Source organism: Pseudomonas vlassakiae (genome assembly GCF_014269035.2).
Classification (GTDB): Bacteria; Pseudomonadota; Gammaproteobacteria; order Pseudomonadales; family Pseudomonadaceae; genus Aquipseudomonas; species Aquipseudomonas vlassakiae.
Genome location: NZ_JABWRP020000026.1, coordinates 1 through 55,037 on the forward strand (window position 1 = coordinate 1; position 55,037 = coordinate 55,037).

The window sequence follows — 55,037 nt, forward strand, 5'->3', positions numbered from 1 at the left end:
GTGGATCATTCCCGGGCCGTGCCAGGCATTAGTCGTCTCCCACATTTCGAGCTGGGAACACTAGAATAGAGCCGACGTACCTATTCAGAATCTCGAGATGTCCGATCCCGTCGAAACCCAAGCCTTAGAGCAGCTGCCGCTGGACGAACTGGTCGCCTGTCACGAGTGCGACCTGCTGATGCGCAAGCCGGTGCTGCAGCATGGCGAAAAAGCCCAATGCCCGCGTTGTGGCTACGAGCTGTACGCTCACCGGCACAATGTGGTCAACCGAAGCCTGGCCTTGGTGTTGACGGCCTTGCTGCTGTTCATACCGGCCAACTTCCTGCCAATCATGCAGTTACACCTGCTCGGCCAGACTTCGGACGATACCGTCTGGAGTGGTGTACTCGGCCTTTACAACTCAGAGATGCGCGGCGTTGCCGTGGTGGTGTTCCTTTGTAGCATGGCCATTCCGCTGCTCAAGCTGCTGTGCCAGCTGGCCGTGTTGTTGAGCATTCGCCTCAATGTGGGGCGTGATTACGGGCTGGTGTTCTACCGCTTTTATCACCACCTGCGTGACTGGGGCATGCTTGAGGTCTATTTCATGGGCGTGCTGGTGGCGATCGTCAAGCTCGTGGACCTGGCCGAACTGACCATTGGCCTTGGCCTGTTCTGTTTCATCAGCCTGTTGCTGGTCCAGGTCTGGCTCGAAGTGGTGATGTCGCCACATCAGATCTGGAGTGCTTTGTCGGGGGAGGATCTCCATGCGGGCGATTGATGCAGGCATCCTGGTCTGCAATGAATGTCATGAGCTGAACCGGCAGGATAACCAGAGCGATTCGCAGACCTGCACGCGCTGCGGTGCCGTGGTGCACGCGCGGCGCCCCAACAGCATCATCCGTACCTGGGCCCTGCTGATCACGGCCTCGATCCTGTACATCCCGGCCAACCTGCTGCCGATCATGACGGTCAAGTCCTTGGGGCAGGGTAGTGGCGATACGATCATGTCCGGTGTGATCACCCTGCTCAAGCACGGCATGGTGCCCATCGCTGCCGTGGTGTTCATCGCCAGCATTCTGGTGCCTACCTTCAAGCTGGTGGGCATCGCGCTGTTGCTGTATTCGGTCCAGCGCCGCCAGCCGCTGTCGGCACGGCAACGGATCCTGATGTACCGCTTCATCGAATTCATAGGGCGCTGGTCCATGCTGGACATCTTCGTCATTGCCATTCTGGTGGCAGTGGTGAATTTCGGTCGTATTGCCAGTGTCGAAGCCAACCTGGGCGCTGTCGCCTTCGCAACTGTGGTGATCCTCACGATGCTTGCTGCTTTAACTTTCGATCCCCGACTGATCTGGGATAACACGGAGTCGGATGACGACCATGAGTGACATGCCAACGGCTAAAACCCGCCCTGCCTCGAACTGGTCGGCGATCTGGATCCTGCCGCTGATCGCGCTGATGATTGGTGGCTGGCTGGCCTGGCAGGCCTACCGCGATGCTGGGGTGGAGATCGAGGTGCGTTTCGAGACTGGCGAAGGCATCGTCGCCAACAAGACCGAGGTCATTTACAAGGGCATGTCCGTCGGCAAGGTCACGAAACTTGTGCTGGATGCGAAGGGCGAGAACCAGGGGGTGATCGCCACCATCGAGATGAACAAGGCGGCCGAGCCGCACCTGACCAAGGGCACGCGGTTCTGGCTGGTCAAGCCAAGTGTCAGCCTGGCCGGTATCTCGGGCCTGGAAACACTGGTATCCGGCAACTATATCGCTGTGAGCCCGGGGGAAGGCGAACGGACCAAGCGCTTTACCGCACTGAAGGTCGCGCCACCGCTGTCCGACAGCGAGCCAGGCCTGCACCTGACCCTCAAGGCCGAGCGCCTGGGTTCGCTCAATCGGGACAGCCCGGTGTTCTACAAGCAGATCCAGGTTGGCCGGGTGAAAAGCTATCGCCTGTCTGACGACCAGAGCACGGTCGAGGTCAAGGTCTTCATCGAGCCGGCCTACGCCAGCCTGGTGCGCAAGCACACGCGCTTCTGGAATGCCAGCGGCATCAGCATCGATGCCGATCTGTCAGGGGTTAAAGTGCGCAGTGAGTCGCTGTCGAGCATCGTCGCCGGCGGCATCGCCTTCGCCACGCCGGAATACCGCAAGGACAGCCCGCCGACTGACCCGAGCCTGCCATTCCGCTTGTATGAAGACTTCGACGCGGCCCAGGCGGGTATCCGCGTCAAGGTGAAGCTGAGCGACTATGAAGGCCTCCAGGCCGGACGTACGCCGGTCATGTACAAGGGTATCCAGGTCGGCTCGCTGAAAACCCTGAAGATGGAAGACAACCTGTCCAGCGCCACTGCCGAGCTGACGCTGGACCCGCTGACTGAGGACTATCTGGTCGAAGGTACGCAGTTCTGGGTGGTCAAGCCGTCCATTTCCCTGGCTGGCATCACCGGCCTGGAAGCATTGGTCAAAGGTAACTACATCGCCATCCGCCCCGGCGAGAAGGGCGCCAAGCCGCAGCGCGAATTCGAGGCCAGGGCCAAGGCGCCGCCGCTGGACCTGAAGGCCCCAGGCCTGCACCTGGTGCTGTTCGCCGACACCCTGGGTTCACTCGAGATCGGCAGCCCGGTGATGTATCGCCAAGTCAAGGTGGGCAGCGTGCAGAGCTACCAGTTTGCCCGCAACAGCAACCGTATCCTGATTGGTGTGCACATCGAGAAGGAGTACGAAAACCTGGTGAACGGCTCCTCGCGCTTCTGGAACGTCAGCGGTATCACCCTGACGGGCGGGCTGTCTGGCATCAAGATCAAGAGTGAGTCGTTGCAGACGCTCATGGCGGGTGGTATCGCCTTCGATACTCCAACCCCCAATGTTGCGCTTAAGCGCCGTATTCCGCGCTTCCGTCTGCTGGAGAGCCAGGAGGCGGTAAACCGCACCGGCACCCTGGTGACTATTCGCGTAGATCGGGCCGATGGCCTCAAGCCAGGTACGCCAATCCGCTTCCGTGGCCTGGATGTCGGCAGTGTCGAAAGCGTGGACCTGACCAAGGACTTGCAAGCTGTTGTACTGCGGGCGCGCATCACTGAAGCGGCGGATCGCATTGCCCGGGCAGGCACGCAGTTCTGGGTGGTCAAGCCGGAGCTTGGGCTGGTGCGTACCGAGAACCTCGATACCTTGATTGGCGGCCAGTACATCGAAGTGCAGCCAGCGGTGAAGGACAAGGGGCCGCAGCGTGATTTCATAGCGCTGGGCGAGGCGCCTGAAGTTGCAGGGGAGGAAGTCGGCCTGCCGTTGACCTTGAGCGCGCCGCGCCGTGGTTCGATCAAGCCGGGCGTGCCGGTCACCTATCGCGAGGTGGCGGTGGGCAAGGTCACTGGATTCGAGCTGGGCCAGACTGCGGACCGTGTGTTGATCCACATTCTGATCGAGCCGCGCTACGCGGCCCTGGTGCGCAGTGGTAGCCGGTTCTGGAACAGCAGCGGCTTCGGCTTTGACTGGGGCTTGTTCAAGGGCGCCACGGTGCGTACCGAGTCGCTGCAGACACTCATCGATGGCGGCATTGCCTTTGCTACACCTGAGGGCGAGCAGATGGGTAACCCGGCCCGGCCGCAGCAGACCTTCGCCTTGTTCGACCAGCCAGAGGACGCCTGGCTGCAGTGGGCGCCGAAGATCCAGATCGCGAAGTAAGCTAGCGCCAGGGGAGCGGGCAAGCCCGCTCCCGCAATGGCTGGACATGGCCTGAATTGCACGCATAAAAAAACCGGCCCTGGGGCCGGTTTTTTCGACTAGAACGTCGCTTAGGCAGCTGCAGCTTCTTTCAGTGCCTTGATGTGGCCATTCAGACGGCCTTTGTGGCGAGCAGCCTTGTTCTTGTGGATGATGCCTTTATCGGCCATACGGTCGATTACAGGCACAGCCAGAACGTAAGCGGCTTGCGCTTTTTCGGCGTCTTTTGCGTCGATGGCTTTGACTACATTCTTGATGTAGGTGCGGACCATGGAACGCAGGCTGGCGTTGTGGCTGCGACGCTTCTCAGCCTGTTTTGCACGTTTCTTGGCGGAAGGTGTGTTGGCCACCGTCGAGCTCCTCGAAAGACTTTAGGTAAATAGCAAACAAAATAGGCCGCGAATCATGCCGATGAGTCGACCGGATGTCAAGGCCACCTGCAGGGTTCCGCCGAGTGGTGCAGCAACAGGCGGGAAATATTCCTTTCTGCCGTGCTACCTGTAAACTCGGGAATTTTTGGCTCCCCTGCGAAGGCGCGGGAGTATCGCACATTCGGACGCTGTCTGGCAGCGCCCTCTGTCCCTGGCGTGAATCTTTTCGATGAATCTGCTCAAATCCCTCGCTGCAGTCAGCTCCATCACCATGATTTCGCGGGTGCTGGGCTTCGTGCGCGACACCATCCTGGCCCGTGTCTTTGGTGCCGGTATCGCCACCGACGCCTTCTTCATCGCCTTCAAGCTGCCTAACCTGCTAAGGCGGATTTTTGCCGAAGGGGCATTCTCCCAGGCGTTCGTGCCGATTCTGGCCGAATACAAGACCCAACAGGGCGAGGAGGCGACGCGGACCTTCATCGCCTACGTCAGCGGCCTGCTGACCCTGGTGCTGGCACTGGTCACGGCGGTCGGCATCCTCGCTGCACCCTGGGTGGTCTGGGCTACGGCCCCGGGTTTCGTCGACAGTCCCGAGAAGTACGCGCTGACCACGGACCTGTTGCGGGTGACGTTCCCTTATATATTGCTGATCTCGCTGTCGTCGCTGGCCGGTGCGATCCTCAACACCTGGAACCGCTTTTCCGTTCCGGCGTTCACCCCGACCTTGCTGAACGTGGCGATGATCATCTTTGCCGTGTTGCTCACGCCTTACTTCAACCCGCCGATCATGGCCCTGGCCTGGGGCGTGCTGGCCGGAGGCCTGGCACAGTTGCTGTACCAGCTGCCGGCGCTGAAGAAGATCGGCATGCTCGTGCTGCCGCGCCTCAACCTGCGCGACGCTGGCGTGTGGCGGGTGCTCAAGCAGATGCTGCCGGCGATCCTCGGGGTCTCGGTGAGCCAGATCTCGCTGATCATCAACACGATCTTCGCTTCCTTCCTGGTGGCCGGCTCGGTGTCATGGATGTATTACGCCGACCGCCTCATGGAACTGCCTTCGGGCGTGCTGGGCGTGGCCTTGGGCACCATCCTGCTGCCGACCCTGGCCAAGACCTACGCCAACAAGGACCGCGAGGAGTATTCGCGGATCATGGACTGGGGCCTGCGCCTGTGCTTTCTTCTGGTGCTGCCGTGCACCCTGGCCCTGGCGATCCTGGCCGAACCGCTGACCGTGGCGCTGTTCCAGTATGGCAAGTTCACCGCCACCGACGCGGCCATGACCCAGCGGGCACTGATCGCCTATTCGGTCGGCCTGCTGGCAATCATTCTGGTCAAGGTACTGGCACCGGGCTTCTATGCGCAGCAGAATATTCGCACGCCGGTGAAGATCGCCATCTTCACCCTGGTCTGCACCCAGCTGTTCAACCTGGCACTCATCGGCCCGCTGCAGCACGCCGGCCTGGCCCTGGCGATCAGCCTGGGCGCCTGCCTGAATGCGGGCCTGCTGTTCTGGAAGCTGCGCAGCCAGCAGTTGTTCCAGCCGCAACCGGGCTGGGCGCTGTTCCTGTTCAAGCTGGTGCTGGCAGTCACCCTCATGGCAGCGGTGTTGCTGTTGGGCATGCATTACCTGCCGGCCTGGGAACAGGGCAGCATGCTCGAGCGGTTCCTGCGCCTGGGCGCGCTGATCGCGGCGGGTGTGCTGACCTATTTCGGTTGCCTGTACCTGTGTGGTTTCCGGCCTCGGCATTTCGCCCGCAAGGCCCTGCATTGAGGTAGATGGCGGGTCACGCGTCGGTTTTTCACATTCCACGCCACCCCTTGGCGCTGCTGCCTGTCACCAGCGCCCGGGTGTGGTTATAATCGGCCACTTTATGAGCAAGAAGCGCGTTATGCAGCTGGTTCGAGGTCTTCACAACCTGCGCCCCGAGCACCGGGGCTGTGTCGCCACCATTGGCAACTTCGACGGGGTTCACCGCGGCCACCAGGCGATCCTGGCGCGCCTGCGCGAGCGCGGCCAGGCGCTGGGCCTGCCGACTTGCGTGGTGATCTTCGAGCCGCAGCCGCGCGAGTACTTCGCCCCGGACACCGCACCCGCCCGCCTGGCACGCCTGCGCGACAAGGTCGAGCTGCTGGCCGACGAAGGCATCGACCGGGTGCTGTGCCTGGCGTTCAACCAGCGTCTGAGCAAGCTCAGCGCCGATGCGTTCGTCAAGGCTATCCTGGTCGACGGCCTGGGTGTGCGCCACCTCGAAGTAGGCGACGACTTCCGCTTCGGCTGTGATCGTGCCGGTGATTTCGCCTTCCTGGTCGCTGCCGGCGAGCAGTACGGGTTTACCGTCGAAGCCGCCAACACGGTGATTCAGGACGGCCTGCGGGTCAGCAGCACCGAAGTACGCAAGGCGCTGTCCGCGGGCAACTTCGAGCTCGCCGAGCACCTGCTGGGCCGCCCATACCGTATTAGCGGCCGTGTGCTGCATGGCCAGAAGCTGGCTCGCCAGCTGGGCACGCCAACCGCCAACATCCAGCTCAAACGCCGCCGCGTGCCGCTGTCCGGGGTTTACCTGGCCAGTATCGAAATCGACGGCAAGGCCTGGCCGGGTGTAGGCAACATCGGCGTGCGCCCAACGGTGGCCGGTGACGGCCGCCCGCACCTCGAGATTCATCTACTGGATTATGCCGGCGATCTGTATGGCCGGCGCCTGACGGTGGAATTCCACCACAAGCTGCGTGAAGAGCAGCGATTCGCCTCCCTGGAGGCGCTGAAGTCGGCGATCGATGCGGATATCGCCGCCGCACGTGCACATTGGCACGCTCAACCGCTAACGAAGAGCCTGAAATGACCGACTACAAAGCCACGCTAAACCTTCCGGACACCGCCTTCCCCATGAAGGCCGGCCTGCCTCAGCGCGAACCGCAGATCCTGCAGCGCTGGGACAGCATTGGCCTGTACCAGAAGCTGCGCGAAATTGGCAAGGATCGTCCAAAGTTCGTCCTGCACGACGGCCCGCCCTATGCCAACGGCAAGATTCACATCGGTCATGCGCTGAACAAGATCCTCAAGGACATGATCGTCCGCTCCAAGACCCTGTCCGGTTTCGATGCGCCATATGTACCGGGTTGGGACTGCCATGGCCTGCCGATCGAACACAAGGTCGAGGTCACCCACGGCAAGCACCTGACTGCCGACCGTACCCGCGAGCTGTGCCGCGAGTACGCCGCCGAGCAGATCGAAGGGCAAAAGGCCGAGTTCATCCGCCTGGGCGTGCTGGGTGACTGGGACAACCCGTACAAGACCATGAACTTCGTCAACGAGGCCGGTGAAATCCGCGCCCTGGCTGAAATGGTCAAGCAAGGCTTCGTGTTCAAGGGCCTCAAGCCTGTGAACTGGTGCTTCGACTGCGGTTCGGCCCTGGCTGAAGCCGAAGTCGAATACGCCGACAAGAAGTCCCAGACCATCGACGTGGCCTTCCCGGTGGCCGACGAGGCCAAGCTGGCTGCCGCCTTCGGCCTGGCGTCGCTGGCCAAGCCAGCCGCCATCGTGATCTGGACCACCACCCCCTGGACCATCCCGGCCAACCAGGCGCTGAACATCCACCCTGAGTTCAAGTACGCCCTGGTCGATACCGGCGAGCGCCTGCTGGTGCTGGCCGAAGAGCTGGTCGAGTCGTGCCTCAAGCGCTACAACCTGGAAGGCTCGGTGATCGCCACCGCGCAGGGCTCGGCACTGGAACTGATCAACTTCCGCCACCCGTTCTATGACCGCCTGTCGCCAATCTACCTGGCTGACTACGTCGAGCTGGGTGCCGGCACCGGCGTGGTTCACTCCTCGCCAGCCTACGGTGAAGACGACTTCGTCACCTGCAAGCGCTACGGCATGGTCAACGACGACATCCTCACTCCGGTGCAGAGCAATGGCGTGTACGTCGAATCGCTGCCGTTCTTCGGCGGCCAGTTCATCTGGAAGGCCAATCCGGCGATCGTCGACAAGCTGAGCGAAGTCGGCGCGCTGATGCACACCGAAACCATCAGCCACAGCTACATGCACTGCTGGCGCCACAAGACTCCGCTGATCTACCGCGCCACTGCGCAGTGGTTCGTCGGCATGGACAAGCAGCCAACCACTGGCGAGCCACTGCGCGAGCGTGCGCTGAAAGCCATCGAAGACACCAACTTCGTCCCGGCCTGGGGCCAGGCGCGCCTGCACTCGATGATCGCCAACCGCCCGGACTGGTGCATTTCGCGTCAGCGCAACTGGGGCGTACCGATCCCGTTCTTCCTGCACAAGCAGACCGGCGAGCTGCACCCACGCACCGTCGAGCTGATGGAAGCGGTAGCCAAGCGCGTCGAGCAAGAGGGCATCGAAGCCTGGTTCAAGCTCGATGCCGCCGAACTGCTGGGTGACGAAGCCGGCCAGTACGACAAGATCTCCGACACTCTGGACGTCTGGTTCGACTCCGGTACCACCCACTGGCACGTGCTGCGTGGTTCCCACGACATTGGCCACGCCACCGGCCCGCGCGCCGATCTGTACCTGGAAGGTTCCGACCAGCATCGCGGCTGGTTCCACTCGTCATTGCTGACCGGTTGCGCCATCGACGGCCACGCGCCGTATCGCGAACTGCTGACCCACGGTTTCACCGTGGACGAAAGCGGCCGCAAGATGTCCAAGTCGCTGGGCAACACCATCGAACCGGAGAAGGTCAACAACACCCTGGGTGCTGACATCCTGCGCCTGTGGGTTTCGGCGACCGACTACTCGGGCGAGATGGCGGTTTCCGAGCAGATCCTGCAGCGCAGCGCCGATGCCTACCGCCGTATCCGCAACACCGCGCGCTTCCTGCTCTCCAACCTGTCTGGCTTCGACCCGGCCCGTGACCTGCTGAAGCCGGAAGAAATGATCGCCCTGGACCGCTGGGCGGTGGACCGCACCCTGCTGCTGCAGCGCGAGCTGGAAGAGCACTACGGCGAATACCGCTTCTGGAACGTCTATTCGAAGATCCACAACTTCTGCGTACAGGAGCTGGGCGGCTTCTACCTCGACATCATCAAGGACCGCCAATACACCACCGGCGCCAACAGTGTCGCCCGCCGTTCCTGCCAGACCGCGCTGTTCCACATCAGCGAGGCACTGGTGCGCTGGATCGCGCCGATCCTGGCGTTCACTGCCGATGAAATCTGGCAGTACCTGCCGGGCGAGCGCAACGAGTCGGTGATGCTCAATGGCTGGTACCAGGGCCTGAGCGAGCTGCCGGAAGGCACCGAGCTGGACCGCGCTTACTGGGACCGTGTGATGGCTGTCAAGGCCGCGGTCAACAAGGAGCTGGAAAACCAGCGTACCGCCAAGGTCATCGGCGGCAACCTGCAGGCCGAAGTCACCCTGTTCGCCGAGGAAGGCCTGAGCGCCGACCTGAGCAAGCTGGGCGACGAACTGCGCTTCGTGCTGATCACTTCCGCCGCCAGCGTAGTGCCGTTCGCCCAGGCGCCGGCCGAAGCCGTGGCCACCGAAGTCGAAGGCCTCAAGCTGCAGGTGGTCAAGTCGGGTCACGCCAAGTGCGGCCGTTGCTGGCACTTCCGCGCCGACGTCGGCAGCCACCCGGAGCACCCGGAAATCTGTGGCCGTTGCGTCGACAACCTGACCGGCTCGGGTGAGGTGCGCCACTATGCCTAACCCTGCAGCAGGGCGCTTCGGGCGCCTTGCATGGCTGTGGCTGAGCTTGCTGGTCCTGGTCCTCGACCAGGCCACCAAGCTGTACTTCAACAACGCCCTGACCATGTACCAGCAGATCGTCGTCATCCCGGACTACTTCAGCTGGACCCTGGCCTACAACACCGGTGCCGCCTTCAGCTTCCTCGCCGATGGCGCTGGCTGGCAGCGCTGGCTGTTCGCCCTGATCGCCGTGGTGGTCAGTGCGGTGCTGGTGGTATGGCTCAAGCGCCTGGGGCGCGGCGAGACCTGGCTGGCGGTGGCGCTGGCATTGGTACTGGGCGGTGCGATCGGCAACCTGTACGACCGCATCGTGCTCGGCCATGTGGTCGACTTCATCCTGGTGCACTGGCAGAACCGCCATTACTTCCCGGCCTTCAACCTGGCCGACAGCGCCATCACCGTTGGTGCGGTGATGCTGGCGCTGGATATGTTCAAGAGCAAGAAGTCCGAGGATCCGGTCCATGACTGACACCCGTATCGGCCAGAACACCGAAGTCACCCTGCACTTCGCGCTGCACCTGGAAAACGGCGACACCGTCGACAGCACCTTCGACAAGGCCCCGGCCACCTTCAAGGTCGGTGACGGCAACCTGCTGCCAGGCTTCGAGAATGCCCTGTTCGGCTTCAAGGCGGGTGACAAGCGGACCGTGGTGGTAGCCCCGGAGAACGCCTTCGGCCAGCCCAACCCACAGAACGTGCAAGTCATGCCGCGGTCCCAGTTCGAGGGCATGGAGTTGTCCGAAGGGCTGCTGATCATCTTCAACGATGCCGCCAACACCGAGCTGCCGGGTGTGGTCAAAGCGTTCGATGACAATCAGGTGACCATCGATTTCAATCACCCACTGGCCGGCAAGACCTTGACCTTCGAGGTGGAGATCCTCGAGGTCAAGGCCCTGTAAGCCTGGAGCCGAGCATGCAAATCAAACTCGCCAACCCGCGCGGTTTCTGCGCGGGGGTCGACCGGGCGATCGAAATCGTCAACCGTGCGCTGGAAGTCTTCGGCCCGCCGATCTATGTGCGTCACGAAGTGGTGCATAACAAGTTCGTGGTAGAAGACCTGCGCAATCGTGGGGCCATCTTTGTTGAAGAGCTGGACCAGGTGCCGGACGACGTCATCGTCATCTTCAGCGCCCACGGCGTGTCCCAGGCCGTGCGCCAGGAAGCCGCCGGCCGTGGCCTGAAGGTGTTCGACGCGACCTGCCCGCTGGTCACCAAGGTGCACATCGAAGTGGCCAAGTACAGCCGCGATGGTCGTGAGTGCATTCTCATCGGCCACGAGGGGCACCCGGAAGTCGAAGGCACCATGGGGCAATACGATGCCAGCAACGGCGGCGCCATCTACCTCGTCGAAGACGAAGACGATGTTGCCCAGCTGCAGGTGAGAGACCCGGACCACCTGGCCTTCGTCACCCAGACCACGCTGTCGATGGACGACACCAGCCGCGTCATCGATGCCCTGCGCGCACGCTTCCCGAACATCGGCGGCCCGCGCAAGGACGACATCTGCTACGCCACGCAAAACCGCCAGGATGCCGTCAAGCAGCTGGCCAGCGAAAGTGATGTGCTGCTGGTGGTTGGCAGCCCCAACAGCTCCAACTCCAACCGCCTGCGCGAGCTGGCCGAGCGTATGGGCACCCCGGCCTACCTGATCGATGGCGCTGAGGACATGCAGCGTGCCTGGTTCGAGAAGGCAGAGCGGGTGGGCATTACTGCCGGTGCTTCGGCTCCGGAAGTGTTGGTGCAGGGCGTGATCGAACAGCTCAAGGCCTGGGGCGCTACCGGCGCCGAAGAGCTGGATGGGCGGCCGGAGAACATCACGTTCTCCATGCCCAAGGAGCTGCGGGTTCGCTCGCTGATCTGAGTCAGCGGCCTGCGCACAAGGGGTTTGCTACCTTGACTGTGCGCAGGTCGACCCTGCCTTCGCTGGATATCACTACCTGGTACTTGTTGCTCGCCGGGGAACTCTCACAGACTTCCAGCGTGGCGCCCAATTGCCCCACTGGCATTCCCAGCGCACTGAATTTCACCTGTCCCTTGGTGTTTTCGATGATCCGCATCGAACGCGTCAACCGGTGTTCGCGTAGCGTTTGTTGATTGTGCTCCAACTGCACAAGCCAGCCCTTGCCCCAATCATTTTCCAACGGTCGCACAATCACCGGCTGGCTTTGCAGCAAGGCGTGGCTGCGCGCGCTGCGCAGCGCCTGGGCCAGGTCTCGCGCTGCCGCAGCTCTGTGTAGGTCATTGCTCAGCCTGGCGTAGGCCGGCATGCCGAGTTGTGTCAGCAAGGCGGCGATGACCAGTGCGAACATCATTTGAATCAGTGTTACACCACGTTGCTTCACCGTGCATTCCTCCCTGGAAGTGCTTGGCTATAGCTTCACGGTCGTTGGACATGAGGTCCAGTCGACCTAGTTCAAGGCAATTGCGGGAAAAGTCGCAGGAGGTGCAGGGATGCCCAACAAACAGTGGGGGATGACGCTGATCGAGGTGTTGCTCGCGGTGCTTGTGGTGGCCGTTGGCATGTTCGCCGCGGCAGGTTTGCAACTTAAGGCCTTGCAGGCTACGGACAGTGCTCGCCGTGATGCGCAGGCGGTGCTGGCGCAGTACAGCGAACAAGAGCGAAGCCCCCGATGAACTCCCGGCAGGGCGGTTTCGGTTTGCTCGAAATGACGCTGGCCCTGGCAATCGGGCTGATGGTGGTCGTGGCGGCCGGTCAGCTGTTGGTCTCCGCCCACCAGAGCTGGCGCCTGCAGGGAGCAGCGCTGCGCTTACAGGATGATGCCCGCCTGGCGTTGCTGCGCATGGCTCAGGATATCCGCATGGCCGGAATGTTCGGCTGCTTGCGGCTGGAACCAGCCGATTTTCTGGACCCGGCTGCACGGCAAGCCTTCAACCAACCCGTGGAAGTCGGCACGGCCAGCCTTGGCTTGGTCGTCGCGGAACTCTCAGGGCATGTCGGCTTGCCGGACTGGACGATACTTACCGACTGTATCGAGAAGGTGCGCGTACACAGCAAGCGCCCCGAGAACCCATTGAAGCTCATGGCAATCCCGGTCAGTCACCATCGCTACCTGCTGGATGGCAGCACCTTGAAGCTAGAGCGTCACAACAAGAATCCACAGCCCATGGTCGATCATGTGCGTGAGTGGCGGATAGAGCGAGTCGAGTCTTCGGAAGGGCAACGCATAGACATGCAACTGACGTTGTATGAGCCGACCTTGATGCTCGAGCAGCGCCATGAGCTGAGCGTGGCACTGCGCAACCCGGTGCCCATGCCATGAACCGCCAACGTGGCATCGTGCTGCTGCTGGCGCTGGTACTCAGCCTTCTGCTGGGCTTGCTCGCGGCTTCAGCCCTGCGCGATGCGCTGGTCGAAGCGCGCCTGACCGGTGCCATGCGCGACGGCCTGCTGGCATTCACGCAGGCGCAAGCCATGTTGCAGGCCGGCGTTGATGAACTGCAGCAGGCACAACCGGTGTCATGCAAGGGCTGCCCGCCACCACCCCGTCCCCATGACCTGCACGGTCAGTGGCAGCGTGGCAAACACGGCTATTTCCAGTTGCAGAACCTGGGTGAAACCGCCCGAGCTGCGCACATGCCCGAGGGCGAACGGTTCACCTTGTACCGGATAACAGCCGTCAGCGAGCAATTGGCAGCCCGTCAGGTCCTGGAGGCCGTCTACGCCCTGCCAACCGCTCAACCACAAGCCCCGCAGCGCATCCTCTGGCGGCAGAGACTGAGGGAGGACTGAAATGCAGCAAGGTATCACCCTGATCGAATTGTTGATTGTCCTGGCCGTGACCGGCATTCTGGCAGCCATTGCCTACCCCAGTTACAGCGACCAGCTCAGGCGAGCCGCACGCAGCGAAGTGGTTGGCCTGTTGCATGACGCCGCCTTGCGCCTGGAGCGCCACCGCGTGCGCACCGGCCAGTACGCCGAGGGCGACCCGCAATTGCCCGCCGCCAACCGTCATTACCGCCTGCAGGCCCAACGCGACAGCGACACCTTCACGCTGACCGCCCGCCGGCTGACCGATGGTCTGATGGCCGATGATCGCTGTGGCGACTTCCAGCTTGACCAGGCCGGTGTGCAGAGCAATCCGGGTGCCGCTGAAGTCAGCGAGCGTTGTTGGGGAAGCTGAAGGTTGAATGGTGCCCAGGCATCGCGGAATTACTTCAGGTGTTGGATCGACAGATGAGCAAGCAAGTAGTGGTGGTCGGCGGCGGGGTGATCGGCCTGCTGACCGCGTTCAACCTGGCGGCAAAGGTCGGCCAGGTGGTGGTGTGTGACCAGGGCGAGGTGGGCCGCGAGTCTTCCTGGGCTGGCGGCGGTATCGTTTCGCCGCTGTACCCATGGCGCTACAGCCCGGCGGTAACGGCCCTGGCCCATTGGTCGCAGGATTTTTATCCACAGCTGGGCGAACGCCTGTTCGCCAGCACCGGGCTCGACCCAGAGGTGCACACCACTGGGCTGTACTGGCTCGATCTGGACGACGAAGCCGAGGCGCTGGCCTGGGCCGAGCGCGAACGGCGGCCACTCAGCGCTGTGGATATCTCTGCCGCCTACGATGCGGTACCGGTGCTTGGTTCAGGCTTCAAGCACGCGATCTTCATGGCCGGTGTAGCCAACGTGCGCAACCCGCGGCTGGTAAAGTCGCTCAAGGCGGCGTTGCTGGCACTGCCAAACGTGACCTTGCGCGAACACTGCCAGGTCAGCGGCTTCGTGCATGAAAGCGGGCGCGTGGCTGGCGTACAGACGGCTGACGGTGTGCTCAAGGCGGATGAAGTGGTGCTCAGCGCTGGCGCCTGGAGTGGCGACCTGTTGCGCACCCTGGGGCTCGAGCTGCCGGTCGAGCCGGTAAAAGGCCAGATGATCCTGTTCAAGTGCGCCGAAGACTTTTTGCCGAGCATGGTGCTGGCCAAGGGGCGCTACGCGATCCCGCGTCGTGACGGGCACATCCTGGTGGGCAGCACGCTGGAGCATGCCGGCTACGACAAGACCCCGACCGAGGACGCGCTGGCCAGCCTCAGGGCTTCAGCCATCGAACTGCTGCCAGAACTCAAGGATGCGACGGTAGTGGGGCACTGGGCCGGGCTGCGGCCGGGTTCGCCTGAAGGCATCCCCTACATCGGGCCGGTGCCTGGGCATGATGGGTTGTGGTTGAACTGCGGACATTACCGCAACGGGCTGGTGCTGGCGCCGGCTTCGTGTCAGCTGTTTACTGACCTGCTGACCGGGGGCGAGCCGATCATTGATCCGGCGCCGTATTCGCCGGCGGGGCGTTTTAGCTGAGAACCCTGCAGCGACATCACCCGCGAACACCGGCTGGTCTACCTCTTCGAAGGGGGCCAGATGACAATCCTGCAGTGCCGGTATCACTACGACGATTGATCTGCACCGCCTTCGCATCGATGGGGTGAGGACTCAGCCCTGTCGGCCAGGCCCTTGCTGCAGGTGCGCCTGGCTGCAATACCAGTCATTACCTTGCTGCAGCGCCCGGTCGTCGGGCAGGTGCACGCCGCAGTGGGCGCAGCGCACCATCTTCAATGGTGCATCGAGCTTGGGCTCGGAGTGCGATTGCTGACTGACTTTGAACTTGCGCCACAGCCAGAACGCGGCGGCGATCAGGGCGATCCAGAAAAGTAGGCGAACCATGGTGTCCAGCTTGTTGGTTGTAGAAGCCAACAGTCTAGGGTGCGGCCATAAAAAAAGGGAGGCCTCGGGCCTCCCTTTCTCATAGCGCCTGGATCAGTCGAACAGACCAAAGGTCATGTAGCTGAACCACGAGCGGTCTTTTTCAGCTTCCTTCGGACCTGCTGGCACGATCGGGTCGCCGTTCTCGTCCTTTGGCAGCAGTTCTTGCGGCATCTCGTCGCGTGCGTCCTGGAACTGCTTGACCACGTCCTGGTTGGCGCGGGTTTCACCCGGCGGCAGCGGGGTGTCGGTCTCGATCAGGCCCAGGGTGGCCTTGGACAGCCAGCCGCGACCGTCAGACTCGGTCTGCTTGGGCTGGAACTGGCCATCGACCAGGCTCGGGTGGTCGGGGTAGTTGAGCTTGAGGGTTTCCAGGCTGGTGGCCGCCAGGTCGTCCAGGTGCATCTTCTGGTACGACTCGACCATGATCGCCAGGCCGTCGCCGACCGATGGCGTTTCCTGGAAGTTCTCGACCACGTAGCGGCCACGGTTGGCAGCGGCCACGTAAGCCTGGCGGCTCAGGTAGTAGTCGGCCACGTGGATTTCGTAGGAAGCCAGCAGGTTGCGCAGGTAGATCATGCGCTGCTTGGCGTCCGGCGAGTAGCGGCTGTTGGGGAAGCGGCTGGTCAGCTGGGCGAACTCGTTGTACGAGTCGCGGGCGGCACCCGGGTCACGCTTGGTCATGTCCAGAGGCAGGAAGCGCGCCAGCAGGCCGCGGTCCTGGTCGAACGAGGTCAGGCCCTTGAGGTAGTAGGCGTAGTCGACGTTCGGGTGCTGCGGGTGCAGGCGGATGAAGCGCTCGGCGGCCGATTTGGCAGCCTCAGGCTCGGAGTTCTTGTAGTTGGCGTAGATCAGCTCGAGCTGCGCCTGGTCGGCGTAGCGGCCGAACGGATAGCGCGACTCCAAGGCCTTGAGCTTGTTCACGGCGCTGGTATAGCTGGAGTTGTCCAGGTCAGCCTGAGCCTGTTGATAGAGCTCGGCCTCACTGAGGTTCTCGTCAATGACTTCCTTATTGGAGGAACAGGCCGCGGTGAGCCCGAGGATGGCGATCAGCAGCAGGTGTTTCACTTGCATGGCGGCTTGCGTCCCTTTGACGGCCGCTGTCTTGGGCGGTGCCGTCCTGTTATGATGAGCGCCCCGGCCAACCCCGGGACAAAAGAAGCCGTATTTAACCACAAGCTCGCAGCCGAAACCAAAGGCTGTGCGCCCGCCGAATCGAGCATGTCCGAGATCATTCAACTTAGCGCAGAGGTCCCGTCCGAACTGGGCGGCCAACGCCTCGACCAGGTCGCCGCCCAATTGTTCGCCGAGTATTCGCGTTCGCGGCTTACTTCGTGGATCAAAGAAGGCCGCCTGACGGTCGATGGCGCCGTCGTGCGCCCTCGGGACCCGGTCCACGGTGGTTCGCAACTTATCCTGGAGGCCGAGCAAGAGGCCCAGGGTGAGTGGATCGCAGAAGATATCGAACTCGATATCGTCTACGAAGACGACCATATCATGGTGATCAACAAGCCTGCCGGGCTGGTCGTGCACCCGGCTGCCGGGCATGCCAGTGGTACCTTGCTCAACGCGCTGCTGCACCATGTGCCGGACATCGTCAACGTGCCGCGCGCCGGTATCGTTCACCGCCTGGACAAAGACACCACGGGTCTGATGGTGGTAGCCAAGACCTTGCAGGCGCAGACCAAGCTGGTCGAACAGATGCAAGCGCGTAAAGTCAGCCGCATCTACGAGTGCATCGTGATTGGTGTAGTGACCGCTGGCGGCAAGATCGATGCACCGATCGGTCGCCACGGCGGCATGCGCCAGCGTATGGCGGTAACCGACGGCGGCAAGCCGGCGGTCAGCCACTATCGTGTGCTCAAGCGCTTCCGCTCGCACACCCATGTGCGCGTGAAGCTGGAAACCGGCCGTACCCACCAGATTCGCGTGCATATGGCCCATGTCGGCTTCCCGCTGGTCGGTGACCAGACCTACGGCGGGCGCTTCCGCATTCCGCCAGCTGCCAGCCCAACCATGGTCGAGGCGGTGAAGACCTTCCCGCGTCAGGCCCTGCATGCGCGTTTCCTCGCGTTGGCCCACCCGATTACCGGTGAAATCATGAAGTGGGAGTCGCCGCTGCCGGACGACTTCGTCTGGTTGCTGTCGCTGCTCAACCAGGACCGCGAGAGCTTCATCGGATGAGCGGCCTGACGCAGTCGCTGTTGTTTCCCGACTGGCCAGCCCCGGCCTCGGTTCGTGCCTGCGTCACTACCCGCGAGGGCGGTATCAGCCTGCCGCCCTACGAATCCTTCAATCTCGGCGATCACGTGGGCGATGACCCGGTCGCGGTTGCCGAGAACCGTCGTCGCCTGAGTGACACCTTCACTATCCGGCCAGCTTGGCTCAAGCAGGTGCATGGCCAAGTGGTGGCGGATGCCGACCCGGCCGTGGTGGCCGAAGCCGATGCCAGCTGGACTGACCAGCCAGGTATCGCCTGCACCGTGATGACGGCCGATTGCCTGCCGGCGCTGTTCTGTGATCGCGCCGGTACTCGCGTGGCGGCAGCCCATGCTGGCTGGCGCGGGCTGGCGGGCGGCGTGCTTGAGGCGACCCTCGATCGCCTGGCCGTGGCGCCTGAAGAGGTGCTGGTGTGGCTTGGGCCGGCCATCGGTCCCAAGGCTTTCGAAGTGGGGCTGGAGGTGCGCGATGCCTTTACCGCCGTGCATCCTGAAGCGGCCAGGGCCTTCGTCGACGGCGAGCGGCCGGGCAAGTTGCTGGCCGACATTTACGAGCTGGCGCGCATTCGCCTGGCGGCGCGTGGGGTGACGGCTGTTTATGGCGGTGGTTACTGCACGGTCAGTGATGGCCGCTTCTTCTCCTATCGCCGAACCCCGCAAGGGGGGCGTTTCGCTTCGCTGGTCTGGCTGGACCCGCGCTAGCCTGTACTGGCCTCTCGCGATAAATCCGCTCCTACAGGGAACGCGAAACCTGTAGGAGCGGATTCATCCGCGATCGCCCCAGCGTTAATCCAACAGGTTGATCAAGGTCAACCCCGCTACGCTTGAATCTTCCAGAATCACCCTTATCTATAAGGTCATCTCAGGCAGGTTTCTTCATAAACAGGCGCTGTCCATCGCTCCGACCTGCCCTTTAAAGGAAGGTACACCATGCGAATAGACCGTTTGACCAGCAAGCTCCAGCTTGCGATATCCGATGCCCAATCCCTGGCCGTTGGCATGGACCACCCTGCCATCGAGCCCGTGCACCTGTTGCAGGCCTTGCTCGAACAACAGGGCGGTTCGATCAAGCCGCTGCTGATGCAGGTCGGCTTCGACATCAACAGCCTGCGCCAGGCGTTGGTGAAAGAACTCGACCAACTGCCGAAAATCCAGAACCCCACGGGCGACGTCAACATGTCGCAGGACTTGGCGCGCCTGCTCAACCAGGCCGACCGCCTGGCCCAGCAAAAGGGCGATCAGTTCATCTCCAGTGAACTGGTGCTGCTTGCCGCCATGGACGAAAACAGCAAGCTCGGCAAGTTGCTGCTCGGCCAGGGCGTGAGCAAGAAGGCCCTGGAAAACGCCATCAACAACCTGCGCGGCGGAGCGGCGGTGAATGACGCCAACGCCGAAGAGTCGCGCCAGGCCCTGGACAAGTACACCGTCGACCTGACCAAGCGCGCCGAGGAGGGCAAGCTGGACCCGGTGATCGGCCGTGACGATGAAATCCGCCGGACGGTGCAGGTGCTGCAGCGCCGGACCAAGAACAACCCGGTGCTGATCGGTGAGCCTGGCGTGGGTAAAACCGCCATCGCCGAAGGCCTGGCCCAGCGCATCATCAACGGCGAAGTGCCCGATGGCCTGAAAGGCAAGCGCCTGCTGGCGCTGGACATGGGCGCGCTGATCGCCGGTGCCAAGTACCGTGGCGAGTTCGAAGAGCGCCTCAAAGGCCTGCTCAACGAACTGTCCAAGCAGGAAGGCCAGATCATCCTGTTCATCGACGAACTGCACACCATGGTCGGCGCCGGCAAGGGCGAGGGCGCCATGGACGCTGGCAACATGCTCAAGCCGGCCCTGGCCCGTGGCGAACTGCACTGCGTTGGCGCCACCACGCTCAACGAGTACCGCCAGTTCATCGAGAAGGACGCGGCGCTGGAGCGGCGCTTCCAGAAGGTGCTGGTGGAAGAGCCGAGCGAGGAAGACACCATCGCCATCCTGCGTGGCCTGAAAGAGCGTTATGAAGTGCACCACAAGGTGGCCATCACCGACGGCGCGATCATTGCCGCGGCCAAGCTCAGCCACCGCTACATCACCGACCGTCAGTTGCCGGACAAGGCAATCGACCTGATCGACGAAGCGGCCAGCCGCATCCGTATGGAAATCGACTCCAAGCCGGAAGTGCTCGACCGCCTCGACCGTCGCCTGATCCAGCTGAAGGTAGAGTCCCAGGCGCTGAAGAAGGAAGAAGACGAGGCGGCCAAGAAGCGCCTTGAGAAGCTGACCGAGGAAATCGAGCGGCTGGAGCGGGAGTATTCCGACCTGGAAGAGATCTGGGCGTCGGAGAAAGCCGAGGTTCAGGGCTCGGCGCAGATCCAGCAAAAGATCGAGCAGGCCCGTCAGGAACTGGAAACCGCCCGTCGTAAAGGCGACCTGAGCCGCATGGCCGAGCTGCAATACGGGGTGATCCCCGACCTGGAGCGCAGCCTGCAGATGGTCGACCAGCACGGCAAGACCGAGAACCAGTTGCTGCGCAACAAGGTCACCGAGGAAGAAATTGCCGAAGTGGTATCCAAGTGGACCGGCATCCCGGTGGCGAAGATGCTCGAAGGCGAGCGCGAGAAGCTGCTGAAGATGGAAGAGCTGCTGCACCAGCGGGTGATCGGCCAGGGCGAGGCGGTGACCGCGGTTGCCAACGCCGTGCGCCGTTCGCGTGCCGGGCTGTCCGACCCGAACCGACCCAGTGGTTCGTTCATGTTCCTCGGCCCGACCGGTGTGGGCAAGACCGAACTGTGCAAGGCGCTGGCCGAGTTCCTGTTCGACACCGAAGAGGCCATGGTGCGCATCGACATGTCCGAGTTCATGGAGAAACACTCCGTGGCTCGCCTGATCGGCGCTCCGCCAGGTTATGTCGGTTATGAAGAGGGCGGTTACCTGACTGAGGCCGTGCGCCGCAAGCCGTATTCGGTGGTGCTGCTGGATGAGGTGGAAAAGGCGCACCCGGATGTGTTCAACGTGCTGCTGCAAGTGCTGGAAGACGGCCGCCTGACTGACAGCCATGGCCGCACCGTGGACTTCCGCAACACGGTGATCGTGATGACCTCCAACCTGGGCTCGGCACAGATTCAGGAGCTGGTGGGGGACCGCGAGGCGCAGCGTGCGGCGGTGATGGACGCGGTGGGTTCGCACTTCCGACCGGAGTTCATCAACCGGATCGACGAGGTGGTGGTGTTCGAGCCATTGGGCCGCGAGCAGATCGCCGGTATCACCGAGATCCAGCTTGGCCGCCTGCGCAGCCGCCTGCTCGAACGCGAGCTGTCGCTGAGCCTGAGCCCGGAGGCCCTGGACAAGCTGATCGCCGTGGGTTACGACCCGGTGTATGGCGCACGGCCGCTGAAGCGGGCGATCCAGCGCTGGATCGAGAACCCGCTGGCGCAGCTGATCCTGGCAGGCAAGTTCATGCCGGGCACGGCGATTACCGCCAAGGTGGAAGGCGACGAAATCGTCTTTGCCTGATCACTGCTGCAAATGAGCCCCGCATCTGCGGGGCTTTTTTTATCAATTTATCTGGGTCTGCCGCTTCCCGGGCCTGCCCGCGCCCACAAGGACTGCACGGGTCTCAGGGCTTGTGGCGACCCTGTGGGAAGCGGGTTCACCCGCGAAGAGGCCGTGCAGGCCCAGCAAATTCGGGGCTTTCCGGGCTTTCAGGCTAACCTGCTGAAATTTTTGAAATTTCTGCTTGCATCAACAAACGAGTGCCCCTAATATACGCCGCGTTGTCAGGCACTAAGCGAATCACCAGCAACATCGGTGACCGCAAAACAACTTACAAATCAGTAAGTTGAATGAAAAAAAGTGGTTGACAAGCAAAACGAAGAATGTAGAATAGCCGGCCTCAGCAGCTGCAACGCGAAAGCGAAGAAGCGCAAGAGTCCGAAGCTAACACAGGCTTCGAGGTTGTAAAGATGTGCCGAAGTTCAGTTCCGCGATAGCTCAGTCGGTAGAGCAAATGACTGTTAATCATTGGGTCCCTGGTTCGAGTCCAGGTCGCGGAGCCAATCTCGGGGTGTAGCGCAGTCCGGTAGCGCGCCTGCTTTGGGAGCAGGATGTCAGGAGTTCGAATCCCCTCACCCCGACCATTTTCCGGGTCGTTAGCTCAGTTGGTAGAGCAGTTGGCTTTTAACCAATTGGTCGTAGGTTCGAATCCTACACGACCCACCATGTAAAAAGGGGCATCTCGATGAGGTGCCCTTTTTTTTAAGCAAGACCTCGGGGTGTAGCGCAGTCCGGTAGCGCGCCTGCTTTGGGAGCAGGATGTCAGGAGTTCGAATCCCCTCACCCCGACCATTTTCAGGGTCGTTAGCTCAGTTGGTAGAGCAGTTGGCTTTTAACCAATTGGTCGTAGGTTCGAATCCTACACGACCCACCATGCAAAAAGGGCATCTCGAATGAGATGCCCTTTTTCTTTGCTTCGAAAAAATGGGCAAAAAGAAGGGCCGCCCAAGCGACCCTTCATGTTCGGTCAGTGCAGCTTCAGGCGTGGCTCGGTGCCTCGGCCAATCTTGCTGCCCAGCATCATCAGTGCCGTGCGGAAGAACCCGTACAACGCCATCTGGTGCATGCGGTACAACGACACGTAGAACATCCGCGCCAGCCAGCCCTCCAGCTTCACGCTGCCCATCAGGTTACCCATCAGGTTGCCCACCGCCGAGAAGCGCGACAGCGACACCAGCGAACCGTAGTCCTTGTACGCGTAGGTTGGCAGCGCCTTGTTCTCCAGCCGAGCCTTCAGACTTTGCGCCAGCATCGAAGCCTGCTGATGCGCGGCCTGGGCCCGTGGTGGCACGTTGCGGTCGCTGCCCGGTTGCGGGCACGCGGCACAGTCACCGAAGGCGAAGATGTTGTCATCGCGGGTGGTCTGCAGGGTCGGGCGCACTACCAGCTGGTTGATGCGGTTGGTTTCCAGGCCGTCGATGTCCTTGAGGAAGCCCGGCGCACGGATACCTGCCGCCCACACCTTGAGGCTGGCCTGGATCACTTCACCGTCTTTGGTCTTCAGGCCATCCTCGGTCACTTCACTGACCGCCGCGTTAGTCATCACTTTCACCCCGAGTTTCTCCAGGGTCTTGTGCACCGGCACGCTGATACGCTCCGGCAGTGCGGGCAGCACGCGCGGGCCGGCCTCGATCAGGGTGATGTGCATGTCCTTGGGCTGAATGCGGTCCAGACCATAGGCCGCCAGTTCGTGGGCCGCGTGGTGCAGCTCTGCGGCCAGTTCCACACCGGTGGCACCAGCGCCGACGATGGCCACGCTGATCTGCTCGCTGGCCACGTCACCGGCATGGGCACGCAGGTAGTGGTTCAGCAGCTGCTGATGGAAGCGCTCGGCCTGCTTGCGGGTGTCGAGGAACAGGCAGTGCTGCGCCGCGCCCAGGGTGCCGAAGTCGTTGGTATTCGAGCCCACGGCGATGACCAAGGTGTCGTAGCCCAGGATGCGCGCAGGCAGCAACTCACGGCCCTCGTCATCGAGGGTGGCGGCGAGTTGAATCTGCTTGCCTTCACGGTCCAGACCACTCATGCGGCCCAGCTGGAAGTTGAAGTGGTTCCACTTGGCCTGGGCCACGTAGTTCAGTTCATCTTCCGAGGAGTTCAGCGAGCCGGCGGCCACTTCGTGCAGCAGGGGTTTCCAGATGTGCGTAAGGTTGGCGTCGACCAGGGTGATCTCGGCCTGCTTGCGCTTGCCCAGGCTTTTACCCAGGCGGGTCGCCAGTTCCAGGCCGCCGGCGCCGCCGCCGACAATCACGATGCGATGAGTCATGGAAATATCTCATAAGGTTTACGGAATTCGTGGCCACAGGGGCCGGCCGCAAACTGCGAGAGGGAAGGGCGAGCGCCAAGCAGCTCATAGCACCAGTTCACTCAGCAGGCGGCTGATGAGACCCAACCCGATGGTCACGGCCAATACCAGCACAAGGAGCAGCCAGGGCCGGAAAGGCCGGCGCTCGACTTGATGCTGGGGGGCTCGCAGATACTCATCGACACGACGCTGATCTTCCGGGTTCAGGCGGCTGGTCATGGTGGGCCTCGTCAGATAGACGTTTGTGACTGCACGAACGCCACAGCGTTCATGCAAGCGCGTCAAACAAATGATAATGCTTTCTATCCCTGGCGCCGAGTTTACGCCATCGCAAAGACTCTCGGCAGTGGATCAAAGACTGATGCCCACGTCGAAGACAATGCTGCGCCCCAGGTTGCCACGCAGAAAGTCCGGCGCGTCGGGGTGGGCGAACAGCACGCGGGCGAACGTCGGCCCGACCAGCGACAGCGAGCGCCAGCCCTGGCGCAGGTATTCGGTGGGCGGTGGAAAATGGGTATTGAGGTCGAGCACTTCGCGCTTGAGGCTGGCAAAGGCGATGATGTCCAGCTCGCCCAGGTCCAGCCCGCGCTCACGGTAGTTGTGCGCCTTCTTGCGCAGGGTTGGCGCCAGGCGCCCGAGCAGCTCGGCGGCGGCGATGCGCCGGGGGCGGGCTTCGCGGCGCACCAACTGTGCCAGGGAAAAGGCACTGCGCCGGCGTTGCAGTTCCTCACGCCACTCGTCGTTGAGGCGGCGGCCTTCGTCGAGCACGAAGAACACCTCGAAGGCCGCATCGCGGAACAGCACATCCGGTGGCTCCTGGCCGGCCGGGGTAAAGTCCTCGCTGCGGTAGGGGATGTTCAGCCCTTGCAGCAGGCGCTGGCACACCCAGCGCTCCCGCTCCCACTTGCGGGCGTTGGAGAGAAAGGCATTGGCTTGTTCGGCCTGGATGGTAAGCAGGCGCAGGTAATCTGAGTCATCCATGGGAACAAGCTTAGCCGCTAATCGATGACGGTAAGATGCTGTTTGTGCGTAGGAAACGGGGCAGGGTGTAGACTCAGCTTGTCCACATGGCCGAAAGGGATATGTTCCAGGTGATCAGCGCGCAGGTTTTATCCACAACCAGCCTTGCCGTGGGTTGGCTGGGTTACGTGCCCTTGCTGATCTGGGCCGCCAGCCGTACACGCTGGGTGGAACTGGTGACCGACCGGCGCCGTCAGCACCTTTTGTTTGGCACGGTGTTCTGCCTGTTCGCGCTGTGGCTGGTCCGGCGCGATTTCGACACGGGTGTGTCTTACCACTTCATCGGCATGACGGCAGTGACCTTGCTGCTGGACTGGCCGCTGGCCGTTCTGGGCGGTTTCCTCGCCCAGTTGGGGTTGCTGGCGCTGGGGCGGCAGGACCTTGCGGCGCTTGGGGTCAACGGTTTGCTGCTGGTGGGCTTGCCGGTGCTGATCACCGAAGTGTGCGCGATCCTGGTGGAGCGGGCGCAGCCGCGAAACCTGTTCGTTTACATCTTCTGTTCGGGGTTCTTTCCCGCTGCGCTGACGGTGCTGATTTGCGTGCCGGTGGCGTTGGCGGTGTTATGGCTGGATGGTCGCTTTGCGATGCCGGAGTGGCTCAGCGATTTTATCGGCTACCTGTGGCTGATGATATTCCCGGAGGCGTTCATCAACGGCATGGTGATCAGTGCGCTGGTGGTGTTCTGCCCGGAATGGCTGGAGACGTTCAACCGCACCCGGTATCTGCAGGCGCCGTGGAAGGATGATGAGCGCTGAGAATTGAATTGGCAGTGCCGGCCTCTTCGCGGGCGCGCCAGCGAAGAGGCCAGTGCAGCCGCCGAGAATCAGATCAGTGCCGCGGCTCCAGCTCCCCGGAAAACAGCTCATCCTCGGCATCCGGCGCCACCGGAATCTTGTGTTCCTCGGCCGCCCAGGCGCCCAGGTCGATCAGCTTGCAGCGATCGGAACAGAACGGCCGGTATGCATTCTTCTCGTTCCATTCCACAGGTGCGCCACAGGTCGGGCAATCGACGGTCAATGGCTGGCTCATGGCTGGCCTCCTCGTAAAGTCAGGTAAAAATGGTGCAGGCGGTCAATCTGCTCATGCAGTGCGGCGAGGTCGCCATCATTGACCACCACATCGTCGGCATGGCCCAGGCGCTCCTCACGGGCCAGCTGGGCCTTGAGAATGGCCTGTACCTGCTCAGGGCTGGTGTTGTCACGCGCCAGGGTGCGCGCCACTTGCAGCTCCTGCGGCACATCGATCACCAGCACGCGCTGGACCTTCTGGTACTGGCCCGACTCGATCAGCAACGGCGACACATACACCGCATAGGGCGACTCGGCCTTGGCCAGGTAACTGAAGATCTCTTGGCCGATCAGCGGGTGTAGCAGTTGCTCCAGCCACTTGCGCTGGGCCGGGTCGGCGAAGATCAGCTGGCGCAACGCTGCGCGGTCCAGCTGGCCATCATCCAGCAGCACACCGGTGCCGAAGCGCTCGACGATGCTCGCCAGTGCCGGGCGACCGGGTTCGACCACCCAGCGCGCTGCCTGGTCGGCGTCGACCAGGTGCACGCCAAGTTCGACGAAGCGCTCGGCGGCGGCACTCTTGCCGCTGCCGATGCCGCCGGTCAGCCCGAGAATCCAGGGGGTGAAGGCCTTGGTGGTCATCACATTCCAAACAGTTGCAGGTAGAAGGCGTACATTTCATCACCCCAGAGCACAGCAATCCACCCCGCAATGGCCAGATAAGGGCCAAAGGGTATCGCCGTGCCGACGGATTGCCTGCGCACGCGTAGCAGGCACAGGCCCGCCACCACGCCGATGACCGATGACAGCAGCAAGGTCAACGGCAATACCTGCCAGCCGCCCCAGGCACCGATCAGCGCCAGCAGCTTGAAGTCGCCATAGCCCATGCCCTCCTTGCCGGTGATCAGCTTGAACACCCAGTACACCGACCACAGGCTCAGGTACCCCGCCACTGCGCCCCACAATGCGGCGGGCAACGGCATCACGGTGTCGAAGGCATTGACGATCAAGCCCAGCCACAGCGTTGGCAGCACGATGACATCGGGCAGGATCTGCTGGTCATGGTCGATCAGGCTCAGTGCCAGCAGGCTCCAGGTCAACAGCAGCAGGGCCAGCGCCTCGATGCCAGCGCCGGAGTGCCAGGCCACCACCATCGATAACAGCGCACAGGCCAACTCGACCAATGGATAACGCGCACTGATCGGCTGCTTGCAGGCCGAGCAGCGTCCGCGCAATGCCAGGTAACTCAGCAGCGGGATGTTCTCCCAGGCGCGGATCGCGTGCCCGCAGTGCGGGCAGTGGGAGGCGGGGAGGGACAGATTGAAGCGCTGGTATTCGGTGGTCGGCAGGCCCAATGCTTCCTGCGCCTCACGCTGCCATTGGCGCTCCAGCATGATCGGCAAGCGATGCACCACCACGTTGAGGAAGCTGCCCACCAGCAGGCCGAGCACAGCCGCCAGGGTGATGAAGTAGGCCGGCTGCTCGGCCAGCAAAGTCCATGAAGTCATGTTCAGATCAAGCTACCCAACTGGAAGATCGGCAGGTACATCGCCACCACCAGGCCACCGACCAGCAAGCCCAGGATCAGCACGATGGCCGGCTCCAGCAGGCTGGTCAACTGGTCCAGCGTCTGGCTGACCTGTTCCTCGTAATGGCTGGCGGACTTATCCAGCATCTGGTCCAGCGTGCCGCTGGCTTCACCGATGGCGGTGAGTTGTACCAACAACGGCGGAAACAGCGGTTCATTACCCATTGCCTGATTCAGCGCCTGCCCGTTGGCCATGCCCTGGCGCAAGCGCTGCACCGCCTGCTCGTGCAGGTCATCGCCACAGGCCTTGGCCACGGTGACCAGCGCATCCAGCAACGGCACCCCCGCAGCATAGGACGTGGCCAGGGTACGAGCGAAGCGCGCCAGGGCCGCCTGGCTCAACAGCCTGCCGAACAAAGGCAGGCGCAAAGCCTGTGCAGTTATCCACAAGCGGGCTGGCGCATGCTTCTGATACAGCCGGGTCACGGCGAAGCCCAGGCCAAGCGCGGTTATCAACAGCAACGGCGCATAGCGCCCCAGCCCTGTGGACAAGTCGATCACCCACTGCGTGAACGCCGGCAGCGCGGCATCGAAACCGGCGAACAGGCTCTCGAAACGAGGAATCACCTCCAGCAACAACACCGCCGAAACCCCCAACCCGGTCAGCAACAGCAGCAACGGATAGAGCATCGCCTTGCGTACTCGCTTACGCAGCATCTGGCGTTGCTCCAGCATCCCCGCCAGTTTTTCCAGCTGCCGATCAAGCGTACCGGACTGCTCGCCCACACGAATCAGGTTGCAGTACAACCCATCGAACCACGCCGGATGGCGCTGCAGCGCATCCGCCAGCCCCAGGCCCGAGGCCACATCCCGTTTCAATTTATCCAGTAACGCTGCCTGCCCCGCACTGCAGCCGCTGCGCCCCATCACCTCGAAGGCCTGCAGTAGCGGCACCCCGGCCTTGAGCAAGGTCGCCAGCTGCCGACTGAAGCCCGCCGGGTCGGTCTTATCCCGAGCTTTCGGCAAACGCCATTCAAACCCGCCAGCCGCCCGCAGGCTGAGCACGTGGATGCCCTGGCGCTGCAAGCCGGCCCGCGCATAGGCCGGGCTGCGCCCGCTGACCTGGCCGCTGACTGCGGCGCCATTGGCATCCGTGCCGCGCCAGGTGTAGAGGTGTGTAGATGGGTTCATTGCAAAGGTCCTTTTCGGCTCGTGCGACAAGCCTGGAAACAGCTTGCCGCGTCCATGAGCGGGCGTGCGTCGGTGATGCTCACTAGAGTAGTTCAGCGAAGATGACGCCCTGGCAGGCAGGGGTGACAAAAGGTGTCTGTTCAGGCCTACTGCGCCGCTGCCAGCTGGGGGCGAGCCTGACCTCCACCAGTACACGTATCAAAAAGGAAATCGTTCATGAAAGGGCAACGCGGTATCACCCTGATCGAACTGATGATCGTCGTCGCGATCATCGGCATTCTGGCGACCATTGCCATCCCGATGTACACCAACCACCAGTCCCGCACCAAGGCTGCAGCCGGGTTGCTGGAGATCAGCGCGCTGAAGACGGCGATGGAGCTGCGCTTGAATGAAGGCAAGGATGTGGGGAGTGTGGCTGAGTTGGGTGGCCAGCCGGCTACGGCGAACTGTGCGATTACGGTCAGCAGCAAGGCGGCGGACGGAACTGGGACGATTGCATGCACCTTGGTTGATGCACCGGCCAATGTGGTGGGCAAGAGCCTGACCCTGACCCGCTCGCCTGCTGGTTGGGCCTGCACTACCAACATTGAGGGAGACCTTGCGCCGAAGGGCTGCAAAGCGTCCTGAGGGAAGGGGAATAAAGCCGGGGAAACAGGGGTTTACGCGGCGGGTGCGGCAGTGGTACGTTGCGCTACACGCCGGTGTAGCTCAGTCGGTAGAGCAGCGCACTCGTAACGCGAAGGTCGCAGGTTCGATTCCTGTCTCCGGCACCATATATCAAGGCTTGCAGCGATGCAGGCCTTTTTGTGCTTTGAAAAAAGTCGTGCACATTCCGGATGCTGAAACAAATTGCCGAAAATGGGTGGTTTGACCTTTCAGGGCAAATCTTCGAGAATGTTCGGCGAGGACTGCAAACGCGCATTTTTGGGCATGGCTTGCCAGTAATTGGCCCCCCGAATCTGGCAGCAGTGAAACTGGTACTCACTGACGTAGGGACAGTCGATAGGCCCCACCATACGGCCGATGATTCGACTGGGTTCTGAACTGATGGATCTAGATCCGGAAACTAAAGAATCGCTGCGACTACAGCCTCATTAACATCCGAAGGCGACTCCGAAAGGGTCGCCTTTTCTTTTGCCCAGTCGATGGTGATTTCACCAACTTTGGTACCGCGTGGAGTGGGTTGGGGCGTCCAGGTCACCACGGAATAGTGGAATCCGAGCACCCGATCACCTTCGCGGGGCTCCAGCGTGAGCGTGCCGTCTACTGTTCGCAGCAGCGTGATGCGCTTTTTTGCAGCCGAAGGATGGTTGGCATCGTGATAGATCTCGGTGCCTAAGGCCATGAGGGAGGCAATAAAAGCAGCCAGGTGGTCAGGGCTATTAATCCCCCGCTTGCGGAGAAACGCTTTTTACCGTGCCAGATGTGCAGTATGCCATGACCGCTGGCATGGCCGCCCTTCGCCTGAAAGTGCAGGCCGACTTTGACGTAGACCCTACCCTCGGCAAGATTGAGGTTCATGGCAGAAATGGGTGGGATCACGCCAAAGGCTGTGCCGCCTGTGGGGTGCTCTACCAATTCGGCGGGTTTCATCTTGAAAATGGGGGATGGGGTGGTGACCACGGCCGCTCCTTTGCTGGCCGCTATGGTAAGAAATGTTCGGCTGGTTTTCCGTGGAGAACAGTTGCCGGGTGTTTCTCGCTACGTGATGCTGCACTCTGAGTTCCAGTTGTTGCCCGATCTCTTTTCTGGCAGTTAACGCGATCTCTGTGGGAGCGGGTTCACCCGCGAACACGGCGAAGCCCGTGCCATCCACGTCCACACAAGGCCAAAGCATCCGTCCCTTCAAGTCCTCAACCCGACAACCACGCCAGTCCCACAGCATCAGGTATGAGATGATCCCCCCGGTATGGCAGGAGGCGGTCGATGGCAGACCACGTTGATTACAAACGCAACAGCGATATCCCCGGGCTGGTGCTGAGCGAGGCGCGTTTCTCGAGCTTTCGTTTCGGGCGTCACTACCATCTGGATTTCCACGTCGGCTTGATCACCGATGGCGTGCAACGCCAGGTACTCAATGGTGAGACGACGTTGCTGTCGCCGGGCACCATCCAGTTGATGCCACCCGGCGAAATCCACGATGGCATCAGCGCAGGCGACGACGCTTACACGCTCAAGACCTTTCGCGTATCCGCTGACCTGTTGCGCAGCGTGACCGAAGAGCTTACGGGCCGTGACCAGTTTTCCGCCCTGGGTGGCGCGCTGTTGCAGGATGCCAGCCTCGCCACCCAGCTTTCCCGGCTGCACGACGCGCTTGCAGCAGGGCTGCCTACCGACCCGCTGTTCGTCGATGCTCAATGGCTCATGCTGCTCGGGCGGCTGTTCGCCCAGGCGCGGATGGTCAAGCCGCAGTTCGTGAAGGGCACGCTTTCGAGCGTGCAGTGGCACCGTGTGCGGGACTACTGCAACGAACACCTCGCCGACAAGATAACCCTCGAAGCCCTGGCTGCGTTGTGCGACCTGGAGCGTTTTCAGTTCCTCAAGCTGTTCAAGCAAACGGTCGGCATGACGCCACATGCCTGGCTGGTACGTTTGCGCCTGGAGCGCGCCTGTGTGCTGCTGAGCCATACCCAGTGGGAATTGACCAGGGTCGCGCAAGAGGTGGGTTTCTACGACCAGAGCCACTTCAACCGTGCCTTCAAGCAAGCCTTCGGGGTTGCGCCGTCTCGTTACTGATCGCGGTTGCCCATCAATTTTTTACAAGTGCGCGAAGTCCTCGCCCTTTAGCCTTGAGTCTTGATCGGGCGTTGCCCCGGAAGGAACCAAGGATTTAGATCGATGACGCAACGGGCGTACTACACCAGCGATGAGTTGACCTTGAACACGCACGTGGTGCGTTGCACGCCGACGGAGGATGGACGGTTCCGGGTCGACCTGGCCGAAACCCTCTTTCACCCCCAGGGCGGCGGGCAGCTGGCGGATCAGGGAACCATCGCGGGTATCCGGGTAGAGGAAGTGCTCAATATCGAGGGCGATGTGGCGCATGTCGTCGGGCAACCCGTGCCCGTGGGCAGCGTCGAGATTGCCATCTCGCCCGAGGTGCGTGCGCTGCATGCTCGCCTGCATTCCGCCGGTCACCTGATTGCTTGTGTCGGGCAGAACTTGGGCTGGCTTCCCAGTAAAGGCCACCACTGGCCGGGGGAGTCTCGGGTGGTTTTCGAGCGCCAGGTCGGTTGCGAGCCGCTGACGGCCGAAGGTATCGAGGCGGGGGTGAACGCGCTGATCGAGCGTGACCTGCCGCGTGAGTTGATCGACCAGGACGGTGTTCGCTCAGTGCGCTTCGGCACTTTGCCGATGCACGGTTGCGGCGGCACGCATGTCACCTCGACGGGCTTGGTCGGGCCGATCAAGGTGCTCAAGCTCAAAGAGAAGAAAGGCCTGCTGTCGGTGCATTACGACGTAGCTCGATAGACAACGAAGTCACTGGAGGCATCACGTGGACTACGTTCCCCAACTTCTGACCATTGCCGCCGTCATGCTCCTCGCCTGCGTCAGCCCAGGCCCCGATTTCATTGCCGTCACGTCCAACGCCCTGGTGAGCCGCAGCCGAGGGATAGGTGTTGCAGTGGGCACCAGCGCAGGCATCGCCATCTGGGCGGTGCTGGCGATTGTCGGCCTGGGTGTCTTGCTGAGCACAGTGGCCTGGTTGTATGACGCGATTCGGGTAGTGGGCGCGGGCTATCTGATCTACATGGGCATCAAAATGCTGCTCGGCGCGCGGCGGCCTTATGCAGCCCTCGAAATCCGCACGACGCAAAACACCACCACGGCAGCACCCCGCGTCGGGTTGCTGGTGTCTGCCACGAATCCCAAGGCCGCGGCGTTCTTCAGCAGCTTTTTCATCACCGTGCTGCCGGCACACGCCCCGGGCTGGGTGATGGCTGCTGCCGTGGTGGTGGTCACGCTTGTTGCGTTTGCCTGGTTTTCCACGCTGGCATTGATGTTTTCCACGGCTCGGGTGCGGGCGTTATACACGAAGGTGCGTCGGCCGATCGATGCGGCAATGGGCGCGGTACTGGTGGGGCTTGGCTTGCGGCTGGCGCTGGTGCGATAACGCCCGGCCGGGTTGCCTGTTTCAGCTCCATAGCTTCGCACTTTGCGGCACCCCGCCATAGCCATAGGCGGTAGCGCGCACGTCTATGAGGTGTACGTTCGAATGAAGGTGCACATTGCCGATGCGTCCTGAAAGCAGATCATATGCCTCACGCTGATACCGCCGTTTCTGCTCCACTGTCGTCGTCTCGTCGGTGATCGTGACCTCCAGGCGAAAGCTGTTGCGCCCCAGGCTCTCGAGCGATTCACACTCGATAAACCACAAGCCAGCGTCGACGAACCGAACGATCACCATCGTTTGTGATGGCTGCTTGTCCAGAACGCGTGCGGTCAGTTCAGTCAGCTCACGGCTGAGTCGGGACGCCAAGGCAGTATCGGGCGCGCCGGATAAGGTCAGGGTTATACCAGGCATTTCGGTAATCCTCGTAAGTGGCGTGCCTGTAACTTAACCTTTGAACATCATCCCCAAAAGCGGGAAAATCGATGCTCATCTTCCTGTTTATCCGGAACCCGCATGTACCACTTCGACATTGCGCAGCTCCACGTCTACTTGGCGGTCTGTGAGGCAGGCAGTATCTCGGCAGCCGCTCCGGCCCTGTTTCGCTCGACCTCCGCGATCAGCGAACAGCTGCGTAAGCTGGAAGATGCCATTGGTGTCGAGTTGCTCATTCGCGGCAAGCAAGGCGTTCGCCCAACACCTGCTGGTGAACGACTTTTGCGCCACGCCAGGCAGCTCATCACCCTGGGCGAGCGGGCGCTGTCCGACGTTCGAGGCGAACAGTTCGAAGGGGAGATACGGTTAGCGATCACTGATTACTTTCGCCCCGACGACATTGCTGGGTTGCTGAAAAAACTTCGTGAATGGCATCCACGGCTTCGACTTCATGTGGTGATGAAAAAGAGCCTGGAAATTGATCAGGCCAATGACCACTTGGACATTGGCTTGGCCATGCGTTTCACCGAGCGCGTGTCTTCATCCAACCTGTTTGAAGTAAGGCAGGAGCCACTGCAATGGGTAGCCGCTGCCGGCTGGGTGCCAGAGCCTGGGCAGCCGCTGCCATTGCTCGCGATCAGCGGGTGCGGATTGTCGGAGTACAGCTGCCAGGTGCTGGAGCGCGCCCATGTCGATTACGAGATCGTCTACTCGACTTCAGGGGTGGCGGGGTTGCAATCGGCATTGAAGGCAGGGCTTGGAATTGCGTGCCTTAACGCGAGTGCTGTCCCCCATGGGGTGGAGCCTTACAGGACTGGCTTGCCGGTATTGGCCCAAGCCAGGTTCTCGCTGCTTCCACCGCGTAAGGGGGAGTCTGCGCTGGTGGAAAATGTGCGGCGATTGTTGCAGGGTTATCTCGCATAGGGTTCGGGACGAGGCATTCATCGTTTCATTCAGGCTAATAGACACCTATTTTGACCTTGCCCCGTGAATATCCAGATTGGCTTCTCAGACTAGAGAAACGCTATGACTGATGAAAAAAACGATGATCGCCCTGTTTATCAAGCAGCTTGCCATTGCGGAACAGTGAGATTTTCACTGCGCTTGACCGACGGGCTGCGTACAGCGCGAAGGTGCAACTGCTCGCTCTGCCGCATGCGTGGCGCCGTTGCGGTATCGGCCAACCTGAACGACATCACCGTCACCCAAGGCGAAGAAGCGCTGACCCTTTATCAATTCAACACACGTGAAGCCAAGCACTACTTCTGCTCGAAGTGTGGGATCTATACCTTCCACCAGCGTCGCTCTGTGCCGGACCAGTACGGGGTCAACGTGGCTTGTATTGAAGGGATGAGCCCATTCGACTTCCCGCAAGTGCCTGTCAGTGAAGGACGGAATCATCCTAAAGACCGCGTAGGTGGAGCAGCAGGGGTTGCAGGATGGCTGCGGTATGAAAGCAACCTTGAGTGACTGCACAGCTGGCGTGGGAAGTCGTCTTCCGACATAGATGACTTCTCTTGCAAGCCTGCGCGGGTGCTTGGGTTGTTGGGGCCGCTTTGCGGCCCATCGCCGCGGTTCGTCGCCACGGCAAGCGCGGCTCCCACAGGGGCGGGTGGCTCGACTTCAATCTTTCATCATGCCCAGTTCGGCATCATCGAGCAGTGCCTTGGCCAGGGCGCTGAGGTAGTGCGAGGCCCAGAGCAACTGGGGTTTGTCTTCCATCAGGCCGTCGATGGTCAGGTCGCGGACGTAGCCCATCAGTTCTGAGGCCTGTTCGCGGGCGCTCTGGCAAGGGATGCCGGGTTCGATGCGGAAGAGGGGATGGGTCTGGTTTTCACCTTGGTAGAAGGTGGTTTTGCCGACAATGAAGTGGGTTTCTTCGATGGCCATTGTTTGATCTCCCTGAAGTTGAAGATGCCTGGGCTGGCCCTATCGCCGGCAAGCCGGGTGCCCACAGGTTCACCACACTCCTAAGGGCCGTCTACAACCTCAGGGGCGGTGCTGTGTGAGTGAACAAGCCTGTGAAAGCGTCAGGCCAGGCAAGACGTGATGCGGATTAATGCAGCGTCTGCGGATCCGCTGGCTTCTGGATTTGAGCCAGCGCGGATTCGAGCAATTTGCGCAGGGAATCCAGCTCGTGCATTGACGTCATGATCAACAATGACACGGGTGACTTGGGCTGCATCAACATCGCCTGCTGGGCAACGACTTCGGCACAGAGTGCGTAGTCAGCGGCCATCATCAGCGTGTCTTCGAGGGCGTGTAGGTAAGGTGGATCGGGGACTATTTTCAGCATGGCTATTTACCCAATGGGTGCGTCCACCAGCCTGCTGTCAAACAGATTGGTGGCAGCTGTACGTGGATTGACAGACCGGTGGAAATAGCAAAAGTCCCGGCGCACGCGAGCGTGCTCCACATACAGCCACCATAAGGGCTAGCCGCAGACTATTTACCATTCCAGCCTGTCAAAGCTGCATCGTTGATGTGCAACGACACCCCCGAGACTAGAGCGCTAGTTAGCCAGGCTGCAACGGAAAATAGATCGCGCCAGTATCTTTGGGAAATGCCCTACAAGGAAGGGGTTAAATCTGATTTATTTTGCCGTTAGAAGTAACAACATGTAACGCCAGTCGGTATTCGACACATCTGCTAACGTCATAAACCTCAACAACCCAAGATGAGGTTCAAGATGATTTCGCACAAGGATGTTATCGCCAAAAACCGTGACGCCTGGAATGCGTCCGCCGATCATCACCGGCGCAGCGCCGAATGGAAACGGCTTATCGCCGTAGTGGCGAACAAGGGGAGTTTTCGAGCCTGGATTCAACCCTGACTGACCAGCTGGAGAAGGTAGGCATAACGGGAAAGGCCGTAATCCAGCTGGGCTGAAACAATGGCCACGAAGTGCTATCGCTGTTTACCCTTGCCAAGTGAGAACTGCTGAGGATTTTGTGTGGATCAGAACAGAGACAGTCTGAAAACAACCAACCCCATCGCCGGTTTGCCGGGGGCGGTATTCGAGAAGGTCTGGGAGGTTCGGTGGGCCTTGAAGCTCACCTATGTATGCCTTTTTATGGATATGGCGTTCATGAACGCCCTGAGTACACCCCTGCTGGGTTTCTCCGGGGACATGGCAACGGTCTGGGAGAATGTCGGGCGGATCTTCGTAAGTATCGTCGTGTCCTGCCTGGTGGTGTCGGTCTGTATCCCGGTCCTGGCCCGGATGACGGCCATACTCGGTAGCTACATACCTTGGCATCGGCTGCAAAGCCCACGAGATTACTCGCTGCTGCATAACCATGTGACCTACAGCGCACTGAAAGAGCACAGCCTTCGTGAAGGTAACGAGTTCCTCTACGACTACTGGCGGAGGAAGAGCCTGCAGCGTGAGGAGTGGCGCCAGCAGCGCTTCCAGGCCGGTGTTCTAGTTTTCGGGCTGGTGCTGATGGCAATTGCTAACGCCAAGGTAGGGGCGCATTACCAGTTACCGGGCCTGATGTCATATGTCACGGCATACATTGGCTGGGAGGGCTATGCGGTGCTGGGGGTAATTACTGTTTGCCTGCTTAACTGGGCGTGGTGGTCATCCGATGAGATTGGCCAGATCTACTATCCGCCATTGGCAGAGAAACTGCGAAAGCGCGATTACTGACGTCGGGTTGAACTTGGCTGGCGTCTTAGCGGGCTGCTGTGCATTGCAGTGCAGTCACCGCATGTAATGCGCCGATCCATGTCGTGCTTGCTCTAGCGCGATCGCGTCAAAGCAGAAGAGGACCCGCTGTACCCGGCACTATTTGCATCTGTGCTGAAACCTTGGGGCTGCTTCGCAGCCCATCGCGACACAAGGCCGCTCCCACAAGAGTCCGCGCAGGTCCTGGGTTTATGCGTTTGCGCAATGGTATTTGGAAATAGCGCTGGCAGGCTGCTGGCAAATGCCGCCGGAGTAACCCGGCGGCCAAGCTTCTTTGAATCCGGCTCAGCCCACCGTAACCGCCGCATTCAACATCAACACCACAATCAACCCGACCACCGCCACGATGGACTGCACCACCGAGATAGTCTTGGTAGCCTCACCCATGGTCATGCCAAACGACTCCTTCACCATCCAGAAGCCCGCATGGTTGGCGTAGTTGAAGAACAGCGAACCGCAACCGATCGACAGGGCCAGCAACGGCAGGTTCAGGCTCGGGTCAGCCCCTGCCAGCGGCGCCAGCAAGCCGGCAGCACCGACGATACCGACCGTGGCGGAGCCGGTAGACACCGACAGCAGCATCGCAATCAGCCACCCCAGGATCAACGGCGGGAAGGCCGATTGCTGGGTCAGGTGCACGATGGCATCGCCGACCTTGGCGCTGGTCAGCATCTCCTGGAAGGCCCCGCCCCCGGCAATGATCATGATGATCGAGGCAATCGGCTTGAGGCTTTTGCCCAGCGCATCGCGCAGCTGTTCGGCGTCGCCACCGCGCGCCAGTACCAGGCTCGCGCCGGCGAACAGCACGCCCAGCAGCATGGCGATCAGCGGGTTGCCGAGGAAGCTGGCCAGCTCCAGCAGCGCATTGCCCTTGGGCAGCAGCATTTCGGCGACGGCATGCACCAGCATCAGGATCGCCGGCAGCAACGCGGCCAGCATGCCGACCGCTACACCAGGGCGGGGTTGGCCGTCGGCTTTCTCAGTCAGTGTGAACTGGTCGAGCAGGGCCTGATCGGGCCGTGTGCTCATGCGCGGCGCAATGAACAGGCCATACAGCGGGCCGCCCAGGATCATGGCCGGGATTGCGGCAAGGAAGCCATAGAGCATGGTGGGCCCGACCGAGGTCTTGAGCACGGCGATGGCGGTCAAGGGGCCTGGGTGCGGCGGCACCATGCCGTGCATGGCGGCCAGCGCGGCAATCACCGGAACACCGACATACACATACGCCGAGCCTTTGAAGCGGGCCTGGCCTTCCAGCTTGCGCGCCACACTGAAGATCAACGGCAGCATGATCACCAGGCCCACTTCGAAGAACATCGGGATGCCGATCACAAAAGCCACCAGCATCATTGCCCAAGGAATCATCCGGTCCGAGGTGCGCTTGAGGATGACGTCGGCGACCTGCTCAGTGACGCCGGCGTCAGCCAGAATCTTGCCGAGCATCGCGCCCAGCGCGATCACCACCCCCACCGCACCCAGTGTCTTGCCGGCGCCAGTGAGCAGGTGGGAGACGATGCTGCCGGGCTCCATGCGGGTGGCAAAGCCGACGCCAATGGACACCACCAGCAAGGCCAGCAGCGGATGCATCTTGAGACGGGACACGATGAGCGCAACCAGCACCAGGACACTGACCAAGGCGGTCAGCAACAGCTGTATATCTAAGGGAGTCATTCAGGGAATCTCGGTTGGGCTGGCGCTCAGGCATTGCAAGCATGCCAGCGGTTCTGCGGGCGGTAGCGAGCCGTTAGCGGTCGCGGGCAGATGGCTGACTGGATGCGCACGCTTCGAACTTCGGAGGAATGGGGCTGGCGGACGCAGGTGTCGCGCCGGGCAAGCGCGTAGGGCTGGGCAGTGCGGTCATGGAGCGATTCACCTTGTTATTTGGTCATCTATATGAATCATTACAAAGTATTTCCGGGACCGTGGGAGGCTGTCAATAGCATGCGGTCGCGTCACATGGTCTTTTCGCCTTGGCAGGCAATACTTCTCTGTATACGCAGGCGTGCTCCTGGTGGCGCGCGCCGCTGGGAGGTGTCAGGTGAACAAGTTATCAATCGTGGGCGCGGGGATCGTGGGTGAAGCGGCGGCGCAGATCATCGCCCGGGAAGAGTATTGCCGTGAACTGATGTTGCTCGATGTGCAGGGTGAGCTGGCCCAGGGCAAGGCGCTGGACATCTGGCAGGCAGCCGTTGAGTCAGGTTCCGATACCAAGGTGCTGGGCGGTGCCAAGGCCGAAATGCTGCAGGACTCGGAGCTGGTGGTGATTACCGCAGGCGTGCCGCGCAAGCCTGGCCAGTCGCGGCAGGACGTGCTGAGCATCAACTTGCCGATCCTCGACGGCATCATGCACGACATCAATCGCTACGCGCCGGCAGCGACGGTGCTGGTGGTGTCGAACCCGGTCGATGTGCTGACCTATCGCGCCTGGTCGCTCAGCAAGCTCGGGCGTGGCAGGGTGTTCGGCCAGGCGGGGGTGCTGGATACCGCGCGCATGAAGTGCTTCATTGCCGAGGAGACCGGGTTTTCCGCCCGGGACATCACGGCGCTGGTACTGGGCGGGCATGGCGACAGCATGGTGCCGCTGATGCGCTACTGCCAGGTCGGCTCGGTGCCGCTGTCGCATTTCCTGTCCGAAGAGCAGATAGAGCGGATCGTCGAACGCACACGCAAGGGTGGTGGCGAGATTTTGGGCTTGAAGAAGGTCGGCAGCGCCTGCGATGCGCCGGGTGTGGCCATTGCGCAAATGGTGGATGCGATCGCCAATGGGCGTAACCGCATTCTGCCGGCAGTTGCGATTCTTGAAGGGGAATACGGGCGCACCGACATCGCCATGGGCGTTCCTTGCGTCCTGGCTGGGGAGGGCATTGCCCGGGTGATCGAGTTGCCGCTGGAGGCGCAGGAGCAGGCGATGTTTGATCACTCGGCGGATCAGGTGGCGCGGGATATAGCGGAGATGAAGGCGTTGTGAGGTGAAGGCCCAATTGCTTAGCCAACATAGGTATATCGCCGGCCCTGTGGCCGGCGATAAACACAGACCAAACGATGCTTAGTTCGTGGTCAGTTCCAGGGACAGTTCCGGATGCTTCAGGATCAAGCGCATCAGGCACAAAACACCACCTGGAGGTACGAAGCGGCCTTGTTCCCAATCACGTAACGTCGCCACGGGTGTAGCAATACGTTCGGCGAAAGTTGCCTGAGTCAATCCGCAACGCTCACGTGCCTGTCGAACCAGTATCTGTTCAGGCGTGGTGACGCGCCCGGCGCCTATCTTGGCTTCTTTGAGTGCTTGGCGCAGGTCAGGCAACGGCTCACCGTCTGGATCATCTTCCAGGCTCAAGGGCACAGAGTCTTCATCGGGTAATTTTCGGGATGTGTCTAGTACGGCTTATGGCCGGCCCAGTGCTCCAGTGCGGACGTTCCTGCTCGGGATCGCCTTTATGCCTGTCGGCCTCGCAGGAGGGCTGGGATGATTCGGATGTAAGCCAACTCACTCACTAATTCCATCAGCGTCTGGGTGATCACCGCCGCCGCCGCCAACCCACGCAGGTCCTCCGGCAAGGCCAGCGCCAATGGCAACACCACCAGCGAGTTCCGTGTCGCGGCACTGAAGGTCACCGAGCGTGCCTCGGCCACCGGCAGGCGCAACAGCCGCGCCGAAACGAACCCGAGCAGCGGCGCCAGCAGCATGAAGCCGACATAGACCGGAATCACCGGCAGCAACCGATCGAAGTCCCGAAGCACCACGGCAATCTGCGACCCGATCACCGCCACCAATACCAATGCCATCGCTGGCACCGGCATCCACGCCCAGGCGTCGTTCCACGCCGACACCGTGCGGGAGCGGCGGGCGCCGGCGCTGGTGAGCACGGCGAGGATCATCGGCAGCATGATCAGCAGCACGAAGGCTTCCACGAACGGGGCAATGCTGATTGTTACCTCGCTGTTGTCGCCGAGCATCAGCGCCAGGTACACCGGCAGCAGCACCAATTGCACCAGCAGCAGCACGGGCGTGGCGGCGAGGGTCAGGCGCGAGTCGCCTTTACCGATGTGGGTAAACACCACCACGTAGTCGATGCAGGGTGTGAGCAGTACCAGTAGCGCGCCGATGAGGATCGCCGGATGATCGGCAACGCCGTGGGTGAGGGCCCACACCAGCAATGGCACCAGGATGAAATTGGCGAGCAGCAGGGCCGCCATGAAGCGGCGGTTGCCCAGGCCTTGGCGCAGGCCGAGGAAAGGGATCTGCAGGAACATCGCATACATCAGGATGGCGATGGCGGGCGTGACCAGGGCTTCAAGGTGCCGTGCGCTGTCGCTGGCCAGCAGGCCGAAGGCCAGGGCGACGAGCACGGCGGCGAAGTAGATCGGGATCTGCTGGGTTTCGAGTTGCTCTCTGGTCAAAGCCGGGCCTGTGTCTGGTTGCGCTTGGGGTGGCACAGGTTAATACGTGACGACGGGGGCTGCATGACCTGAATGAACCTGATGAGGCCCAGGTTCACCCGCGCCTACAGGGATGTATCAAGCCGGCTTGAGCCAATCGACACCACGCTCCTGAATGATCAGGCTCAAGGTGCCTTGGCGTGCAGTTGGGTAGCAGGCCAGAAAACCGCCTACCGGGTAGAGACTGTGCACTTCCAGCGGGTGCCCATCCGCGCTCGCCAGCAAAATTTCCCTGCGGCCATCTTCAAGCTGTGTCAGGTCGAACGCTTCACCCGTCTGTGCATCGGTCAGCGTCCACAGGCTTGGGTCTTTTGCCTTGATCGGCTCTACGTTCACCAGGCCATCGCCGGTGGTGAATACGCCCTCGCCGGAGTGGGGGCCGTTGCGCAGATAGAGGCGGTAACCCGCTTCGCTATGGCGGAAGTACAGCAGCAACGCAGCTGGCTGGGCGACGGGTTCGAAGGTGATCAGTCCGATCTCCTGGCCGTGATGCCAATCCGTGTCGGTGCCGTTCAACATGCCGAGGGTCGTGGCGCCTTCAACGACATCATCCGGCGCCTGATGCGGGCCCACCAGCGTCACGGGCCCGGTGGTCATGTCGCCCAGTACATTGATGGGGGCTTCAGCGAACTGCAACGTGGCGGTGAAGGACAGTGCTGGGTGGTCTGCCATGGGGGGCCTCCTGTCAGTTTTCAAAGGAGGTGGCAGGTTAGGCGGCCTGGTTCATTCAACCTATCCGGAAGCGGTTCCAGCGCCAGATCGCAGGCATGAAAAAGCCCGGCACCGGGCCGGGCTTCTTCACATCAGGCTTGCCCCAATCAGTTGCCGTAAACCGGCAGCTTCTTGCAGATGGCCTTGACCTTCTCACGTACGGCGTCGATCACCGCTTCGTTGTTCAGGTCAGCCAGGATGTCGCAGATCCAGCCGGCCAGTTCGCGGCACTCGGTTTCCTTGAAACCACGGGTGGTGACGGCTGGGGTGCCGAAACGCAGGCCCGAGGTGACGAACGGCGAGCGTGGGTCGTTCGGTACCGAGTTCTTGTTGACGGTGATGAAGGCTTTGCCCAGGGCAGCGTCAGCATCTTTACCGGAGATTTCCTGCTTGATCAGCGACAGCAGGAACAGGTGGTTCTGGGTGCCGCCGGAAACGACGTCGAAACCACGCTCGATGAACACTTCGGCCATGGCTTGGGCGTTCTTCACGACCTGCTGCTGGTAAGCCTTGAACTCAGGCTGCAGCGCTTCCTTGAAGCAGATGGCCTTGGCCGCGATCACGTGCTCCAGCGGGCCGCCCTGGGCGCCTGGGAAGACGGCGGAGTTCAGCTTCTTCTCGATGTCGGCGTTGGCGCGGGCCAGGATCAGGCCGCCACGTGGACCGCGCAGGGTCTTGTGGGTGGTGGTGGTAACCACGTCGGCGAACGGCACAGGGTTCGGGTACACGCCAGCGGCAACCAGGCCGGCAACGTGGGCCATGTCGACGAACAGGTAGGCACCGACCTTGTCGGCAATGGCGCGGAAGCGGGCGAAGTCCAGGACCTGCGAGTAAGCCGAGAAGCCGGCAACGATCATCTTCGGCTTGTGCTCGACAGCCAGGCGCTCGACTTCGTCGTAGTCGATCAGGCCGTTGCTGTCGATGCCGTACTGGATGGCGTTGTACAGCTTGCCCGACGAGCTTACCGAAGCACCGTGGGTCAGATGGCCACCGTGGGCCAGGCTCATGCCCAGAATGGTGTCACCGGCCGACAGCAGGGCCAGGTAGACCGCCGCGTTGGCTTGCGAGCCGGCGTGCGGCTGGACGTTGGCGTAGTCGGCGCCGAACAGCTCCTTGGCACGGTCGATGGCCAGTTGCTCGACCACGTCGACATACTCGCAGCCGCCGTAGTAGCGCTTGCCTGGGTAGCCTTCGGCGTACTTGTTGGTCAGGACCGAGCCCTGAGCTTCCATGACTGCCGGGCTGGTGTAGTTTTCCGAAGCGATCAGCTCGATATGCTCTTCCTGGCGCAGGGCTTCTTGCTGCATGGCTTCGAAGAGCTCGGCGTCGTACTTGGCAATGGTCAAATCACGGCTGAACATGGCGGTCCTCAAGGATCGGGGTAATTTGGGGGGGCATTCTAACCGATTGATCCGCGCCTGGCATATGAACTGGCATCAAGTCGCGGACCAATGGGCTTCATGTTGCATCCCGCGCCGTGTCTGGGCTGGCTGGGGATTGGAGTTGACTCGAAAGTCCGTTTTTGCGAGCGCTCACTGGAACATGAACAGGGCGGCGTTGGCGAACTGCGCTTCGAACTGGTTGGCCGGCATCGGCCGCCCGAACAGGTAGCCCTGCACCTCGTCGCAGCCGTGCTCGCGCAGGAATTCCAGCTGCTCATGGGTCTCCACGCCCTCGGCGATCACCGCCAGGTTGAGGCTGTGGGCCATGGCGATGATCGCCCGGGCGATCTGCGCGTCCTGCTCGCCCTCGGGCAGGCCGTCGACGAAGGTGCGGTCGATCTTCAGCACGTCGATGGGGAACTGCTTGAGGTAGTTCAGCGACGAGTAACCGGTGCCGAAGTCGTCGACCGCGATACTCAGGCCGAGGTTTTTCAGGCTGGCGAGAATCTGCAGCGCCTCATTGACCTCGCGCATCAGGATGCTCTCGGTCAGCTCCAGCTCCAGGCACGCCGGCGGCAGGCTGGTTTCTTCGAGGATGGTGGCGATCCGCGTGCCCAGCTGGCCGTCTGAGAACTGCCGCGCCGAGATGTTCACCGATACCTTCGGCACGCGCACCTTGTTCTTGTGCCAGACCTTGAGCTGGCGGCTGGCCTCGCGCAGCACCCAGTCGCCGACATCCACCACCAGGCCCAGCTCTTCGATCACCGGGATGAAGTCGCCCGGCGGTACCAGCCCGCGGGTCGGGTGGCGCCAGCGCAGCAGGGCTTCGGCACCGGTCAGGCGCTTGCCGTCGCCGCTGAACTGCGGCTGGTAGTAGAGGGTGAATTCGTTCTGCTCCAGCGCGTGGCGCAGGTCGCTTTCCAGTTCCAGGCGCTCAAGGGCGCTGGCGTTCATCTCGGTCTGGTAGAACTGGAAGTTGTTCTTGCCGCGCTCCTTGGCGTGGTACATGGCGGTGTCGGCGTTCTTCATCAACTGGCTCAGCTCGTTACCGTCCTGCGGGCTGAGGGCGATGCCGATACTGGCGGTGACGAAGAACTCGCGACCCTCCAGCACGAATGGCCGCACCAGGCTGCCAAGAATGTTCTCGGCCACGTGGATGGCGCGGTTCAGGGCCATCTCGCGGGTGGCCCGCGGCTGCAGCAGCAAGGTGAATTCGTCGCCACCCATGCGTGCCACGGTGTCGTCATCGTCGACGCAGGCCAGCAGGCGCAGGGCCATGTCCTTGAGCATACGATCGCCCGCAGCGTGGCCGAGGGAGTCGTTGATCGGCTTGAAGCGGTCGAGGTCGAGGAACATCAGCACCACCCATGACTTCTGCCGTTCGGCCTGCTGCAGCGCGGTGTGCAGGCGGTCCTGGAACAGCGTGCGGTTGGGCAGGTGGGTGAGGGCGTCGTAGTAGGCCAGCCGGTGGATGCGCTGTTCGCTGGCCTTGCGCTCGCTGATGTCGGTGAAGAAGCACACATAGCTGGCCAGGTCGCCTTCGTCGTCGAGCACGGCGGTAATGCCGACCCAGGCCGGGTAATGGTCGCCGTCGCGGCGCTTGAGCCACACTTCGCCTTCCCAGCTGCCGCGCTGGTGCAGTTGCTTGAGCACGTAGCGCAGGTGGCTTTCCTGTTGATCCTCGACGACCAGCATGCTCGGCAGCTGGTCGAGCACGTCGCCGACCGCGTAGCCGCTGACCCGGCTGAAGGCTTCGTTGGCCTGAACGATATAGCCGGCCGGGTCGGTGATGAGGATGGCCGAGGTGGAGTGCTCGAATACCGTCGCTGCCATGCGCAGGTCTTTTTCCGCACGGCGCTGCTGGCTGATGTCGCGGCCTACGCCGAGCACGCCTTCGAAGCGCTGTTGGTCGTCCCATACCAGTACCAGGCGCAGTTCGATGGGGATCTTGCGGCCATCGGCGCGCAGGCAGTCGAACAGGAACAGTTGCGTCGGCAGCTGGCTGCGCAGTTGGGCCAGTTGCTCGCTGTCGCCCATGGCCTTGCTGACGCGTTCCATCAGGCTGTAGATGCCGGTGAGCTGGGACGGGTTGGCGATGATCGACTGCCAGCCGTTGTCGAAGATCCACTCGGCCTGGTAGCCCAGCACCGCCTGCACCGAGGGGCTGAGGTAGTTGAGCTGCAGGCGGCTGTCGGTGGAGAAGATCACGTCGCTGATGCTTTCGGCGAGCATGCGGTAGCGCTGCTCGCTGTCACGCAGCGACTGGCTGGCCTCGATCTGTACGGTGACATCCTTGCCCACGCCGATGATGCGTGTGACCAGGCCATCGTCATCGCGGGTCAGTACCTGTTCGCGGATTTCATAGCAGCGCCAGCCGCCATCGCGGTGGCGGAAGCGCAACTGAGTGTGCAGTGACTGGCTATGGGCACTGTCGCGCTGTTGCTGGCGCAAAGCCTGGTAGTGCGCGGCATCTTCGGGGTGCAGCAGCAGTTCCCAGAAGCGGTCGCCCATCTGCGCCAGCTCGGTGCGGTCGTAGCCGAGGGTCTGGCCGAGGTGGCGGTTGCTGAAGATCATTCGCTGGCTGAGCACGTCCTGCACGTACAGCTGGTCGGGCACGGTACGCACGACGTCGGACCAGAAGCTTTCACGTTCCAGCAGCGACAACTCCACCTGCTTGCGGCTGGTAATGTCGCTGATACTGAGGATCACCGCCTGGTAATCGCGACGCTGCTGCGGCAGGCGCGCCATCAGCCACAGGTGCAATTCGCCACCCAGCGGTGCGGGCAGGCGCACTTCCAGCTCCAGCGACGGGCGCTGTTCGATCAGCGCGTCGATCAGCTGCATGCCGACGCTGTCGCGGCCGTCGCCGCTGCCATCGATCAGTCGTTGCCAGGCGCCCTGGTGGCACTCGACATTGAGGAGCTGGCGCGCCACCTGGTTGATCTCGGTGATCTTCAGCTCCAGCAGCAGCGAGCGGCGCAGGGCCGGGTCCAGCGCCAGGCTCTGCTTGAGCCCGGCCAGGTTGCGCAGGTGATAGCGGTCGAGCTGGCCGGGCAGGCTCGACAGGTCGAGCACGCACAAGGCAACGCCGGTGCCTTCGAAGATTTCCTGGTAGCGCCGGCGGTCTTCCTGCAGCGCGCGCTGGCGACGGCGCATGTTGAACAGCGCCAGTACCGGCAGCAGTGCGCAGAACAGCGCCAGCAGGCATTTGCCGATCAGTGCCGGCAGCAGCTTCTGCTGGGCCAGGCCTGCGTCGAACAGGCCACGCAATTGCCAGGTGCTGTTGTCGATGAAGGCGAGCATCACGCTTTGCAGCGGCTCACCGCTGGTCTGCGCCGGCGCGTGGCGTTCCAGCACCTCGCCACTGCGGCTGTTTTCCAGCAGCCAGAGCGGGTGGCCCGGGCCGTCGAGGTGTTCGGTGAGTGTCTGGTAATAGTCCGGTGACAGGCGCAATAGCCAGTAGCCACGGTCCTGCTCCGCCGACTGGCGCAACAGCAGGTAGAGGGTGCGGTTGTCTGCCGAGTTGGTAAAGAAGTAGCTGCGCCCCTGGTTCAGCCCGACCAGCTCGTCAATCGACTGGCGGTCAGGGCTGTCGACCAGGCTGTCACCGTGCAGTTGCCCGGCCTGGTCCAGCCAGGCCAGGTCACGCAGGGCGGGCAGGCGTTCACGCAAGGACTCCAGCAGGCTGGGCAGCGCGGCCGGCGCCGGCGCCTTGACGTACGGCTGGACCACGTTGATGGCCTGCTGGGCCTTGAGGGCCATGTTCAGGCTCAGGTGGTCGGCGAGTTCGGCGCTCGCGTTGAGGTTCAGCTGGCGCTGGTCGGCCTGGGTGTGGCGAAACTGGGAGAACAGTTGCCATAGCAGCAAGCCCAGCAGAATCAGGGCCAGCAGCGCCAACGCACCCTTGACCGAACCCCGTAGCGAAGCGACTGGGGCCGGCGAAGCGGGGCGCAGCAGAGTCGGATGATTGAGATTGGTCAAGCGTTGGTCCTGCGATTGGGCTGGCGATGGCAGGGATGGACATGCACGGTGTATGCCGGTACTGCACAGGCCTGGACCGCGGCCGCGCACTATAAAGCCGGACATGCGAACGGGCTAGCATGCCTGTGATTATGGCAATGTGCCAGCCCGATTGTCCGAAGCCGATGGTCGTGGTGACGCTGACCCGTTCGGCAAGACCCTGCATCCTGTGCGAGAATGCCGCCCGCTTCAATGACAACGCATCGGAGATGTTCGGTTTTGGTTACTCACTTTTCCACCAATGGCCTCGATTCCGCCTGTGGGCGCAGCAGTCAGACCCTTGTCAGCACTGCCGTGACCGCGGACGTATCCTGCAAATCGTGCCAGCGTTCGCTGGTCAAACCAGATGCGGCTGCGGCCTCGAAAAACAAGACGCCATCGCTGGCCGAGCTGCGCAAGACCGCCAAGGCGGCCGCAGCACCCGCTGAAAAGGCACCGGTGGCTGGCGTAGCCAAGCCGGCTGGCAAGGTCGTCAGCACGCCTGTTGCAGCCCAGCCTGCCCGCAGTGGCGGTTTCAGCGTCAAGGCCGCTTATGCGGCGCGCCTGGCCGAGCAGAGCGAGCGCTGCCGGTTGCCCCGGGGCAAGGCCAAGCAGCGTCACGTCTGAACCATTTTTGGCTGCTGTACCGGCCTCTTCGCGGCTAACGCCGCTCCCACAGAGACTGATGAGGCTTTGATCCTGTGCAGTAACTGCCTCCACAGGTGCTGCACAAGGCTTCAAGCCAGTGCTGTACCTGTGGAAGCGGCTTTGGCCGCGAAGAGGCCAGTACAGCAACCAATGTGACCTTCAGGTCCACCCCGATCCCACCATCCGACCACCCTGTGCAACGCCGCGCGTTGGCGTAGAATGGTCGACTTTGTTCAATGAAACCCGTAAACACATCCCCCTGGCCACAGTGCCGGGGCGATCGTCGATGTCTTTACCTATCTAGAGGGCTTGGTTTTGGCTCAATACGTCTACACCATGCATCGGCTGAGCAAGGTCGTGCCGCCGAAGCGGGAAATTCTCAAGAATATTTCCCTGTCGTTCTTCCCAGGCGCCAAGATCGGCGTGCTCGGCCTGAACGGTGCCGGTAAGTCGACCCTGTTGCGGATCATGGCGGGCGTCGACAAGGAATTCGACGGCGAAGCCCGTCCGATGCCCGACATCAACGTGGGTTACCTGCCGCAGGAGCCGCAACTGGACCCGAACAAGTCCGTGCGCGAAGTGGTCGAGGAAGCGGTCAGTGTGATCAAGGACGCCCAGGCTCGCCTGGACGAGGTCTACGCGGCCTACGCCGAACCTGATGCCGACTTCGACAAGCTGGCTGCCGAACAGGCCAAGCTCGAAGCCATCCTGCAGGCTGCCGACGGCCACAACCTCGAGCGCCAGCTGGACGTCGCCGCCGACGCCCTGCGCCTGCCGGCCTGGGATGCTCGCATCGAGCACCTGTCCGGTGGTGAGAAACGCCGCGTGGCCCTGTGCCGCCTGCTGCTGTCGGCCCCCGACATGCTGCTGCTCGACGAACCGACCAACCACCTGGATGCCGATTCGGTAGCCTGGCTGGAGCGCTTCCTGCACGACTTCCCGGGCACCGTGGTAGCGATTACCCACGACCGTTACTTCCTCGACAACGTTGCCGGCTGGATCCTCGAACTGGACCGCGGCGCCGGTATCCCGTACGAAGGCAACTACTCGGGCTGGCTGGAAGCCAAGTCGGAGCGCCTGGCGCAGGAATCCAAGCAGCAGAGCGCCCACGAGAAGGCCATGAAAGAGGAACTGGAGTGGGTGCGCAAAGGCGCCAAGGCCCGCCAGTCGAAATCCAAGGCCCGTCTGCAGCGCTTCGAAGAGATGCAGTCGCAGGAATTCCAGAAGCGCAGTGAAACCAACGAGATCTACATCCCGGCCGGTCCGCGCCTGGGCGACAAGGTCATCGAGTTCAAGAACGTCACCAAGGGTTATGGCGACCGCGTGCTGATCGACAACCTGTCGTTCTCCATGCCCAAAGGTGCCATCGTCGGCGTGATCGGCGGTAACGGTGCCGGTAAGTCGACCCTGTTCCGCATGCTGATGGGCAAGGAGCAACCGGACTCGGGCAGCATCGAGATCGGCGAAACCGTGCAGCTGGCCTGCGTCGACCAGAGCCGTGAAGACCTCGACGGTTCCAAGACCGTGTTCCAGCAGATCTCCGACGGTTCCGACCAGATCCGCATCGGCAACTACGAGATCCCGTCGCGTACCTACGTTGGCCGCTTCAACTTCAAGGGTGGCGACCAGCAGAAGTTCGTCAAGGACCTGTCCGGTGGTGAGCGTGGCCGTCTGCACCTGGCGCTGACCCTGAAGGAGGGCGGCAACGTCCTGCTGCTCGACGAACCGTCCAACGACCTCGACGTCGAAACCCTGCGTTCCCTGGAAGAAGCCCTGCTGGACTTCCCGGGTGCCGCCATCGTGATTTCCCACGACCGTTGGTTCCTGGACCGTGTGGCCACTCACATCCTGGCGTACGAAGACGACTCGAACGTGGTGTTCTTCGAGGGTAACTACACCGAGTACGAAGCCGACCGCAAGAAGCGCCTGGGCGACGCTGCAGCCCAGCCACACCGTGTACGGCACAAGAAGCTGGCTCAATAAGCCGGTGTTCTGATGCACAAGAATGGGGCCTGTCGCGGCCCCATTTTTGTGCCTGCTTGCGGCGGTAGGACGGCTGTTTTACCGTCGATTCGAAAGTTGTTTTGTATACATTTATATAAAACGCACCAAATAATTTCAAAAAAACGACATTTCGCCCTATTCCGGTGCGATTGCTTCTTGGTACATTCCGGAAAAAACCAATAAGTCCAATCCCTTGGTGAGATGTCTACCATGATCGAATCTGTCGACCATTTCCTCGCACGCCTGCAGCAACGCGACCCGGGCCAACCGGAATTCCACCAGGCCGTCGAAGAGGTGCTGCGTACCTTGTGGCCGTTCCTCGAAGCCAACCCGCACTACTTGCAGTCCGGCATCCTCGAACGCATGGTCGAGCCGGAGCGCGCCGTGCTGTTTCGCGTGTCGTGGGTCGATGACCAGGGCAAGGTGCAGGTCAACCGCGGCTACCGCATCCAGATGAGCAGCGCCATCGGCCCCTACAAGGGCGGCCTGCGCTTCCACCCGTCGGTGAACCTGAGCGTGCTCAAGTTCCTGGCCTTCGAACAGGTGTTCAAGAACTCCCTCACCTCGCTGCCCATGGGCGGCGGCAAGGGCGGTTCGGACTTCGACCCGAAAGGCAAGAGCGATGCCGAAGTCATGCGCTTCTGCCAGGCCTTCATGAGCGAGCTGTACCGCCACATCGGCGCTGACTGCGACGTGCCGGCCGGTGACATTGGCGTGGGCGCCCGCGAGATCGGCTTCATGTTCGGCCAGTACAAGCGCCTGGCCAACCAGTTCACGTCGGTGCTGACCGGTAAGGGCATGACCTACGGCGGCAGCCTGATCCGCCCCGAAGCCACTGGCTACGGCTGCGTGTACTTCGCTGAAGAAATGCTCAAGCGCCAGAACCTGCGCATCGATGGCCGTCGCGTGGCCATTTCCGGTTCCGGCAACGTCGCCCAGTACGCGGCGCGCAAGGTCATGGACCTTGGCGGCAAGGTGATTTCGCTGTCCGACTCCGAAGGCACCCTGTATGCCGAAGGCGGCCTGACCGATGCCCAGTGGGACGCGCTGATGGCACTGAAGAACGTCAAGCGTGGCCGCATCAGCGAGCTGGCTGAACAGTTTGGCCTGGAGTTCCGCAAGGGCCAGACCCCGTGGAGCCTGCCGTGTGACATCGCCCTGCCATGCGCCACGCAGAACGAGCTGGACATCGAAGACGCCCGCACCCTGCTGCGCAACGGCTGCATCTGCGTCGCCGAAGGCGCCAACATGCCGACTACCCTGGCGGCGGTCGACCTGTTCATCGAGGCCGGGATCCTGTACGCACCGGGCAAGGCATCCAACGCCGGCGGCGTAGCCGTCTCGGGCCTGGAGATGTCGCAGAACGCCATGCGCCTGTTGTGGACGGCGGGTGAAGTGGACAGCAAACTGCACAACATCATGCAGTCGATTCACCATGCCTGCGTGCATTACGGTGAAGAGGCCGACGGCAAGGTCAACTATGTGAAGGGCGCCAACATCGCCGGTTTCGTCAAGGTTGCCGATGCCATGCTGGCGCAAGGCGTGGTCTGATTCCAGGTTCCAGGGGGGCGCAGAGCGACCCCCAGGCTTCAAGCCTCGATCTCGACCACTTCGATCGTTTGATCGCCCGCCGGTCGCCGCCACAGCACTTCATCCCCCGGCCCGGCCCCAAGCAACGCCCGCCCCAGCGGTGATCCCCAGTTGATCATCCCGCGGGCGGCATCTGCCTCATCCTCGCCCACCAGTTGCACCACGTGCTCCTGTTCCTGTTCATCGACGAACCGGACCCGGCTGCCAATCTGCACGTTGCTGCGCGAAGTCGCCGCCGGCACTACCTGGGCGCTCTGCACCCGCGCGCTGAAATAGCGCAAATCCCGCTCGGTATCGGCCAGGCGCTGCTGGTCACCGCGCTCGCCCTGCGCCTGCAACGCGCTGCGCAAGGCATTCAGTTCACGCACGCGCTGTTGCAGCTGGCGCAGGCCATTGGCAGTGACGTAATTGGGTTGGTCGCTGACGCGCCGTTCCACTGGCTGGTCGGCCTGGGCAGCGGCTTGGTCTTCGTTGACGAATGCTCGGCTCATGCAATAGCCCCCTTGTGCTGGAGACCAGCATGGCAGGCCGACGGTTTCAATGGATGTCCATTTGCGACTTAGTCATGGCGGTAGGCACGGGCGGCGCCCTGGTCTTTCTCCTGCTCCCACTGGCGATCACGTTCGTCCCAGAAGCGCTCGTGGTACTGGCGCTGCTCCTCGCTGTTCTGCATCGCCTGGCATTGACGGAATCCATCGTCCCAACCGGTCTCGTAGTGGCGATCGTGCAAATAGCGCGGTACGTCCTTCTTGAAGTCGTCCACCATCAGCCCGGCTGCCTGACGGCCGCTGCTGCAACCGTCCTGGTAGCCGTCGGCGTAGGCGGGGGGATAACCTTGGTTGACCATCTGATCATGGGTGGTTTCGCAACCCGCCAGCAACAACGCAACGCACAAGCCGAACCAGTACCGCGACATGACCACCTGAACCCTTTGCGAAATACCGCAAAGTCTAGGTGGCGATTTGTCGGGGAGGTGTCAAAACAGTGTCAAAGAGTCGGTTGGTTCACGTTCAGTAGTGGTACCACTTCAGCTCCAGCATCACTTCGTTCTGCGCCGTCGCCAGGTGGCTGAACGCCCGCGAAGCACTCAACCTCAGCCCCAGGTTCTGGCTGATCTCCCACTGCTGGTTCAGGCTCACACTGCGGCGCACCTCGCCATTGGCGAAGAAATCGCCCTTGGCTTCCAGCGTCATGTTGCCCAGCCCGTTGCGCCACAGCAGCCCGCCATTGAACCCCGTCGCCGGGGCGACGAACTGGGCGAAGTCGTTGTGGTGCTCGATTCGCAACGTGCCCAGGGCGAAGCCCAGCAAGCCATCGGCCAGCTGCCAGGTACCCCCGGCGCCGCCGTTCACATGGCTCACCAGCACCTCGTCGTCATGCTTGCCCGGCACCCGTTCCAGGCCGCCAGCGACTTGCCAGGACCAAGGCTTGAGCAGCTCGTTGCGTGGCGTCAGCGAGCGGATGGTGGCCAGGTCCAGGCGCTGTACCTGCCAGTCGTTGCCTTCGTACTGGCGTACTTTCAGTTGCAGAATCTCGATCTGCGCCCCCAGCGGGAAGCCGTAGGCGTTGTCGTTGAGGTCGTGGTAGGCCATGCGCAGGCCGTATTCGGCGTAGGCGCGGTCCTCTCGGGTGCCAACGCCCAGTTGCCAGGTCCGCGAGTCATGGCCGTCTTCTGGCAGGCCAGGGCGCTCGATCTGCAACGGCGGCGGCGGGTTGCTGTTGATTGCCCGCAGCAGCTCGAAGCTGCGCTTGGCCTGCCCAGGGTCTCGCGCCTGGCCGTTGGCCCGGTAGCGCTCCAGGCGGTAGGCAGCATCTTGCACCAGTGCCTGGCGCTCGCGGGGCAGGGCTTTGAATTCAGGGCTTTGCAACTGCGCGGTATCGGCGCTGACGGCCAGCACCTGGCGCTTCTCGTCATGGTCCAGCGGCTCGGCCCGGGCCAGCAGTTCGCGTTCGCGTGACGGGCGGTAGGTTTCGCTGGCGACCAGGCCCGATTGCTTCACCGCTTTCACCGTGTCCGTCGGGATGGCGGTGAGCGGGAATTGCGAGGTCAGGTCCAGGCTTGGCCGGGCCACCTGCAGCAGCTCCAGCAGGCGGTAGGAGCAGTTTTCGTCGAAGAAGAAGTAGTCGAACTGGATCTGCTTCAGCTCCCAGACGTGCTCGACCATGCGCCCGGTTTCTTCGGGCGTCAGGTCCAGCTGGTATTCCCACAGGTCGCGGTTCTCCAGGCTGCGGTATTCGGAGAGCTTTTCCTGGTAGGGCATCAGCGCGAACAGGCCTGGGTAGCCGCCCATCAGGCCCTTCCAGGCATACAGGATGCTGTTGTCGCTGCCTTCGATGTAGGCGCCGAAGTTGATTGCGTAGCTCAGCAGCGTGGTGTCGTCGCTGCGGGTGTTGGACTGGTCGATCCGCAGCAGGGTGTGGCCGAACATCGACGACGGGCTGTTGAGGTAGGCCGCCGGGAAAATCAGCGCCGCGCTGTGCGGGTCGATCGACTGGTACCAGGTCTTGAATTCCTGGCAGTCCGGTTGCGGCAGGTCTTTGAGGTCCAGCTGTTCACGCAGCCAGCGGGTGCGCGCGGGGAATACGCATTGGGCGTGCTTGTCGCCCAGGCTGGCGGGGGCGTACAGCGCTGCGACCGTGGCCTTGAGCTCCTGGTCCGGGTGGTGCGCGCCGTCCTCGGCGAGGAAGAAGGCATCATCGTCCACATAGCTGCGCCAGCCGCCGAGCTTGGCGGTTTCATAGTGGCCCAGGGCAATCCAGTAAGGGGTGTTGGCCAGTTGCTGGATACGGCCTGAGTCCAGCACGGGCATGGCATGTACGGGGGCGCAGGCACACAGCGCCAGGGATGCGAGGCGTTTGAGCATGTCGGGCAACTACTTCTTAACGATGCCGAAGAAAGGCGAAACCCGCCCCGGAGGCCGGGGCGGGGGTAGCTGCACTCAGGCCTCGGTGGCGTATTTGGCCAGGCGTGGGTCGTTCTTCAGAACGGCCAGCGTATTGCTGTGGACAGTCTCGGCAGTCACGTCGGCGCTGCTGAAGATCTGATTGAAGTGCTGGTGGGTGACCGAGGCGAAGTAGCCACGATCTTCCGGAGCGACGCCCAGGACCACGGCGTAGGTGGTCAGGGCTTCGCCCTTGCCCATGGCCATGTCTTCGGACAGCTCGTTCATCATGCCATTCATGGCGAACCAGGACTTGCCGCCATAGGTCAGCGAAGCCTTGGTCGAGCAGCCGTTGGTGCCGGAGGTCATGCCGAAGGTGGCGTTGCCGGAGGTACCGTTGGTGGTGGAAGCCAGGAAGTGGGCCGGCGTGCCGCGCTGGCCTTCGAACAGCATGTTGCCCCAGCCGCAGTTCGGGCCACCCGGCGCTTCGGCAAGCGCGTTGAGCGAAACCACGGTGAACAGAGTACCCAGAAGAATCCGTTTCATAGCATTGTTCTCTATTTGTCTTAACCAAGGGTCAGGGTTTCTGGCAACTCGGTTGCCAGGTCGGGAAAGCATTTCACCCACCCGCGCAGCTTGGAGTTTAGGCATGATCTAAAGGTTGCGTTGTTGATTGCGAAAAATTTGCTCGCAGATGACATCATCACCGCTGCGACATAAAGTCCCGAGGAACCTTGCAAGGCGCGCGCGGGCAGCGCCAGAATGCTGCGTATCTGCCCCGCCGAAGTAAGGAAACCCAATGCCCGATCCTGTCGCTGCGCGCCTGCGTCTCGCGCCTGAAGCCCTGACCCGGCGTTTCTCCCCCGAGCAGTTT

The 55,037-nt window shown here is 62.1% G+C and carries 57 protein-coding genes and 6 tRNA genes (1 of these 63 running past the window's edge); 37 read left to right on the top strand and 26 right to left on the bottom strand.

The features are described from left to right. Positions 1–97: 97 nt before the first annotated feature. The 3 genes from HU738_RS23590 to HU738_RS23600 are packed head-to-tail and all read left to right on the top strand — an operon-like array spanning position 98 to position 3,660. Positions 98–757: a paraquat-inducible protein A gene (locus tag HU738_RS23590; protein WP_176510266.1), complete on the top strand. Its 660-nt coding sequence runs from the start codon at positions 98–100 to the stop codon at positions 755–757. Beyond that, positions 744–1,367 carry a paraquat-inducible protein A gene (locus HU738_RS23595; protein WP_186604905.1) on the top strand — a complete coding sequence of 208 codons (624 nt, stop codon included), beginning with the start codon at positions 744–746 and terminating at the stop codon, positions 1,365–1,367. Before HU738_RS23590 ends, HU738_RS23595 begins: the two co-directional genes overlap by 14 nt. Then, positions 1,360–3,660, top strand: coding sequence for a PqiB family protein (locus tag HU738_RS23600; RefSeq protein WP_176510268.1), 2,301 nt, complete (start codon positions 1,360–1,362; stop codon positions 3,658–3,660). Before HU738_RS23595 ends, HU738_RS23600 begins: the two co-directional genes overlap by 8 nt. Positions 3,661–3,770: 110 nt before the next feature. Here HU738_RS23600 and rpsT read toward each other — a convergent pair whose 3' ends face one another. Next, positions 3,771–4,049, bottom strand: coding sequence for a 30S ribosomal protein S20 (gene rpsT / locus HU738_RS23605; RefSeq protein ID WP_003247625.1), 279 nt, complete (start codon positions 4,047–4,049; stop codon positions 3,771–3,773). Between the two features lie 250 nt (positions 4,050–4,299). Here rpsT and murJ point away from each other — a divergent pair, with 250 nt between their 5' ends. The 6 genes from murJ (at position 4,300) to ispH (ending at position 11,635) form a co-directional block, all read left to right on the top strand. Beyond that, on the top strand, positions 4,300–5,838 hold the full coding sequence (gene murJ / locus HU738_RS23610; protein ID WP_186604907.1) for a murein biosynthesis integral membrane protein MurJ: 1,539 nt from the start codon (positions 4,300–4,302) through the stop codon (positions 5,836–5,838). A 118-nt stretch (positions 5,839–5,956) separates the two neighbouring features. Continuing rightward, complete coding sequence (gene ribF / locus HU738_RS23615) at positions 5,957–6,907, top strand: bifunctional riboflavin kinase/FAD synthetase (protein WP_176510270.1); 951 nt, start codon at positions 5,957–5,959, stop codon at positions 6,905–6,907. After that, the gene (ileS, locus tag HU738_RS23620) at positions 6,904–9,735 is read left to right on the top strand and encodes an isoleucine--tRNA ligase (RefSeq protein WP_186604909.1); all 2,832 of its coding nucleotides are present in this window, start codon (positions 6,904–6,906) and stop codon (positions 9,733–9,735) included. Before ribF ends, ileS begins: the two co-directional genes overlap by 4 nt. After that, positions 9,728–10,243 carry a signal peptidase II gene (gene lspA / locus HU738_RS23625; protein WP_054886101.1) on the top strand — a complete coding sequence of 172 codons (516 nt, stop codon included), beginning with the start codon at positions 9,728–9,730 and terminating at the stop codon, positions 10,241–10,243. The genes ileS and lspA overlap by 8 nt, the downstream gene beginning before the upstream one ends. Continuing rightward, positions 10,236–10,673 (top strand): FKBP-type peptidyl-prolyl cis-trans isomerase, encoded by a 438-nt coding sequence (gene fkpB / locus HU738_RS23630; RefSeq protein ID WP_176510272.1) that lies wholly within the window; start codon positions 10,236–10,238, stop codon positions 10,671–10,673. Before lspA ends, fkpB begins: the two co-directional genes overlap by 8 nt. Positions 10,674–10,687: 14 nt before the next feature. Beyond that, positions 10,688–11,635 (top strand): 4-hydroxy-3-methylbut-2-enyl diphosphate reductase, encoded by a 948-nt coding sequence (gene ispH, locus HU738_RS23635; protein WP_186604911.1) that lies wholly within the window; start codon positions 10,688–10,690, stop codon positions 11,633–11,635. A gap of 1 nt (position 11,636) precedes the next feature. On the opposite strand, the gene HU738_RS23640 is transcribed toward ispH, so the two are convergent. Continuing rightward, complete coding sequence (locus tag HU738_RS23640) at positions 11,637–12,116, bottom strand: GspH/FimT family pseudopilin (RefSeq protein WP_186604913.1); 480 nt, start codon at positions 12,114–12,116, stop codon at positions 11,637–11,639. Positions 12,117–12,225: 109 nt separating this feature from the next. On the opposite strand from HU738_RS23640, the gene HU738_RS23645 reads away from it, so the two are divergent. Genes HU738_RS23645 through HU738_RS23670 form a run of 6 tightly spaced genes read left to right on the top strand, consistent with a single transcriptional unit; the run spans position 12,226 to position 15,166 of the window. After that, positions 12,226–12,408, top strand: coding sequence for a prepilin-type N-terminal cleavage/methylation domain-containing protein (locus tag HU738_RS23645; protein WP_176510274.1), 183 nt, complete (start codon positions 12,226–12,228; stop codon positions 12,406–12,408). After that, complete coding sequence (locus HU738_RS23650; RefSeq protein WP_186604915.1) at positions 12,405–13,055, top strand: PilW family protein; 651 nt, start codon at positions 12,405–12,407, stop codon at positions 13,053–13,055. Before HU738_RS23645 ends, HU738_RS23650 begins: the two co-directional genes overlap by 4 nt. Continuing rightward, a complete protein-coding gene (locus tag HU738_RS23655) occupies positions 13,052–13,525 on the top strand; it encodes a hypothetical protein (protein ID WP_186604917.1) in 474 nt (157 codons plus the stop codon). Before HU738_RS23650 ends, HU738_RS23655 begins: the two co-directional genes overlap by 4 nt. 1 nt (position 13,526) lies before the next feature. Then, positions 13,527–13,916 (top strand): type IV pilin protein, encoded by a 390-nt coding sequence (locus tag HU738_RS23660; RefSeq protein WP_186604919.1) that lies wholly within the window; start codon positions 13,527–13,529, stop codon positions 13,914–13,916. 53 nt (positions 13,917–13,969) lie between these two features. Continuing rightward, entirely contained in the window at positions 13,970–15,067 is a 1,098-nt protein-coding gene (thiO, locus tag HU738_RS23665; protein WP_186604922.1) for a glycine oxidase ThiO, read from the top strand. A 15-nt stretch (positions 15,068–15,082) separates the two neighbouring features. Beyond that, entirely contained in the window at positions 15,083–15,166 is an 84-nt protein-coding gene (locus HU738_RS23670) for a type II toxin-antitoxin system YoeB family toxin (protein ID WP_186604928.1), read from the top strand. Between the two features lie 33 nt (positions 15,167–15,199). On the opposite strand, the gene HU738_RS23675 is transcribed toward HU738_RS23670, so the two are convergent. Both HU738_RS23675 and HU738_RS23680 read right to left on the bottom strand, forming a co-directional pair. After that, entirely contained in the window at positions 15,200–15,430 is a 231-nt protein-coding gene (locus HU738_RS23675) for a PP0621 family protein (protein ID WP_186604924.1), read from the bottom strand. 93 nt (positions 15,431–15,523) lie between these two features. After that, the gene (locus HU738_RS23680; protein ID WP_176510280.1) at positions 15,524–16,543 is read right to left on the bottom strand and encodes an outer membrane protein assembly factor BamD; all 1,020 of its coding nucleotides are present in this window, start codon (positions 16,541–16,543) and stop codon (positions 15,524–15,526) included. A 147-nt stretch (positions 16,544–16,690) separates the two neighbouring features. Between HU738_RS23680 and rluD the strand changes: the two genes are divergently transcribed. The 8 genes from rluD to HU738_RS23720 all read left to right on the top strand — a co-directional run bounded on the left by rluD (position 16,691) and on the right by HU738_RS23720 (position 22,096). Continuing rightward, positions 16,691–17,653 carry a 23S rRNA pseudouridine(1911/1915/1917) synthase RluD gene (rluD, locus tag HU738_RS23685; RefSeq protein WP_027918228.1) on the top strand — a complete coding sequence of 321 codons (963 nt, stop codon included), beginning with the start codon at positions 16,691–16,693 and terminating at the stop codon, positions 17,651–17,653. Then, on the top strand, positions 17,650–18,390 hold the full coding sequence (gene pgeF, locus HU738_RS23690; protein ID WP_186604926.1) for a peptidoglycan editing factor PgeF: 741 nt from the start codon (positions 17,650–17,652) through the stop codon (positions 18,388–18,390). The genes rluD and pgeF overlap by 4 nt, the downstream gene beginning before the upstream one ends. Positions 18,391–18,618: 228 nt before the next feature. Continuing rightward, the gene (gene clpB / locus HU738_RS23695) at positions 18,619–21,183 is read left to right on the top strand and encodes an ATP-dependent chaperone ClpB (RefSeq protein ID WP_176510282.1); all 2,565 of its coding nucleotides are present in this window, start codon (positions 18,619–18,621) and stop codon (positions 21,181–21,183) included. Between the two features lie 466 nt (positions 21,184–21,649). Continuing rightward, positions 21,650–21,725, top strand: a tRNA-Asn gene (locus HU738_RS23700). Positions 21,726–21,729: 4 nt separating this feature from the next. After that, a tRNA-Pro gene (locus tag HU738_RS23705) sits at positions 21,730–21,806 on the top strand. 6 nt (positions 21,807–21,812) lie between these two features. After that, positions 21,813–21,888 (top strand) — tRNA-Lys (locus HU738_RS23710). Between the two features lie 49 nt (positions 21,889–21,937). Continuing rightward, positions 21,938–22,014 (top strand) — tRNA-Pro (locus tag HU738_RS23715). A gap of 6 nt (positions 22,015–22,020) precedes the next feature. Then, positions 22,021–22,096, top strand: a tRNA-Lys gene (locus HU738_RS23720). A 93-nt stretch (positions 22,097–22,189) separates the two neighbouring features. On the opposite strand, the gene HU738_RS23725 is transcribed toward HU738_RS23720, so the two are convergent. The 3 genes from HU738_RS23725 to HU738_RS23735 all read right to left on the bottom strand — a co-directional run bounded on the left by HU738_RS23725 (position 22,190) and on the right by HU738_RS23735 (position 24,505). Next, positions 22,190–23,485, bottom strand: a complete 1,296-nt coding sequence (locus HU738_RS23725) for an NAD(P)/FAD-dependent oxidoreductase (protein ID WP_054886114.1) — start codon at positions 23,483–23,485, stop codon at positions 22,190–22,192. Between the two features lie 84 nt (positions 23,486–23,569). Next, entirely contained in the window at positions 23,570–23,743 is a 174-nt protein-coding gene (locus HU738_RS23730) for a DUF3094 domain-containing protein (RefSeq protein ID WP_060512989.1), read from the bottom strand. Positions 23,744–23,875: 132 nt separating this feature from the next. After that, positions 23,876–24,505 carry a DUF1780 domain-containing protein gene (locus HU738_RS23735; protein ID WP_152959241.1) on the bottom strand — a complete coding sequence of 210 codons (630 nt, stop codon included), beginning with the start codon at positions 24,503–24,505 and terminating at the stop codon, positions 23,876–23,878. An 86-nt stretch (positions 24,506–24,591) separates the two neighbouring features. Between HU738_RS23735 and HU738_RS23740 the strand changes: the two genes are divergently transcribed. After that, positions 24,592–25,299 (top strand): energy-coupling factor ABC transporter permease, encoded by a 708-nt coding sequence (locus HU738_RS23740; RefSeq protein WP_186604838.1) that lies wholly within the window; start codon positions 24,592–24,594, stop codon positions 25,297–25,299. Between the two features lie 73 nt (positions 25,300–25,372). Here the strand turns inward: HU738_RS23740 and yacG are convergent, their stop codons facing one another. Genes yacG through HU738_RS23760 form a run of 4 tightly spaced genes read right to left on the bottom strand, consistent with a single transcriptional unit; the run spans position 25,373 to position 28,270 of the window. Beyond that, entirely contained in the window at positions 25,373–25,573 is a 201-nt protein-coding gene (gene yacG / locus HU738_RS23745) for a DNA gyrase inhibitor YacG (protein WP_054886117.1), read from the bottom strand. Next, positions 25,570–26,193 carry a dephospho-CoA kinase gene (gene coaE, locus HU738_RS23750; protein WP_176506943.1) on the bottom strand — a complete coding sequence of 208 codons (624 nt, stop codon included), beginning with the start codon at positions 26,191–26,193 and terminating at the stop codon, positions 25,570–25,572. The genes yacG and coaE overlap by 4 nt, the downstream gene beginning before the upstream one ends. Beyond that, positions 26,193–27,059, bottom strand: a complete 867-nt coding sequence (locus tag HU738_RS23755; protein WP_186604836.1) for a prepilin peptidase — start codon at positions 27,057–27,059, stop codon at positions 26,193–26,195. The genes coaE and HU738_RS23755 overlap by 1 nt, the downstream gene beginning before the upstream one ends. Before the next feature lie 2 nt (positions 27,060–27,061). Then, the gene (locus HU738_RS23760) at positions 27,062–28,270 is read right to left on the bottom strand and encodes a type II secretion system F family protein (protein WP_186604834.1); all 1,209 of its coding nucleotides are present in this window, start codon (positions 28,268–28,270) and stop codon (positions 27,062–27,064) included. A 216-nt stretch (positions 28,271–28,486) separates the two neighbouring features. On the opposite strand from HU738_RS23760, the gene HU738_RS23765 reads away from it, so the two are divergent. Together HU738_RS23765 and HU738_RS23770 are read left to right on the top strand one after the other, a co-directional pair. After that, entirely contained in the window at positions 28,487–28,897 is a 411-nt protein-coding gene (locus HU738_RS23765; protein WP_186604832.1) for a pilin, read from the top strand. Between the two features lie 70 nt (positions 28,898–28,967). Further along, a tRNA-Thr gene (locus tag HU738_RS23770) sits at positions 28,968–29,043 on the top strand. Between the two features lie 293 nt (positions 29,044–29,336). Here HU738_RS23770 and HU738_RS23775 read toward each other — a convergent pair. Together HU738_RS23775 and HU738_RS23780 are read right to left on the bottom strand one after the other, a co-directional pair. Then, on the bottom strand, positions 29,337–29,615 hold the full coding sequence (locus HU738_RS23775) for a hypothetical protein (protein ID WP_186604830.1): 279 nt from the start codon (positions 29,613–29,615) through the stop codon (positions 29,337–29,339). Further along, entirely contained in the window at positions 29,606–29,893 is a 288-nt protein-coding gene (locus HU738_RS23780) for a hypothetical protein (protein WP_186604828.1), read from the bottom strand. Before HU738_RS23780 ends, HU738_RS23775 begins: the two co-directional genes overlap by 10 nt. Before the next feature lie 303 nt (positions 29,894–30,196). Here HU738_RS23780 and HU738_RS23785 point away from each other — a divergent pair, with 303 nt between their 5' ends. From HU738_RS23785 to HU738_RS23795, 3 genes are all read left to right on the top strand, one after another. Beyond that, positions 30,197–31,006, top strand: coding sequence for an AraC family transcriptional regulator (locus tag HU738_RS23785; protein ID WP_186604825.1), 810 nt, complete (start codon positions 30,197–30,199; stop codon positions 31,004–31,006). A 102-nt stretch (positions 31,007–31,108) separates the two neighbouring features. After that, the gene (locus HU738_RS23790; protein WP_186604823.1) at positions 31,109–31,741 is read left to right on the top strand and encodes an alanyl-tRNA editing protein; all 633 of its coding nucleotides are present in this window, start codon (positions 31,109–31,111) and stop codon (positions 31,739–31,741) included. Between the two features lie 25 nt (positions 31,742–31,766). After that, entirely contained in the window at positions 31,767–32,384 is a 618-nt protein-coding gene (locus HU738_RS23795) for a LysE family translocator (RefSeq protein WP_186604821.1), read from the top strand. A gap of 21 nt (positions 32,385–32,405) precedes the next feature. Here HU738_RS23795 and HU738_RS23800 read toward each other — a convergent pair whose 3' ends face one another. Beyond that, complete coding sequence (locus tag HU738_RS23800) at positions 32,406–32,795, bottom strand: tautomerase family protein (RefSeq protein WP_186604819.1); 390 nt, start codon at positions 32,793–32,795, stop codon at positions 32,406–32,408. Positions 32,796–32,897: 102 nt separating this feature from the next. On the opposite strand from HU738_RS23800, the gene HU738_RS23805 reads away from it, so the two are divergent. Both HU738_RS23805 and HU738_RS23810 read left to right on the top strand, forming a co-directional pair. After that, positions 32,898–33,740 carry a LysR family transcriptional regulator gene (locus HU738_RS23805; protein ID WP_186604817.1) on the top strand — a complete coding sequence of 281 codons (843 nt, stop codon included), beginning with the start codon at positions 32,898–32,900 and terminating at the stop codon, positions 33,738–33,740. 102 nt (positions 33,741–33,842) lie between these two features. Then, entirely contained in the window at positions 33,843–34,286 is a 444-nt protein-coding gene (locus tag HU738_RS23810) for a GFA family protein (RefSeq protein ID WP_082433622.1), read from the top strand. A 153-nt stretch (positions 34,287–34,439) separates the two neighbouring features. Here the strand turns inward: HU738_RS23810 and HU738_RS23815 are convergent, their stop codons facing one another. Together HU738_RS23815 and HU738_RS23820 are read right to left on the bottom strand one after the other, a co-directional pair. Further along, complete coding sequence (locus tag HU738_RS23815; protein ID WP_186604815.1) at positions 34,440–34,706, bottom strand: DUF3077 domain-containing protein; 267 nt, start codon at positions 34,704–34,706, stop codon at positions 34,440–34,442. 166 nt (positions 34,707–34,872) lie between these two features. Further along, the gene (locus HU738_RS23820; RefSeq protein ID WP_186604813.1) at positions 34,873–35,112 is read right to left on the bottom strand and encodes a hypothetical protein; all 240 of its coding nucleotides are present in this window, start codon (positions 35,110–35,112) and stop codon (positions 34,873–34,875) included. A gap of 657 nt (positions 35,113–35,769) precedes the next feature. Here HU738_RS23820 and HU738_RS23825 point away from each other — a divergent pair. Then, complete coding sequence (locus tag HU738_RS23825) at positions 35,770–36,468, top strand: hypothetical protein (protein ID WP_186604811.1); 699 nt, start codon at positions 35,770–35,772, stop codon at positions 36,466–36,468. Positions 36,469–36,792: 324 nt separating this feature from the next. Here the strand turns inward: HU738_RS23825 and HU738_RS23830 are convergent, their stop codons facing one another. After that, positions 36,793–38,178, bottom strand: coding sequence for a GntP family permease (locus HU738_RS23830; protein ID WP_186604809.1), 1,386 nt, complete (start codon positions 38,176–38,178; stop codon positions 36,793–36,795). Positions 38,179–38,545: 367 nt separating this feature from the next. Between HU738_RS23830 and HU738_RS23835 the strand changes: the two genes are divergently transcribed. After that, complete coding sequence (locus HU738_RS23835) at positions 38,546–39,475, top strand: malate dehydrogenase (RefSeq protein WP_186604807.1); 930 nt, start codon at positions 38,546–38,548, stop codon at positions 39,473–39,475. 78 nt (positions 39,476–39,553) lie between these two features. Here HU738_RS23835 and HU738_RS23840 read toward each other — a convergent pair whose 3' ends face one another. The 5 genes from HU738_RS23840 to HU738_RS23860 all read right to left on the bottom strand — a co-directional run bounded on the left by HU738_RS23840 (position 39,554) and on the right by HU738_RS23860 (position 47,021). After that, positions 39,554–39,844, bottom strand: coding sequence for a helix-turn-helix domain-containing protein (locus HU738_RS23840; protein WP_189660757.1), 291 nt, complete (start codon positions 39,842–39,844; stop codon positions 39,554–39,556). Positions 39,845–39,942: 98 nt separating this feature from the next. Then, the gene (locus tag HU738_RS23845) at positions 39,943–40,908 is read right to left on the bottom strand and encodes an arsenic resistance protein (RefSeq protein ID WP_186604803.1); all 966 of its coding nucleotides are present in this window, start codon (positions 40,906–40,908) and stop codon (positions 39,943–39,945) included. 117 nt (positions 40,909–41,025) lie between these two features. Beyond that, positions 41,026–41,619, bottom strand: coding sequence for a hypothetical protein (locus tag HU738_RS23850; protein WP_186604801.1), 594 nt, complete (start codon positions 41,617–41,619; stop codon positions 41,026–41,028). Positions 41,620–41,765: 146 nt separating this feature from the next. After that, positions 41,766–43,019 (bottom strand): serine hydroxymethyltransferase, encoded by a 1,254-nt coding sequence (gene glyA / locus HU738_RS23855; protein ID WP_054886141.1) that lies wholly within the window; start codon positions 43,017–43,019, stop codon positions 41,766–41,768. A 171-nt stretch (positions 43,020–43,190) separates the two neighbouring features. Further along, positions 43,191–47,021, bottom strand: coding sequence for a sensor domain-containing protein (locus tag HU738_RS23860; protein ID WP_186604799.1), 3,831 nt, complete (start codon positions 47,019–47,021; stop codon positions 43,191–43,193). A 258-nt stretch (positions 47,022–47,279) separates the two neighbouring features. On the opposite strand from HU738_RS23860, the gene HU738_RS23865 reads away from it, so the two are divergent. The 3 genes from HU738_RS23865 (at position 47,280) to gdhA (ending at position 51,242) form a co-directional block, all read left to right on the top strand. Then, positions 47,280–47,666, top strand: coding sequence for a hypothetical protein (locus HU738_RS23865; protein WP_186604797.1), 387 nt, complete (start codon positions 47,280–47,282; stop codon positions 47,664–47,666). Positions 47,667–48,002: 336 nt separating this feature from the next. Next, positions 48,003–49,670: an energy-dependent translational throttle protein EttA gene (gene ettA / locus HU738_RS23870; RefSeq protein ID WP_054887205.1), complete on the top strand. Its 1,668-nt coding sequence runs from the start codon at positions 48,003–48,005 to the stop codon at positions 49,668–49,670. A 231-nt stretch (positions 49,671–49,901) separates the two neighbouring features. Then, positions 49,902–51,242, top strand: a complete 1,341-nt coding sequence (gene gdhA, locus HU738_RS23875) for an NADP-specific glutamate dehydrogenase (protein WP_186604795.1) — start codon at positions 49,902–49,904, stop codon at positions 51,240–51,242. A gap of 38 nt (positions 51,243–51,280) precedes the next feature. Here the strand turns inward: gdhA and HU738_RS23880 are convergent, their stop codons facing one another. From HU738_RS23880 to HU738_RS23895, 4 genes are all read right to left on the bottom strand, one after another. Next, entirely contained in the window at positions 51,281–51,772 is a 492-nt protein-coding gene (locus HU738_RS23880; RefSeq protein WP_186604793.1) for a GreA/GreB family elongation factor, read from the bottom strand. A gap of 68 nt (positions 51,773–51,840) precedes the next feature. Next, positions 51,841–52,197: a hypothetical protein gene (locus tag HU738_RS23885; protein WP_186604791.1), complete on the bottom strand. Its 357-nt coding sequence runs from the start codon at positions 52,195–52,197 to the stop codon at positions 51,841–51,843. 94 nt (positions 52,198–52,291) lie between these two features. Next, positions 52,292–54,145 (bottom strand): Lnb N-terminal periplasmic domain-containing protein, encoded by a 1,854-nt coding sequence (locus HU738_RS23890; RefSeq protein ID WP_186604789.1) that lies wholly within the window; start codon positions 54,143–54,145, stop codon positions 52,292–52,294. A gap of 75 nt (positions 54,146–54,220) precedes the next feature. Further along, positions 54,221–54,709, bottom strand: a complete 489-nt coding sequence (locus HU738_RS23895) for a DUF3015 domain-containing protein (protein WP_176506911.1) — start codon at positions 54,707–54,709, stop codon at positions 54,221–54,223. 253 nt (positions 54,710–54,962) lie between these two features. Between HU738_RS23895 and HU738_RS23900 the strand changes: the two genes are divergently transcribed. Beyond that, positions 54,963–55,037, top strand: the 5' portion of a protein-coding gene (locus tag HU738_RS23900; protein WP_176506910.1) for a Lon protease family protein. It continues 2,364 nt past the right edge of the window; only the first 75 of its 2,439 coding nucleotides appear in the window; it begins with the start codon at positions 54,963–54,965; its stop codon lies off the right edge, out of view.

Coding starts and splice junctions, on each gene's coding strand:
- HU738_RS23590 (WP_176510266.1), top strand. CDS start 98: ATGTCCGATCCCGTCGAAACCCAAGCCTTAGAGCAGCTGCCGCTGGAC.
- HU738_RS23595 (WP_186604905.1), top strand. CDS start 744: ATGCGGGCGATTGATGCAGGCATCCTGGTCTGCAATGAATGTCATGAG.
- HU738_RS23600 (WP_176510268.1), top strand. CDS start 1,360: ATGAGTGACATGCCAACGGCTAAAACCCGCCCTGCCTCGAACTGGTCG.
- murJ (WP_186604907.1), top strand. CDS start 4,300: ATGAATCTGCTCAAATCCCTCGCTGCAGTCAGCTCCATCACCATGATT.
- ribF (WP_176510270.1), top strand. CDS start 5,957: ATGCAGCTGGTTCGAGGTCTTCACAACCTGCGCCCCGAGCACCGGGGC.
- ileS (WP_186604909.1), top strand. CDS start 6,904: ATGACCGACTACAAAGCCACGCTAAACCTTCCGGACACCGCCTTCCCC.
- lspA (WP_054886101.1), top strand. CDS start 9,728: ATGCCTAACCCTGCAGCAGGGCGCTTCGGGCGCCTTGCATGGCTGTGG.
- fkpB (WP_176510272.1), top strand. CDS start 10,236: ATGACTGACACCCGTATCGGCCAGAACACCGAAGTCACCCTGCACTTC.
- ispH (WP_186604911.1), top strand. CDS start 10,688: ATGCAAATCAAACTCGCCAACCCGCGCGGTTTCTGCGCGGGGGTCGAC.
- HU738_RS23645 (WP_176510274.1), top strand. CDS start 12,226: ATGCCCAACAAACAGTGGGGGATGACGCTGATCGAGGTGTTGCTCGCG.
- HU738_RS23650 (WP_186604915.1), top strand. CDS start 12,405: ATGAACTCCCGGCAGGGCGGTTTCGGTTTGCTCGAAATGACGCTGGCC.
- HU738_RS23655 (WP_186604917.1), top strand. CDS start 13,052: ATGAACCGCCAACGTGGCATCGTGCTGCTGCTGGCGCTGGTACTCAGC.
- HU738_RS23660 (WP_186604919.1), top strand. CDS start 13,527: ATGCAGCAAGGTATCACCCTGATCGAATTGTTGATTGTCCTGGCCGTG.
- thiO (WP_186604922.1), top strand. CDS start 13,970: ATGAGCAAGCAAGTAGTGGTGGTCGGCGGCGGGGTGATCGGCCTGCTG.
- HU738_RS23675 (WP_186604924.1), bottom strand. CDS start 15,430: ATGGTTCGCCTACTTTTCTGGATCGCCCTGATCGCCGCCGCGTTCTGG.
- HU738_RS23680 (WP_176510280.1), bottom strand. CDS start 16,543: ATGCAAGTGAAACACCTGCTGCTGATCGCCATCCTCGGGCTCACCGCG.
- rluD (WP_027918228.1), top strand. CDS start 16,691: ATGTCCGAGATCATTCAACTTAGCGCAGAGGTCCCGTCCGAACTGGGC.
- pgeF (WP_186604926.1), top strand. CDS start 17,650: ATGAGCGGCCTGACGCAGTCGCTGTTGTTTCCCGACTGGCCAGCCCCG.
- clpB (WP_176510282.1), top strand. CDS start 18,619: ATGCGAATAGACCGTTTGACCAGCAAGCTCCAGCTTGCGATATCCGAT.
- HU738_RS23725 (WP_054886114.1), bottom strand. CDS start 23,485: ATGACTCATCGCATCGTGATTGTCGGCGGCGGCGCCGGCGGCCTGGAA.
- HU738_RS23730 (WP_060512989.1), bottom strand. CDS start 23,743: ATGACCAGCCGCCTGAACCCGGAAGATCAGCGTCGTGTCGATGAGTAT.
- HU738_RS23735 (WP_152959241.1), bottom strand. CDS start 24,505: ATGGATGACTCAGATTACCTGCGCCTGCTTACCATCCAGGCCGAACAA.
- HU738_RS23740 (WP_186604838.1), top strand. CDS start 24,592: ATGGCCGAAAGGGATATGTTCCAGGTGATCAGCGCGCAGGTTTTATCC.
- yacG (WP_054886117.1), bottom strand. CDS start 25,573: ATGAGCCAGCCATTGACCGTCGATTGCCCGACCTGTGGCGCACCTGTG.
- coaE (WP_176506943.1), bottom strand. CDS start 26,193: ATGACCACCAAGGCCTTCACCCCCTGGATTCTCGGGCTGACCGGCGGC.
- HU738_RS23755 (WP_186604836.1), bottom strand. CDS start 27,059: ATGACTTCATGGACTTTGCTGGCCGAGCAGCCGGCCTACTTCATCACC.
- HU738_RS23760 (WP_186604834.1), bottom strand. CDS start 28,270: ATGAACCCATCTACACACCTCTACACCTGGCGCGGCACGGATGCCAAT.
- HU738_RS23765 (WP_186604832.1), top strand. CDS start 28,487: ATGAAAGGGCAACGCGGTATCACCCTGATCGAACTGATGATCGTCGTC.
- HU738_RS23775 (WP_186604830.1), bottom strand. CDS start 29,615: ATGGCCTTAGGCACCGAGATCTATCACGATGCCAACCATCCTTCGGCT.
- HU738_RS23785 (WP_186604825.1), top strand. CDS start 30,197: ATGGCAGACCACGTTGATTACAAACGCAACAGCGATATCCCCGGGCTG.
- HU738_RS23790 (WP_186604823.1), top strand. CDS start 31,109: ATGACGCAACGGGCGTACTACACCAGCGATGAGTTGACCTTGAACACG.
- HU738_RS23800 (WP_186604819.1), bottom strand. CDS start 32,795: ATGCCTGGTATAACCCTGACCTTATCCGGCGCGCCCGATACTGCCTTG.
- HU738_RS23805 (WP_186604817.1), top strand. CDS start 32,898: ATGTACCACTTCGACATTGCGCAGCTCCACGTCTACTTGGCGGTCTGT.
- HU738_RS23810 (WP_082433622.1), top strand. CDS start 33,843: ATGACTGATGAAAAAAACGATGATCGCCCTGTTTATCAAGCAGCTTGC.
- HU738_RS23815 (WP_186604815.1), bottom strand. CDS start 34,706: ATGGCCATCGAAGAAACCCACTTCATTGTCGGCAAAACCACCTTCTAC.
- HU738_RS23820 (WP_186604813.1), bottom strand. CDS start 35,112: ATGCTGAAAATAGTCCCCGATCCACCTTACCTACACGCCCTCGAAGAC.
- HU738_RS23830 (WP_186604809.1), bottom strand. CDS start 38,178: ATGACTCCCTTAGATATACAGCTGTTGCTGACCGCCTTGGTCAGTGTC.
- HU738_RS23850 (WP_186604801.1), bottom strand. CDS start 41,619: ATGGCAGACCACCCAGCACTGTCCTTCACCGCCACGTTGCAGTTCGCT.
- glyA (WP_054886141.1), bottom strand. CDS start 43,019: ATGTTCAGCCGTGATTTGACCATTGCCAAGTACGACGCCGAGCTCTTC.
- gdhA (WP_186604795.1), top strand. CDS start 49,902: ATGATCGAATCTGTCGACCATTTCCTCGCACGCCTGCAGCAACGCGAC.
- HU738_RS23880 (WP_186604793.1), bottom strand. CDS start 51,772: ATGAGCCGAGCATTCGTCAACGAAGACCAAGCCGCTGCCCAGGCCGAC.
- HU738_RS23885 (WP_186604791.1), bottom strand. CDS start 52,197: ATGTCGCGGTACTGGTTCGGCTTGTGCGTTGCGTTGTTGCTGGCGGGT.
- HU738_RS23890 (WP_186604789.1), bottom strand. CDS start 54,145: ATGCTCAAACGCCTCGCATCCCTGGCGCTGTGTGCCTGCGCCCCCGTA.
- HU738_RS23895 (WP_176506911.1), bottom strand. CDS start 54,709: ATGAAACGGATTCTTCTGGGTACTCTGTTCACCGTGGTTTCGCTCAAC.